This window comes from Arthrobacter gyeryongensis, from assembly GCF_039543785.1.
GTDB classification, from domain to species: Bacteria; Actinomycetota; Actinomycetes; order Actinomycetales; family Micrococcaceae; genus Arthrobacter; species Arthrobacter gyeryongensis.
This window is the reverse complement of the sequence record NZ_BAABKK010000006.1, coordinates 1-55,064: the sequence shown is the minus strand read 5'-3', so window position 1 is coordinate 55,064 and position 55,064 is coordinate 1. Positions and strand designations below refer to the sequence as shown.

Below are 55,064 nucleotides of genomic sequence, written 5' to 3'. Positions count from 1 at the left end.
CGAGTTCATGGGCGTACCCTGCGGAGGTGCGGCGGACCAGTACTCAGCGGCCGCGGCCAACATCCTGGTCGGCAACAGCCGCAAGGCCACGTGCCTGGAAATCATGGGCGGAAGGTTCGCGTTCACGGCCACGCACGACGTGATGTGCGCCGTGACCGGGGTCCCGGCGGAGGTCACAGTGAATGGCGACGCGGTGGCCATGTGGGAGCCGCTTTGTGTTCCTGCCGGAGCCCGTGTTGTGCTTTCCAAGGCCAGTGGCGGCATGCGGAACTACCTGGCCTTCAGCGGCGAACTGGAAACCGCCCGTTTCATGGGCAGTGCCGCGCCGGAATCCCGGATGGGCTTCCCGCAGCAACTCGTTCCCGGGCAGACGCTCACCCTCCACAGCCGATACCACGGATTCACGCACCCGTTCCTGACCCAGCCGCTGTTCCGGCTGCCTGTTCCCGTGCCCGATTTCAGCCCCGAGGTGTGGACTATCGACGTCGTCGACGGCCCTGAAACGGACCTGACCCCCGGCATCCGGAAGCTGCTCAGCTCCAGCCACTACACCGTGGGTGCCAAATCCAACCACGTGGGCCTGCGTTTGGACGGACCCGTGGTGCATCCCGAGGGACTCGGAGAAATCGTGTCCCATGGGGTCCCTATTGGGGCATTCGAAATCCCGCATGGCGATGAGCTCATCATCCTGGGCCGCTCAAGGACACTGACCGCCGGCTACCCGATTGTGGCGATCGCAGCCAAAGCCTCCCTGTCCATGCTGGGCCAAGCCAGCCCCGGCCGGACGATGACCTTCCGTTGGATCAGCAACGCCCAAGCAGTGGAGCAATACCGGGAACAGCAGCGCGGTTTGGCACATCTGGAAGAGCGCGTGCACGCCCTGTTTGCCGCCGTCGGGCTCCCCCTCTACGCAAGTTCCGCGGCTCCCTCGCAGAGTCCCGCCGCAGCGTGACTCGCAGTCCCCGAAGAAAACACTTGACCATCAACTTCTGAAATGAGAAACTCTTCTCATATGTGATCGGCATCTCAAATGATTCACACTAAAAACGCAAGGAACTGAAACCATGGGACTTCTGGACAGCAAGCTCGCGATCATCACTGGCGCCGGTACGGGCATGGGACGCTCGACGGCGGCCCTGCTGGCGGCCGAGGGTGCCGCGGTGGTGCTGGTGGGGCGGCGTGAAGACGTGCTGCAGGAACTTGCGGCGGAAATCGTTGCCGATGGCGGCCGCGCCGTTGCCCGGGCCGCGGACATCACTTCTAAAGACGACGTAGACGCGCTGCTGGACTGGGTCCACCGGGATCTGGGCCAAGTGGACATCCTCGTCAACAACGCAGGCAGCTCCAGCAAGGTCCTCAACGTCCGCTGGATCAGCCAGCAGGAGTGGAATCACGTCCTGGACGTCAACCTCAACGCCGTCTACCTGCTTAGCCAGGCAGTCCTTCCGGACATGCTGGCCCGCAAGACCGGAACCATCATTACGGTCTCCTCGCTCGCAGCAGTGAACCCGAACTTGCTCGGTGGCGCCGCGTACGGCGCGGCCAAGGCCGCGGTCCGGAACTTCATGACGTATCTCCACAACACCTTCCGGAACGACGGGCTGCGTGCGGTGACCATCCTGCCCGGTGAAACCGCGACCCCGATCCTGGACAACCGCGCCCGCCCGCCCCGCGCGGAGGAGCGCGATGCAATGGTGCAGCCCGAGGACGTGGCCCGGGCCATCCACCTTGTGGCGACGATGCCGCAGCGCACCGTGGTCCAGGAATTGGTCATCGCCCCCACCATCCAGCGGGACACGTCGGGTGACACTGAGATCAGCCGCTGGGCCGGAGCCCCCGCCGAGCAGGTACCCGCAGCCAAGGCACCTGCCGAGCAGGCACCGCGGCAATGAAACCCCGCAGGCTCTACGCGCCGTCCTCCCGGGCAACTACCAAGTCGCCCGCCGCCAAAACAACCTCAGCCGCGACCCAGATCAGGACCCTCATGACACTCGAGCCAGCCACCGCCGTCGCCGATTTCCAGCCCTCCGAGGCGGTGCAGCGCATCCAGCGCACATCGCTGCGGGTGCAGCAGCCCCAATCCAAAGGTGACCTTGTCTCCTTGGCCATGGGCGAACCGGACTTCGACACCCCGGCCCAGGTTCGAGCAGCAGCCGCCCGCGCCCTCGAGGACGGCTTCACCCACTACTCGCCGTTGCTCGGCGAGCTGGTGCTTCGCGAGGAGCTGGCTGCCCGTATCGGCCAGCTCCTCGGCGGAGTGGCCAGCCCCGGCGACGTGCTCATCACGCAGGGCGGCACGGCCGGCCTGTCGGCGGCGATCCTTGGCATCGTCAACCCGGGCGACAAAGTGGTCATCCCGGACCCAACCTATTCCCTCTACGCGGACCTCGTGAGCATGGCCGGGGGCATCACCGTGCCGGTGCCACTGGCCGATGACCTGCACTGGGACCTCGAGGCACTTGCCACCGCACTTGAAGGCGCCAGGATGTTCGTCTTCTGCAACCCCTCCAATCCGACCGGCATCGTGCACTCCCGCCGCGAACTCGAAGCCCTCGCCGACATGGTGGCCGGAACCGACACGCTCACTCTTTCCGACGAGGCCTACAGTGATCTCGTCTACACGCCCGAACCCTTCACCTCGGCACTGGAAATCGAAGCCCTGGCGGGCCGGACCATCTATTGCCAGACCTTCTCCAAGAGCTATGCCATGACGGGCTGGCGCATCGGCTACCTCTGGGGTCCGTCCGACGTCATCGCGTCCGCCGCCCGGATCCACAACACCTTCAACGGCTCCATGAACCAGGCCGTGCAATACGCGGCGCTCACCGCACTCAAGACGTGCGGCCCGGACATCGAACGCATGCACGCCTCCTATGCGTTGCGCCGGGAGCTCATGGCCAACGGGCTCCAGCGGATTCCGGGTCTTACGGTCGGCTCACCGGAAGGTGCGTTCTACCTTTTCCCCAAGTACGACGTCGAGCTGCCGGCGGCCGCGATGGTGGCTCACCTTCGCAACCACGGCGTAGCCGTCCGTCCCGGCAGCGAGTTCGGCCGGAACGGCGAGTTCCACTTGCGTTTGTCCTACGCCGCTAGCTCCGAGGCGATTACCGCCGGTGTGGAGCGGCTGGCCGCCGGTCTGGCCGAGCTCCGGTGAGTGCCGCGGACGTGGCCAGCATTACGCCGGCCGCTCAGGCGATACGCTGGGATCTGACACGGAAGGGGGCGCCCATGCGCAGCGACACCCAACGCAACCGCCGCCAGCTGGTGCGGGCCGCCGGGAAGCTCTTCGCCAAGGCCAAGGGCCCGGTGAGCATGACGGACATCGCCCGTGAAGCGGAGATCTCTCCCGCAACTGCGTACCGGCATTTCGCCTCTGTGGAAGATGTCCTGGCCGCGTTCCGTTTTGGTGTTGGCGAGAAGCTGCGCGATTTCAGCGTTGCCCAGACCACCTCCGGTGTGGAACTGCTGGAAAGCGTCAGTAGGCACTGGGTGGGTCTCGTCATCAAGCATGGCGGTTCCATGGTCCACACCCGCTCGGGCGAGGGGTACCTGGCCCGCCTCCGCTCCGGCGCTTATTACCTGACCATCCAGGCCGAGGCTTTGGAACGGCCACTCCGCGAGGCCTGCGAGGAACTTGGGCTCCCGCCCCTGGGGGACGAAGCCATGTTCTTGTGGAACATCCTCTTCGACCCCCGGGAAATTTTCGATCTGCTCAACACCGTCGGCCTGGACAAAGACCAAGTGTCCACCAAGCTTTGTGCGGCGCTCCGTGGCGCGATGGCTGCGTGGGCCGCTGCGGAGCCAACTTCGGCAAAGTGACCACCCGCTGTTCGTCTTCCGCTGTGGAATTGGTCAGATTGACCAGTAACAGTTGAGTCCGTTGCGCCAGTTGTAGTGTTCCTGTTGAAGTAGTGGCAACGAAGGGAAAGGCTACCGCCGGACCCCACAGGCTACGGATCCTCCGGTACACCACCCGGCCACCCGAAACACCGTCCCGCAAAGACGCAGCCGCTGATTGACTCTTGTTCACGCATCGTCTTTCCGCACCCCGCCGGCCCAGTGCCGGCACCACCATAAGAGCCCCTGAGCCACCGAACGCGTTGCGGTAGCTGAGGGGCTCTTGTGCTGCCGCGGAATGTGGTTGGTTTAAAGGGGCTGAATCGACACCGCGACAAAGGCGTATTCATCTTGGGAGGCGGCGGTCCACTCGACGTCCACTAGATCACCCGCCTTGAGGGACCTGTATCCGCCTGATTGCTCGATGACCGAGAAATGCGCGAAGCATTTCTTCCCGTCGGGAAGAATAAGTTCGCCCCAACCTTCTTCGGCTTTCCAGAAGGAAACCATCGCCTTGGCTCGAGCTGAGTTCAACGTTGGTCCTCTCGTTGGAAATTAAACGTACGTGATTCCATAATTAAAGTCCCAAGTGACCGTCGCGTATCCAGACCAATCGGGTCCGGCTGCCCGAAACTCCCATTGACCCCAAAGATAGTACATCTTTGAAGTAGATTGACCGGTGCAGCTCCAGTGGAAGATGTAGTCCTTACTCTGCCCTGCCTTATTGTAGCTACAGTTGTCGGGAGATTTAAATGCGTAGGCCTGCAAAGCCGGGCCATAGGCTATCGATTTCACATAGTCTGATGGGGCCCAGCGAAAGGCGGTGGTTAGGCCGCTGTCGTATGACTGCTGCGCCCAGAACTTGGAGTTTGAATCCCCGGCGGTGTAGAAGGTGCGGTTGGGGCCAAAGTGATAAGGGCCGAAGGTGGAGCGCTGGGCTGCTAATTCCAGCCCGCCTGTCCTAGAGACTTGCTCGCCGGCTCTGCAACCCGAGTACTCTACTTCCCCGGGTCCCTTCTTGAGCTTTCCACCGGGGTCAATGGTGTACTCACCGTCCGCGCCGTCGACCCGAATGCTGATGACGGAGGCGCTCGTGCAACCGGTGCCTCCGTTGCCTCGAAGTCTCTGATGAACCTCATCGCTTGTGGACTCACTTACGCCTGGTTCAACACGGAGTGCAGCTTCAGAAGGTGGGGTCCCCACGAGAATTAATCCCAGGACGGTGATTGTCGTAAGAATTGTCGTTCCGATGCGCTTTTTCATATCTCCCCCAGTCAGATAGGAAGAGGGCCGAAATGCAAAAACGCTAAGCTCGATGCGTTATGAATTACTAAGTCTACTGCGTTTTACGTTATCTCCAATTCGTAACCGAATGCGCCCCCTCAGTTGTGGAAGAGGTCTTATTGTTTCCGGAAAAGCTAGTCAATAGCCGACGAGCTAACAAACCCTGGTTTAGCGAATTAAACCGTTGACCTGTTTTGTCTGGATTTGTGATTCTGATTTCGTGGTGCAACCAGAGACGTAGCATTGGACGCTCCGAAGGGATCAGCAACCCGGTCCCTCCCCGGAATCCTGCAGGCGCGCTCGGCGGCGCATAGTCTTGTGCCATGACTTCCGCTGGCCGCTTCGCTCCGAGCCCCTCCGGCGAGCTCCATGTGGGCAATCTGCGCACAGCCATGCTCGCGTGGCTCTTCGCTCGTTCCACGGGCCGCGCCTTCCTGCTGCGCGTGGAGGACCTCGACCGTGCGCGGGCCGGTGCTGAGGAAGTGCAGCTCCGCGATCTTGAAGCCATCGGCGTGACGTGGGACGGCGCCGTCGTTCGCCAGACGGACCGTGCCGGGCTGTACAACCACGCGATCCAGCAGCTCACTGACGCCGGGCTGACGTATGAATGCTTCTGCACGCGGCGTGAGATCCAGGACGCGCCGTCCGCCCCGCACGCGCCTCAAGGCGCTTACCCGGGCACGTGCCGGAACCTTTCGACGGCGGAGCTCGAGATCCGCCGGGCCTCCCGCCCTGCTGCCATCCGGCTCCGTTCCGAAGCCCACGACTGGACTGTCGAGGACAAGTTGCACGGGTCATATACGGGCGTCGTGGACGACTTTGTGCTCCGGCGGAACGACGGCGTCACTGCCTACAATTTGGCCGTGGTGGTGGACGACGCGGAGCAAGGCGTGGACCAAGTGGTCCGCGGAGACGACCTCCTGTCTTCCACACCCCGCCAAGCCTATTTGGCTCCGTTGTTGGGCGTGCCCGTTCCGGAATATGCCCACGTTCCCTTGGTGCTGAATCGCGACGGCGCCCGCCTGGCCAAGCGCGACGGCGCGGTGACGCTCGGCGAGCTTGCCGCCGTCGGGCTGTCTGCTGGGGAGGTGCGGGACATGATCCTGGAATCGCTCGGCTTGCCGGGAGGACCGCTTGGCGAGGCGTTGGATAGATTTGATCCGGCCCGATTGCCACACGGGCCGTGGATATGGAATGGCATTCAGCAATCAACCCTCCGGAAAGGGGCGTAAGTGCTCGCCTATGTGCTGACCCGCTACGGCGGCGCCGACGCAATGGAGTTGCAGGACGTCCCCAAGCCGATTGCCGGTCCGGGCGAGGTCCTGGTCAAGGTGTTTGCCGCGGGGCTCAATCCTGTGGACTACAAGCAGCGTGAAGGTGCAGTCCGGGTCATCACCAGGCCGAGACTTCCTTTGGTGGCAGGAAGCGAACTGGCAGGGATCGTCGAAGCCGTAGGGCCGGGCGTCAGCCGCTTCGCGACGGGAGACCGGGTGTTTGCCCGCGTGGACAAGACCCTGCTGGGAGCTTTTGCCGAACACGCCGCTGTCCACGAGGATCTCGTGGCGCTCATGCCAAGATCGCTCAGTTACACCGAGGCCGCGAGCCTTCCCCTGGCGGGCCTCACCGCGTTGCAGGCATTGCGGGACGAACTCAAGGTCAAGCCCGGGACCAAGCTGTTCATCTCCGGAGGCGCGGGCGGAGTGGGAACCCTTGCCATCCAGTTGGCCAAGTACTTTGGCGCCGAGGTGACCACCACTGCGTCTCCACGTGGGGAAGAGTTGGTGCGGCGGCTCGGGGCGGACGCGGTCGTCGACTACACGAAGGAGAACCTGGCCGAAGTGCTCCATGGCTTCGATGCCGCGCTGGACCTCGTGGGCGGCGAGACGCTGGACCAGACGTTCAAGATCCTCAAGCCGGGCTCGAAAGTGGTCAGCATCGCCGGGATGCCCGAACCGCAGACGGCCCTGAAGGACCTTGCGGCCCCGGCATGGATGACCGCGCTGTTCTGGGCAATCAGCCTCGGAATCCGGAACCGCGCCCGTGAAGCCAAGGTCCGGTACCGCTACCTATTCATGCACCCGAGCGGCGAGGACTTGAAATTCCTGGCACGCCTGGTTTCCGAGGGGAAGCTGCAACCCGTGGTGGACAGCAGCTATCCGCTCGAAAAGATCGGCGACGCTTTCGCCGCGCTGGAACAGGGACGCGCCAAGGGCAAGATCGTGGTGACCATGGACACTCGCGGCTGGGCCCATTCTGCCGGGTTCCCTGGCCGAGCGTAGCGAGGTAAGGGGGCAGAAGGGATTAGGCTGTCCGGGTGGATGCACAGACGATTGCCCCTGGATTCGAACCGGTAGCCGAACTCTTTGGCCGTTTCCTCAGCGAGGACCCGGAATATTCAGCCCAGCTCGCGGCTTACCACCGCGGCGTCAAGGTATTGGACATCAGCGGCGGGCCGCACCGCCGCCCGGATTCCGTGACCGGTGTTTTCTCCTGCTCCAAGGGAGTGTCCGGGCTGGTCATCGCGCTGTTGGTCCAGGACGGCTTCCTGGACCTCGACGCCGAAGTGGTCAAGTACTGGCCGGAATTCGGCGCCGAGGGAAAAGCCACCGTCACCGTGGCCCAGCTGCTCTCGCACCAGGCCGGTCTTCTGGGAGTCGAAGGCGGACTGACCCTCGAGGAGTACAACAACTCCGAGCTGGCCGCCGCCAAGCTCGCGCAGATGCGGCCGCTCTGGAAGCCCGGGACGGCCTTCGGGTACCACGCCCTGACCATCGGCGTCTTCATGGAGGAGCTTTGCCGCAGGATCACCGGGTCCACCCTCCAGGAAATCTACGAACAGCGGATCCGCTCGGTCACGGGCGCCCACTTCTTCCTGGGACTGCCTGAGTCCGAGGAACCCCGCTACGCCACCCTCCGTTGGACCGAGGACCCTTCCCAACCGTGGATTGACCCCGCGAGCCATTTCGGCCTTTCGGCAAACTCCGCCGTGGGGGACATCCTTGACCTGCCCAACATCCGCGAGGTTCGTGCAGCCGGCCTGAGTTCAGCCGCCGGAGTCGCCAGCGCCGAAGGCATGGCCCGCGTCTACGCTGCGGCACTCACCGGACTTGCCCGCGACGGCGACCGTCCGGCCGTCGCGCCCCTCCTGAGCGAAGAGACCATCCAGGCCGTCTCGGCCGAGCAGGTCTTCGGCATCGACCGTGTGTTCGGCGAGACCAGCTGCTTTGGGACCGTGTTCATGAAATCGCACGCCCGCTCGCCATACGGCAGCTACCGTGCGTTCGGGCACGACGGCGCCAGCGCATCTTTGGGGTTCGCTGACCCTGTGTATGAACTCGCCTTCGGGTACGTGCCCCAACAGGCCGAGCCGGGTGGAGCGGGATGCCGCAACCTCGAACTGAGCGCCGCCGTGCGGAAGGCAGTCACCGAACTGGCTCAGTAGGATGAAGCCATGACCGAACCGAGATTCACCGTTGAAACAGCCATGGTCCTTGCCGAAGTGGCGCACAACCGCCAGAAGGACAAGCTGAAGCGGCCGTACCGCGAGCACGTGCTGGCGGTAGGGGATGCGCTCGCCGATTTCGACGACGACATCCGGATCGCGGGCTACCTGCACGACATCGCCAAGGACACGCCTATTACCAAGCAGGCGCTGCTTGACATGGGTGTTTCGGAGCGTGCCGTGGGCATCATCGAACGAGTAACGCGCCGATTCCAGGATGACTCGGACAACGATGAAGCCGTCATGCTGCACATCGCACAGGACCATGACGCCACCCTCGTCAAGATCGCATGCAACGCCCACAACTCCATGCCGGAGCGCGTGCGGGCGCTCGCCGAGAAATGGCCGGACAAGGCGTCCACCAAACGCTACGCAGCCGCCCGGGAAGTGCTCTACAAGGCAGTGCCGCGGGGAGAAATCCACCTGCTCCTGCAACGCATCAACCCGGATCTGCTGTCCGAGATGGACCGGTTGGCGGACTAGCTGTTCGACGCGGCCGGTCGCGCTTGTCTACGGTTTCGTCGGGTCATCATGTATCGGGCTGGCCGCGGACGCCGCCCTGCTGGTGGATGCCGTGACTTCCGCCAAGACCCGCTGGTGGATCTGGGCGGTGAGCTCGTGAATCGCCCGCGTGAGGTCGGTGTTCTCTTCGAGCAGGTGCTCCTGGGCGTTGTAGTCATGGTCCGCCTTCACCTGCTGGAAAGCCGCCTGACGGTTCTGTCCGATCATGACGAAGGTCGAGAGGAAGATCGCTTCGAGCGAGACGATCAGCGTCAATGTCGGCCACGGACTCTGCTCGAACACGAGCATCCACACAGCGAAAAGCAAAATGTGCAGGTAGACGAAGTTCATCGATCCGGCGAAGGCCGTGACTGCATCCGCGACTCGAAGCTGGAGGCTTGCTGCCCGGCGCTCAGCCTCCGCCAGGACCGATGGGTGGAGCTTTGACCGCTCGCTTTGAGAGAGCAACCGTGTAGGTCTCAGATACGAGCGTGAATGCGGAAGAGTGCCCGCGGTGGATGTCGATTGGTGTCCGGCCTGCTGTGCCATACGTTCAATCCCTTGGCTCGCGGCGAGCCTATCTCGCCTCTGAGAGCGAGCCTAGCGTCGCCATGCGCGCGAACCTAGGATCGAACGCCCGGTACTTACGCGCGGGATCTTCCACGGAGGAAGTGGAAGATCAGGACGATCACGGCAATGACCAAAAGCAGGTGAATGAACCCGCCGCCGATATTGCCGATAAAGCCGAGAAGCCAGAGAACAGCGATAATGATGGCTATCCAAAGCAACATGAGGGTCTCCCTTTTGTGTACGAATGGAAATGCTGATTCCGCGTTCCGCTGGTCTGCGGCCTGCGCAGATATCGTTTGGTGCCCTCACTTTATGTCAGGATGGGGTTCCTGTTAACGGGTAGTCGATAAGCGATAGTCGGGTTCCGGTTTGGTGGCCGGCGCAGAGAAATCTACCCGCCCATCAACCTTCGCCGATGCTTGAGCTCCTTGACCCAGTCCCTCGTCTGCAGCGGCCCGAAAGGTGAGGCGCCGGCGTCGAGCTCTGCGATGAGCGGGCCTGATGCCTTGAGCGCGAGTCCCAAAACTCCTTCCGCTGCGCGCTCCGTGAGCCCGAGCTTGCCGGCCCAGGCAAGGAAGTGCTTTCGGGAGATTCCGCTCTTCTTGCCGCCGATGCCCAGCGCGAGCGTTTTGTCCCCGTAGACCACGGTGGAGGGGATGTCGTAGACCGGAGCGATGGTGTATTCGCCCTGCGTCGGCTGAACCCCTGCCTGTGACTGAAGCATTGACACGTTCTTGGCGTGGAGGTCGCCGTTGCCGCTGAGCCAAGCGAAGGCCAGCTGGATGGCGAGGTTCCGCAAGGCCGGCAGGGGTGCGGAACAGTGGGCCGCCAAAGCTGCGCAAACCTCGCCGAACGGCACGCTGTACTTGTCCGCAGGGTACAGGCCCAGCACTTGGGCTCCGTCTTCGACGGCGAGGCGCACGGGAGTGCCGTCGGTTCCGGTGAGGCGATCGAAACGCTCGACGAGCAGCCCGGCCCGCCCGCCGACGTCGTGCACCAATTGAACGCTACTCACTGGAATCCGGAGCTTGCGAGCATAGCGGAACATGAGGAATTCGTTTTCCACAACGAACGGGAATTCGGGGGCGTTGAGTTTGAGGATGAACCGCTTGCCCGCTTGTGCCACCGGGAGCGAGATCATGCCCGCCGATAGCTTGTCCTGCACCCCCGCCAACGCCACAGGATCGATGAGGCCCGAATCGCCGAGCAGCGCATCGAAGTCGAGCGGCAGTTTCGAATCGAGCACGACGGCGGAGCCTCCTTCCGTGGGCGGCTCGCCGTGGGGAACCGTCTGGACATCGCCCACGGCGTCCCCGCCCGCCCCCATGAGGAGGGCGAGCTCGTCGTCGGCGCTGGCCTTGACCGCCCTGCGCAGGGAATTCAGGCGGCGGCCTTCCGGGAGGAGCCCCGTGAAGTAGGGCGGAACCGCGCCGCTCGGGGTGAACACTGCATCGCGCGTCAGCGGGAGCGTTGTGGCGACGGCCGGGCCGCCCGATTCGAGGTACCGGGGCAGGTAGCTGAACCTGGTGCCGCCTTCATGCCGCTCGATGCGCGCCGCCAGGACGCCTTGCTTGTAGACGTCGGCGATGCGGTGGAAGGTCATGACCGGTTGTTTGCAGTCTGGCTGGCCGCGGCTTGGACCTTGAGCTCGAGGCCCAGTGTGCCGAGGACCGCGAGGAGTGGTTCCAATTGGACGGTGGTCTTCCCCTGCTCCACGAAGCGGACGAACCGTTCCGAGACTCCTGCGAGGTCTGCGAGGTCGGACTGGCTCAGGCTCAAGGAGCCGCGGCGGGCACGGACCTTGGCGCCGAGGGACTCGGTGAATTCCCTGGGGGACATGTCCATCCTTGCTTGCATGGTGGGCGCCGGGCGCCGCGGGTGCGCTTCCGGTACGTTCGTGCCGGTTTCACCATTTTCCGCCTCCCGCGGCGGCGAATCAAGGGTTGGCCGCCGGGAATCGGTACGTTCGTGCCGATGTGCCGCGCCGCGGCATCGTGGGTGCAGGCCGTTCGCTGCGTTCCGGTACAGCGGTTTGGGGCCAGGACCCACTAATTCGCCTAAGTGGCCGGGCGTGCCCTCAGCCTTTCCAGTGCTGCTTCCCGGCGTGCCGCCCCGCGCCGTTCGTCAATCACGATCGAGAGAGCCAGAGCCGCCACAATGACCATCATGCAGACAGGAACAGAGACGTCCAGGGCGGCCAGGCCCACACTGCCGCCGAGCAACACGACCACGAGGGCTGTGACTCCGAGGAGAGCGCGGTCGAAGCCCAGCAGGTAGCCATACAGCGAACTCAGGGCTACCTTGAACAGGGCCACCGGGACGGCGATGGTGGCTACTACAACGGTGGCGCTGATGTGGGCAGAATGATCGATGAAGAGGGCCGCCACATGAAGTCCGCCCCCAGTAGCGGCGATCGACCCAAAGATGAACATGTGACCGTATCCGAAGGCGAATGCCCGGTGCCGTTGGTGATGCAGGGCGTGGCCGGACGGAAGGATGAAGTAGATCCACCACATTCCAAAGGCCAGCCCCGTACCGCCGAGGCCTACGAGAGCGGCATCAACGGACCAGCCGTGAAGGGCCACGATCGCCCGAAGGGATTCGATGGCGCCGATCAGGCACTCGCCCAGGGCGATGATGGCCAGGAGCCCGTAGCGCTCCGCGATGTGGTGTGCGTGCCACGGTGTCTTGGCTTTGCGCTCGGCGATTGTCGGCGTCGCCATTTCCAGCAGGAAAAGCGGGGCGGCCATGAGGAAATTCGTCAGGATGTCGGCGTGGACAATCAGCACCGCCACCCAACCGATCTGCGCCACCACCAGGAACTTCGCGTAGGTGAGGCAAGCACTTCGGCGCTCCGGATCCTGCTTCGCCGCCCGCAGCCACTGGAACACCAACGCCAACCGCATGATGATGTAGCCCAGCACCATGGTGGAGTTGTCCACGCGGTGGCCCTCATCGAGCGATTGGAACATCGGTTCGATGCCCATGGCAAGGATGAGTACACCCACCATTTGCACCATGGTGACGACCCGGAAGACCCAGTCGTCCGTGTCATAGGCGCTGGCAAACCACGAGAAATTGATCCAGGCCCACATGACGGCAAACATCGCGAAGGTGAAGCCCATGAACCCGGGGCCGAAACGGGCCTCGGCCAGCTCGTGCGCGAACTGGCTGCCGGCAACCCCAAAGGCGATAACGAACGTCAAGTCAAAGAAGAGTTCCAAGGGTGTGGCGGTGCGATTCAGCTCCTGGGGATCGCGCCCACCCATGCGCGAAAGTGCATGGCGCAATGGATTCATGGACATGGTTCAGGGTACCGCGGGGAGGCCTCCGGAGTCCCGATCCTTGGAGAGAGCACCCGGGTTCCTCTTGGCCCACAACAGCAGCCCGATGTACGTCAGGTCGAAGACGCTGCACAGGACGCCAATGCCCAGAATGAACAGTGAACTCTCGAGGATCCCAAAGGTGATGGTGGGCGCCAGGGTTCCGATCCACTTCGCTACAGCGATCACCAGGGATTGGCCCCGCAGGCTGCGTCGGGCAGCGAACATCGCAATAAACAGGCCTGGCATCAGCAGATTCTGCAGGAAAGCCGCGTACCGGGACGCGGGATCCCAATCGAATTCGGTGATGAAAAGCCATTGCACGGCGAACGACGCCAGGCCCAGCAGGACCGCCCATCCGATGAACAGCGGCCGTGTGACAAATCCAGGAAGTTCCCGCCTGCCGAACGCGAAGAACGTGTACACAATCGCGACGTCGGCCAACGCCCAGGCAATGTTGATGACGCCCTGCACGGAGAGCCTCGTGCTGAGCGAATGCACTGAGTAGATGACCTCCCACGCGAAGTTCAGACCAAGCGCCGCTGCCGGGATGGCATATGTCTTGTCGCGAAACCCGATCCGGATCGCGCAAATGTAGACCGTCGTCCAGGCGACACCGCTCAGGATGGTCAGAAACAGGTTCACGGTTCCTCCTTCTCCAACGCGGGGTCACTTAGCGCCCATCCGGGGCCTGAACATGGGCCGTAAGTGACCCCGCGTTGCTCTAAACCCGGGCGAGAGAGTCGATGTCCTCGAGGAAGTCCTGGTGGACTTCGTCGCTGACGGTGGTGCGGGTGTCGGCGATGGCGTCGAGGTAGTCCTGGGTGACCGGTCCCTTGCGGGCGTTCGACGCCGGTGCGGTGCCCCCTGCGGAGGCGCCGGCGCCGTCGTCGTACACGGCTTTTTCCAAAGCGCGCTGCGAGGCGCTGCGTGCCGCGTACTCGATGTCGGCGGGGGAGAAGCCTTCTGTCCGCGAGACCAGCAGCGCCACATCGACGGAGTCCACCACGCTGGCCGGGATGAAGCGCTGCCACATGGCTTCGCGGGCGTGGACGTCGGGCAGGCCGATGGGGATGACGTAGTCGAAACGGCCGTGGCGCAGGAAGGCGGTGTCCAGGGCGCGGATGAAGTTGGTGGCGCACACCAGCAGGCGGCCGGGCTGTTCGCGGAAGGCCGGGATGATCTTGAGGAGTTCGTTGGTGACGCCCTGCAGCGGGGACGGCGGCTCGCCGGAGCGCTGGGACGCGATCTCCTCCACTTCGTCGATGAACACGACCGCGTGCTCCAGTTCGGCGATTTCCAGGAACGTCTCACGCAGGGCGCCCGCCAGGCCCTTGGGATCGGAGGCCAGCCGCGAGGGGAAGACCTCCACGAAGGGCCACTCAAGCCGGGACGCGATCGCCTTGGCGAACGTCGTCTTTCCGGTCCCGGGCGGCCCGAAGAGAACGACTGCGCGCGGCGGCACCACTCCGTATTGATCGGCGAGGTCGGCCTCGGCCAAGGGTAGGACCAGCCGGCGTTCGAGCAGCTCTTTTTCGCGGCGCATGCCGGCGACGTTTTCCCACAGGTCCCGGGCCAGGATGCGGCCGCCGAGCTGGCTCAACGGCTCGAGTTCCTGGCGTTGGACCGGGATGGTCCGTTCGAAGTAGTGCAGGTTCTGCTTCAACAGGAAGCCGCGGCCAAGGAACGCTTCAACGCGGGTTTCGGACTCCGGCATGAGGGCCGAGAGTTTGTTGAGCCCGTGCGGGGTCATCCGGTTCTCGACGGCGGCCAGCAGCGAGGTGCCGATCCCTCGGCCGCGGAACTCGGGCAGCGTGGCCAGAAAGACGATCCAGCCCTGGTCATGGGCCGCGCGTCCGACGGCGGCACCCACCACCTGCTCGCCCTGCACCGCCACCACGGCGTGGTCCTTCTCGCATGACGCGAGGACCTCGGAGAGCGCATAGACCGGGTCCACGTTGTCCGCTTTGAGCGACTCCCACAGGTGCAGGATGCCGTCCATGTCCGACGAGTGGAAGTCCCTGATACGCCAATTGCTCATGCCCTGCTCCTTGGTGGATCGCCATCGATTGCCTGGTGTTGAGCATAGGCGAATCAGTGGCGTGGAGAGGTTGCGCGGGCGTTGCGTTACGTGCCTACCCCACCGGGCGCAACCGCAACCCCTGCATGCCGCCGTCGATCGCCAAGGACGTGCCCGACGTCGAGCCGGACAGCGGGCTCGCGAGGTAGGCGACGGCACCCGCTACCTCGGCTGCTTCGACCAGGCGGCCGTGCGGTTGGCGGGCGTTGAGCGCGGCGCGCTCGGCGGCGGGATCGGCGGAGGATTCGAGGAGCCTGCCCACCCACGGGGTGTCTACCGTGCCCGGGTTGACGCAGTTGACGCGGATCCCTTCACGGACATGGTCGGCCGCCATGGCCAGCGTCAGCGACAAAACAGCGCCCTTCGACGCCGAATACAAGGCCCTTTGCGGCAGCCCGGCGGTCGCGGCTATGGAGCACGTGTTGACGATCGCGGCCGCGGGCGACTCGCGCAGGTACGGCAGGGCCGCACGGCTGACGCGGGCGATGCCCACCACGTTGATGTCGAGCACGCGGTGCCATTCGTCGTCGTCGTTTGCAGAGATGTCCCCTTGTGCGCCGATCCCTGCGTTGTTGACCACCACGTCGAGGCGGCCGAACTTCCGGACGACGGCGTCGACGGCGGCGCGCACCGAGGCATCGTCGCCCACGTTGCATTCGACCCCGAAATGCGGGGTCCCGGAGGGGTTGAGGTCGAGCACGGCGACCTGCGCCCCGCCGTGGGCGAGTCGCTCCGCGATGGCCGCGCCGATGCCCGACGCCCCGCCGGTGACCAGGGCTACGAGCCCCTCGAACTCGGTGCTCACCGCGTGGCCTTGTCAGTTCCTATTGCTGCTAGCGAAGCTGCGTGGGCTCTGTAGAACTTCTGGCGCTGGCGGCCGAGCCCTTCTACCTCGAGCTCCACCACGTCGCCGGGTTGGATGTACGGGAAGCGGCCGGAGAGCGCCACCCCTTCCGGAGTGCCGGTGAGAATGACGTCGCCGGGCTCCAAAACCATGTATTGGCTGAGGTGGTGGACCACGGTAAGGGCATCGAAGATCATGTCCGAAGTGTCCGACGATTGGCGGATCTCGCCATTGACCCAGGTGCGCAACGCGAGGTGTCCGGCGTCGAGCTCATCCGCGGGAACCAGCCACGGTCCGAGGGGAGTGGACTGCGGAAGGGACTTGCCTTTGGTCCACTGGCCTGCGGCGCCGGGCAACTGGTAGTCGCGCTCGGACAGATCGTTGGCGACGACGTAGCCCGCGATGCAGTCCGCAGCCTCGTCCGTGCTGGAAAGGTATGACGCTTCGCGACCGATGACAATTCCGAGTTCCACCTCCCAGTCGTACTTTTCCGACGACGGCGGAATGGGCGCGGCGTCGAACGGGCCACTGACCGTATTGCTTGGCTTCAGGAACACTACTGGTGATTCCGGGGGCGTGGCACCGGATTCGGCCGCGTGCGCGCTGTAGTTGAGGCCGATGCAGACGACGTTTCCAGGCCGGGCGACGGGCGATCCGATCCGGAGGCCTTCGGCCGATATCTCGGGCAGATTCCCGGCCGCAAGGGCTTCCCGGGTGCGTGCAATTCCGTCGGTGGCGAGGAACTCTCCGTTGATGTCCTTCGTCAGCGGGTCGAGGCTGAAGTATTTTTCGGTACCGTTGGCGTCTTGGGCGATGACAACCGGCTTTTCATTTCCGGCAGTGCCCAGCCGGGCGAATTTCATGTTCATGTATTCCTCCGTGCTCTGGCTCTAACATCCGAGCTCTAGTCTGCTGTTGCTCTCCATAATACGGAAATGTGACCCATTGACAATGCAGACATCGGATGTTTACGCTCTTCCCAGCAAACTACCTGCTGCCAAGCAAGGAGCACAATGAGCGTCATCACCGCGGTGGACACCTTCGATATCCGCTTTCCCACCTCACAGGAACTGGACGGATCGGACGCCATGAATCCGGATCCGGACTATTCGGCGGCATATCTGGTGATCCGTACCGACGCCGGTGACGGTCATGAAGGCCACGGTTTCGTCTTCACCATCGGGCGCGGCAACGAGGTGGAGGCGGTGGCGATCGGGGCACTCCGCCACCACATCCTGGGCCGCAATGTCGAAGAATTGCTCGGCGACATGGGCGGCACCTGGAAGCTTCTTGCCCACGATTCGCAACTACGTTGGCTCGGTCCCGAAAAGGGCGTGATGCACATGGCGATCGGCGCCGTCGTCAACGCGCTTTGGGACCTCAAGGCCAAGCGGGCCGGGCTCCCGCTGTGGGAGCTGCTTTCCGGAATGAGCCCCGAGGAGATCGTGGCACTCGTGGACTTCAGGTACCTCAGCGATGCCCTCACGCCCGAACAAGCGCTGGGAATATTGCGGAGGGCGGAGCCGGGGCGCGCCGCCCGCAGGGCAGCGCTTCTCACGGAGGGATACCCCGCCTACACCACGACGCCGGGCTGGTTGGGTTACAGCGACGACAAACTTGTGCGCCTGGCCAAGGAAGCCGTGGCAGACGGTTTCGGGCAGATCAAGCTCAAGGTGGGGGCCTCGCTGGAAGACGACATCCGGCGCGTCCGCACGGCCCGCGACGCTGTGGGGCCGGATATCAAGATCGCCGTGGATGCGAACCAACGCTGGGACGTCCAGGAAGCCATTGACTGGATGGCACACCTGGCGCCCTATGACATTGCCTGGATTGAGGAACCCACCAGTCCCGATGACGTCCTCGGCCATGCCGCGATTGCCCGGGGCGTGGCGCCGATCCCCGTGGCCACGGGTGAGCATGTCCAGAACCGTGTGATGTTCAAGCAGATGCTGCAGGCCGGATCCCTGCAGGTCTTGCAGTTGGATGCGGCGAGGGTCGCGGGAGTGAACGAGAACATCGCGATCCTCCTTCTTGCCGCGAAGTTTGGCGTCCGCGTCTGCCCGCATGCAGGCGGAGTGGGTCTCTGCGAGGCCGTCCAGCACTTGTCGATGTTCGATTTCGTGGCGGTTTCCGGCGACAAGAATGGTCGGATGATTGAGTTCGTCGACCACCTGCATGAGCACTTCGTTACTCCGGTGGATGTCCACGACGGCTGCTACTGGCCGCCTTCGGCGCCCGGTGCCGGCGGTGAAATGGTCGCTGGCACGCTGGCCGACTACAGCTTTCCCGACGGCCCGATGTGGGCCGGGGGATCCAATCCTTTGACTCCACAGCAATAACCTTTATCGAAATTCCTCGAAAGCACAGTTCCCTACTGAAAGCACGTGGTAAAAGATATGCGCAAAGAAGCGTTTGTGGCTGGTGCCTTGGCACTTGGCCTTATTGGACTCACAGGCTGCGGGGGCAGCTCGTCCGGCAGTACCGCAGACGGCAAGACCGCCATGACCTGGGCCATGTGGGTCGGCGGCACGGAAGACCAGAAGAACTGGGAGAAAGTTGCCGATGACGTCAGCAACACCCTGGGCGATGTGAAGATCACGCTGCAGGGCTCCACCTTCCAGGACTACTTCACCAAGATGAGCACCCAGCTCAGCTCGAACACGGCCCCGTGCCTGGTGGCGGTCCAGAGCCTGCGAACCGCGCAGCTCAAGGATGGCATGCTCCCGCTCGATGACCTCGTCAAAAAGAACAACTGTTCGGCTCGGAATTCCGCTGGCAGAACTATCAGGAGGCCCTGAACTACATGCCGTTCCTGCGCTTCATGGGCAACGGCCTGTTGGTCTCAGCGGCTGGAACGGCACTCACGCTGGTGCTTTCGGCATTCTCCGGATACGCCTTCTCGCGGCAGCGCTGGCGGGGACGGAACCTCGTGTTCATGGTGTTCCTCGCAACCCTGATGATTCCCCAAGAAGTACTGATCGTCCCGATGTTCGTCATGATGCAGAAGGTGGGCTGGGTGAACACTTTCCAGGCACTCATTGTGCCCTGGGCATTCACGGCATTCGGCGCATTCCTGCTCCGGCAGTTCTTCCTTGGCGTACCCCAAGAACTCGACGACGCGGCCAGGGTGGACGGCGCGGGAACCCTCAGGACGTTCCTGTTGGTCATGCTTCCACTGGCCAGGCCCACCATGGCTGTGCTGGCGGTCTTCAGTTTCATCAGCTATTGGAACTCGTTCCTATGGCCGCTGGTGGTGATCAATGACGTCAACAACCTCGGTACCATTCCGCTCGGGCTGCAGATGTTCTTCGGCCAGCAGGGTAATCAATGGCACCTCGTCATGGCCGCCTCCGTGATTTCGATGGCTCCCACCCTTTTGCTGCTGATCCTCCTGCAGAAACACCTCGTCAAAGGCATCGTCACGAGCGGCTTTGGCGGACGCTAACGCGTCACCTCCAAGGCCACGCAACGCTCAACAACCCAAAGACCCGCAACAACTTTGAAGGAGTAACCACCAATGATCGCCCAAGCACCTTGGTTCACGGAGTCCCGGTTCGGCATGTTCGTCCACTGGGGCTTGTATGCCCTGCCGGCCCGGCACGAGTGGGTCATGAACCGCGAACGCATTCCTGCCGAGGAATATGAGAAGTACTTCCAGCATTTCAACCCGGATCTCTACGATCCCCGGGAATGGGCCCATGCTGCGAAAGACGCCGGCATGAAATACGTGGTGCTGACCACCAAGCACCACGAAGGCTTCTGCCTCTGGGATTCCGCGCTCACCGACTACAAATCCACCAAGACTCCGTCCGGCCAAGACCTGGTGGCCCAATACGTCGAGGCGCTGCGGGAGTTCGGCCTGAAGGTCGGTTTCTACCATTCACTCATTGACTGGCACCACCCGGATTTCACGATCGACGGATTCCACCCCGAACGGGACAACCCCGACGCCGAAAAACTCAACGAGGGCCGCGACATGGCCCGCTACCGTGAATACCTCCATGGCCAGGTGCGCGAGCTGCTGAGCAACTACGGCCAGATTGACTACCTCTTCTTCGACTTCTCCTATACCAGCGAGGACCACAAGCACATTTGGGGCGGCAAAGGCCGCGAGGCGTGGGGTTCCGTGGAACTCTTGAAGATGGTCCGGGAACTTCAGCCGGGCATCATCGTCAACGACCGCCTGGACATTCCCGGCGACTTCGCTACGCCCGAGCAGTACCAACCGTCCGGTCCCATGGTGGTGGACGGCGTCGAGGTGCCTTGGGAGGCATGCCAGACCCTGAACGGCAGCTGGGGCTATGACCGGGACAACCTGGACTACAAGTCGGTCGATCTGCTGGTGCGGATGCTTGTGGATGGGGTGTCCAAGGATGGCAACCTGCTCCTCAACGTCGGTCCCACGGGTCGAGGGAATTTCGATCCCCGCGCTGTGGAGTCCCTCCGCGGCATCGGCGACTGGATGAAGCTGCATTCCCGGGCCATCTACGGAGCCGGACCCGCGGCCTGGACTCCGCCCGCCGACACCCGGTACACGCGCCGCGGGGACCGACTTTACGTGCACTTGTTTGCGTGGCCGTTCGAATACGTCCACCTCCCCGAACTCGCCGGCAAGGTGGAATACGCCCAGCTGCTCAACGATGCCTCCGAAGTCGCGATGCTCGAGATCTCACCGGACCGGGCGGCAATCAACACCACCCCTGGAGGACAACCGGCCGGTACCCTGACACTGAAGCTGCCCGTCCAGCGACCGGATGTGGCGGTGCCCGTCGTCGAACTCTTCCTGAAGCCCGGGGTGTAGCGTGCCGGAAACCATCGCCCTGCACACCCGGCTCAAGCCGGGTGCCGAGCAGGACTACGCAGATGCCCATGCGGGGATCCCCGCCGCGCTCGTTGCCGCATTGAAGGCGGCCGGCGTGGGAAATTGGCGGATCTGGCGCAGTGGCCAGGACCTCTTCCACCTCGTTGAGGTGGCGGACTACCAGTCCATGCGCCGGGCGCTCGCAGACCATCCGGCCAACGTCCCGTGGCAAGCGCGCATGGCGGAGCTTCTTGAAGTCCAGGATGACTATTCCGGCAACGACTCGGGCATCCCCTTGGTATGGGAGCTGGCATGAGCGGCACGCGATGGGACGGCCAGCTGGGCAAGCTCGGCTTCGGCGCCGCCGGCATCGGCAACCTGTACCGTGCCATGCCGGACGCCCAGGCCACAGCCACCGTCAACGCGGCCTGGGACTCAGGGGTCCGCTACTTCGACACCGCCCCGCATTACGGCTTGGGGCTGTCCGAGCGCAGGCTCGGTGCGGTGCTCAGGGAGAAACCCCGAAGTGAGTTCACCGTGTCCACCAAGGTGGGCCGGTTGCTGGTGCCCAATGCGGCCGGAGCCAGCGCGAAGGACGACGAAGGTTTCGACGTCCCGGCAACGAGCAAACGCCAGTGGGACTTTTCCGAGACAGGCATCCGCCGGAGCATCGAGGAATCGCTCGAACGGCTCGGCCTGGACCACGTGGACATCGCCTACCTGCACGATCCAGATGTCCACGACCTCGCCAAGGGAATCAAGGAAGCCCTGCCCGCGCTGGAAAAGCTGCGCGGGGACGGCGTGGTGAAGGCGATCGGCGTCGGGACCAACTCGGCGGAAGCCGCACTCGAATGCGTCGAGGCCGCGGACCTGGACCTGGTGATGCTCGCCGGCCGGTACACCTTGCTTGAGCAGCCCGGTGTTCCGCTCCTGGACCGCTGCGTGGCGCGCGGCACCGGCGTCGTCAACGTGGGCGTGTTCAACTCCGGCCTGCTGGCGCGACCCGAGGTCCCCGAGGATGCGCACTACAACTATGCGCGTGCCCCGCGCGCGCTGGTGGAGCGTGCGCGGGCGCTCGCCGGCGTGTGCCGCGACTTCGGAGTGGAACTCCCGACGGCGGCACTCCAGTTCAGCCTGCGACACCCGGCCGTTGTGAACGTGACGGTGGGGGCCAGCAGTCCGGAGCAAGTGTCCACCAACGCAGCCCGGATGAATGATGATGTGCCGGAAGAACTGTGGGCGGCTTTGGCGGGTGCGCCGGGTGATTGATTCGCACCTGCATCTGTGGGAGCTTGCGCCGGATCCAGCTGGCGTCGCCCCGCGCCCCTACTCGTGGCTCGGGCCGCAGCACGGCGGACTGTTCCGCAGCTACGGCGAGGCCGAGGCCCGCGAATCCTTGGCTGCAGCGGGTGTCGGTGGAGCGGTTCTCGTCCAGGCTGACGACACCGTCGCGGATACCGAGTCCATGCTCGCCGTCGCCGACCGCAACGCGTGGGTACTCGGCATCGTGGGCTGGATTCCCCTCGACAAGCCGTCCGAAGCGGAGCTGGAGTTGGATCGGTTCCTGGGGAAACCCGCGTTCCGGGGCGTCCGGCACTTGGTCCATAACGACTCCAGGGACGACTTCTTCGAGTTGCCTACAGTCCGCTATTCCTTGCGAATGCTCGCCAGCCACGGATTGGCGTTCGACGTACCGGACGCCTTTCCGAGACACCTCGGGCGTACGGTTCAGCTTGCCCGGGAGTTGCCTGAGCTGACCATTGTGCTGGACCATCTCGGGAAGCCGCCGCTGGCCGATGCTGCGGCGATGGACTCGTGGCGTGCAGATTTCCGGGCCTTGGCCGAGCTGCCCAACACGGTGGCCAAGGTATCCGGCCTGCATTTGCCGGGAGTCCCGTACACGGCGGAGGCCTTGCGTCCACTGTGGGACGAGGCGCTGGAGGCTTTCGGTCCGGAACGGCTCATGATCGGCGGCGATTGGCCCGTCAGTACCTTGGGTGCACCGTACGGCCGCACCCTGGAAGTGCTGCTGGAACTCGCCGGGGAACTCACTTCGGCGGAGCGCCGGGAGTTCCTTGAGGGAACCGCGGTGCGGACGTATGGGCTTCAGCGGCTCACCGATGCAAGCTAGAGCGCCTGGCGCAGCCAGGTCTCGACGCCGCTGATGTGGACCGTGACGAGTGCCCTGACCAGCTCGGCATCGCCGCGTTCCAAGGCGTCCGCGATGGCCTTGTGCTCGGCAAGGGTGTGAGCCACAGCCTTTTCCTGGGTCAAGCCGCGCCAGATGCGGGCCCGGACGGTGCTGCTGGAGAGGGCTTCGAGCAGTCCGGCGAGGTAGTCGTTTCCGGCGGCTTGGGTGATGATGCCGTGGAATTCGAGGTCGTGCGCGACGAGTTCTTCGACGTCGGTGTTCTCGTCGATCCCGTCCATCGTGGCGCGCAGGGCCGTGAGCGCCGCCGGGGTCATCTTGCCTGTGGCGATGAACGCGGTGGCGGGCTCGAGGATTCGTCGGACCTCAAAGAGTTCCAGGATGGAACGGTCCTGATGGAGGTCCACGACGAACGCCACGGCCTCGTTGAGCAATTTGGCGTCAAGGCTGGTGACGTACGTGCCGTCCCCACGCCGCACGTCCAGGACCCGGATGAGTTCGAGGGCCTTGACGGCTTCACGCAGGGAGCTTCGCGAGAGCCCGAGCCGCTCGCTCAGTTCCTTCTCCGGCGGGAGGCGGTCCCCGGCCTTGAGTTCCCCGCGGATCAGCATGTCCTTGATCTTGCTGATCGCTTCATCTGTGACAGCCATGGCTACATCCTAATGGCGAATGATCCGATGTTTGGCAGCACGACGGCGGCACCCGGGTTCCGCGCGAACGGAACCTCAGGTGCCGCCGTCGGGCACTCAGTACTGAAGGGTCTAGATCCTGTCCTCGGCACCGGCCACCGGCAGGTTGGCGATCACGGGAGAGCTGCCCGTGAAGCCGTCCCGGGCTGCGGCGATCTCGTGGATTTGCTTGCGGCACATGTACCAACCAACCACAATGAGCGCACAGGCGATGGCCGTAACCAGCATGGTGAGCGGAGAGTCGATGAACACCATCACCAGCACGCCCACCAGGAACAGCAGCGAAAGGTAGCCGGTGTAGGGGGCGCCGAACATCCGGAAGGACGGACGCTTCAGCCAGCCCTTGTCGGCCCAGCGCTTGAGCTGCATCTGGCACAAGACGATGGTGGCCCACGTGACGATGATGCCCACGGAGGCGACGTTGAGGACGATCTCGAAGGCGTCGGACGGTACGAGGTAGTTCAGCGGAACACCGAGCAGGGAGACGCCGGCCGTGATGGCGATGCCGCCGTAGGGGACGCCGGCTTTGTTCATGCGCTGGGCGAACTTTGGAGCGGAACCGGCCACGGACATGGAGCGCAGGATGCGGCCCGTGGAGTACAGGCCGGCATTCAGGGAGGACAGGGCAGCGGTGAGGACCACGAGGTTCATGATCACGTCCACGCCCTGCACGCCGATGTGGCCGAAGAAGGTCACAAACGGGCTGACGCCCTTGACGTAGGAGGTGTACGGCAGCAGCAACGCCAGCAGGATGACGGAACCGACGTAGAAGACGGCGATGCGGAAGACCACCGAGTTGATGGCCTTGGGCATGATCTTCTCGGGGTTCTCCGTCTCACCGGCGGCGGTGCCCACAAGCTCAATCGAGGCGTAGGCGAACAGCACGCCCTGCATGAGCATGATCATGGGCAGCATGCCGGTGGGGAAGATCCCGCCGTGGTCCGCGAGGAGGCTGAAGCCCACTTCCTGGCCCGGTACCGGCGTGCCGAAGATGACGAAGTACGTGCCGATCACCAGGAACGCCGCCAGGGCAGCCACCTTGATCAGGGCGAAGTAGAACTCCATTTCGCCGAAGACCTTGACCGAGACCAGGTTAAGGCAAAGCACCACCAGAAGCGCGATAAGTGCCCAGGCCCACTGCGGGACGACGCCGATCCAAGGGACATATTTGCCGAAGAAGTTCATGTAGAGGGCAGCGGCCGTGGTGTCCACGATGGTGGTGGTTGCCCAGTTGATCCAGTAGAACCAGCCGGACACAAACGCGGCCTTCTCGCCGAAGAACTCGCGGGCGTAGGAGACAAAGGAGCCCGACGACGGGCGGTGCAGCACGAGTTCGCCAAGGGCGCGCAGGATCAGGAAGGCAAAGAAGCCGCAGACCGCGTACGCGATGACGAGGGAAGGGCCCGCAGCGTTGAGGCGGCCGCCGGCACCCAGGAACAGGCCGGTGCCGATGGCACCGCCGATTGCGATCATCTGGATCTGACGCGGCTTCAGGCTCTTGTGATAGCCCTTGTCCTCGGCGTGGAGGAGCTTTTCAGTGGAGTGCGCCTGCGGAGGGACCGTGTGGTCCGTGATGGGTGCATTGGTCATGGGAATCCTTAGGGGGTGTCCTGTTGGGGGTCCGGATCTTGCCGTCCGGCCTGTTTCTTCGCGCGTTCAGGCCCGACGGCGGCTGGTGAGGGGCGCCGTCGTCGGACGCCCTGCGCGGCGCAGCCTAATTGCTGAGGTTGGCCAGGCGTTCGGGGCGGAGGAGCTCATCGAGCTGCTCCGAGGTCAGCAAGCCGTGTTCGAGAACGAGCTCGGCGACGCCCTTGCCGCTTGCCAGCGCTTCTTGGGCGATGGCGGTGGCGGAGGCGTAGCCAATGTGCGGATTGAGTGCCGTGACGAGTCCGATCGACTGCTCTACCGTGAGACGCAGGTGTTCGGTATTCGCGGTGATGCCCCGGATGCAGCGCGACGTGAGTGAGCGGCACGCGGCTTCCAGGTGGGAGATGCTCTTGTGGAGGCTGTGGACAATAATCGGTTCGAAGGCGTTCAGCTGGAGCTGTCCGGCTTCGGCTGCCATGGTGACGGTGACATCGTTGCCGATGACTTCATAGGCCACTTGGCTGACCACTTCCGGGATCACCGGATTGATCTTGCCTGGCATGATGGACGATCCCGACTGCACAGCCGGGAGGTTGATCTCGCCCAGTCCCGCACGCGGTCCGGAGGACAGCAAGCGGAGATCGTTGCAAATCTTGGAAAGCTTGACGGCGACGCGCTTGAGCACGCCCGAGAGGTGGACGAACGCGCCCACGTCCTGGGTGGCCTCGATGAGGTCGACCGACGTGACGAGGGGCAGGCCGGTGATCTCGGCCAAGTGCCTGCAGGCTGCTGCGGCGTATCCAACGGGGGCGTTCAGGCCGGTTCCGATGGCGGTGGCGCCAAGGTTGATCTCGTGGATGAGCAGCTGGGACTCGGCCAGACGCGCCCGGTCCTCGCCCACCGTCACGGCGTAGCCGCCGAATTCCTGGCCGAGGGTCATGGGGACGGCGTCCTGCAATTGCGTGCGGCCCATTTTGACCACGGTGCGGAATTCCTCGCCCTTTTCCGCGAACGCGATCTGGAGTTCCTGAAGAGCCGAAAGAAGGCCCTGGACCGAGAAGATGGTGGCCAGATTGACAGCGGTGGGGTACACGTCGTTGGTGGACTGGCTCAAGTTGACGTGGTCGTTCGGGTGCAGCCTGGCGTAGTCGCCCTTGGGGTGGCCAAGGATTTCAAGGGCCCGGTTGGCAATGACCTCGTTGGCGTTCATGTTGGAGCTGGTGCCGGCGCCGCCCTGGATAACGTCCACCATGAACTGCTCGTGGAGCTTGCCGTCCAGGATGTCCTGGCAGGCCTGCTCGATCGCGTCCGCCCGTTCGTCGTCCAGGAGGCCGAGCTCGCGGTTGGTGCGGGCGGCGGCAAGCTTGACTGCGGCGAGCCCCTTGACGAGGTTGGCGTTGCTGGCCAGCGGGTGGCCGGTGATGGGGAAATTCTCGATGGCACGCAGCGTGTGCACGCCCCAGTAGGCATCAGCAGGGACGTCGCGGTCACCGAGGAGATCATGTTCCGAGCGGAAACCTGGAATTGTCGTGGTGGGCACGGCAGATGTCATTGCTGTCCTTAGGTCTTTGTGCTTGTTTGGCTGCGTCAGTTGGACTCAGTCGAAGTCAGTTGGATGCGAGGAAGTTCGCGGCACGGAGCACGCCAACAGGGTGGCCGCCGCCCAACACAGGTGGACTGGCGAGGGTGGCGAGCTGGCCGCCGTCGAGCCCTAGTTCCTCAAGGATGCGGACGGCGACGGGCATGCGGGCGCGATCGCCGCCGTCGGAAATCTTGATGGCGACGCCGGTGCCGTTCCGCAGGCCGATGAGCTGGAGGCCCTCGAAGCCGTCCTTGGCGAGTAGCCCGGGAACCGTACGCATGATCGCTGTGACGTCGCGGCCCTCGCCGGCCACCATCTCGGGGAATGCGCGCATGGCGTGGGCTACTTGGCCTTCCGCTTCTGTGCTGTCCGCAGCCGCCATGTGGCCATAGGCCCGGGCCATTCCGTGCAGGCTATGGGCAAACAGCGGGGTGCCGCAACCGTCCGTGCTGATGGCCGCCGCGTCTTCGCCCGTGAGCTCGGTGATGGTGTCCTTCACGAGCACCTGCAGGGGATGCTCGGGATGCAGGTAGCCCTGGACAGGCCAGCCATTGATCACGCACGTGGCGGCCATGGACGCGTGCTTGCCGGAACAGTTCTGGGCGAGCTGGGTGGGCTTACCGCCGGCGCGGAGCCATTCTTCGCGCTCGGCGGTGCCGTAGGGGAGGTCGGTGCTGTTTTCCAACGCGCTTTTATCCAGGCCGTGCATTTGGAGGATACGTGCGGCACCGTCGAGGTGCATCGCGGCGCCGGAGTGGCTTGCGGCGGTGAGGGCGAGGAGGTTATCCGGGAGCTTGAGTCCCGCGCGGAGCATGGCGACCGCCTGCAGCGGTTTGAGGGAGGACCGCGGGTAGAACGCGGCGTCGGGATCGCCCGCTTTGAGGAGAGTTTCGCCGTCCGGCCCGACGGCGATCAGGGAGCCGTAGTGGATGCTCTCGACCAAGCCGTCGCGGGTCTGTTCCGCGAGGGGGACGTGGTGCGGGGTTGCTGGAATGGTTGCCGCCGGGGTGGTTGCGGGCGTAGCGGTGCGCATTGCATGCGGGGTGGGCATGACTTCCTTCAGTTGGTGGATCATTTGCTGAGGATGGTGTCCAAGGCAACGCTGACGGCGCTGAGATGGTCGGCCATGGCGGCTTCGGCGGCTGGGGCGTCGCCGGCTTCGATGGCTTCGACGATGCGGAGGTGTTCATCGTCTGAAACATGCTGGCGGTCGGCCACCATGTTCAAGGTTTCGGATTGATGGGCCAGGGCCTCTCGGATGTCTGCGACAACGCTTTCGAAGACCTTGTTGCCGCTTGCGCGGGCAATGGCAGAATGGAAACTGGCGTCGAGGCTGACCCAGGTCTCAGGGTCGGTCTCGGCCGCCATTGAACCCACGATTTCCTTGAGGTGTTCAAGTTCCTCCGGGCTGCGGCGTTTTGCCGCCAGGCCGGCTGCCGGGACTTCGATATGGGGGCGGGCCTCGTTGAGGTCGCGTGCCGAGTACTGGCCGAGTGTGAGGTCATTGGCCACCCGGTCCGCGACGACGAACGTGCCTTTGCCCGTCTTGGTGACTGTCAGCCCGAGCGCAGTGCAGGAACGGAGCGCCTCGCGGATCACCGAACGGCTTACCCCGTACTGCGCGGCCAAGGTGGCTTCAGAACTGAGTTTGGCCCCCACTTCCACGGTTCCGTCTTCAATGTCCTGGCGGATGGCGCTGAACACGGCTTCCGCTGCACTGAAGCGGGCGAGGGGCCGGGAGCTTGATGGCCGCGCCACTTGGGCCGCCCGGGGGACGGCGCCGCTTGTGGCGGTGCGCTCGCCAGCCGCAGCTTTCTGGCTGACGGCTGGCTGTCCAGTGGCGGCCTGTCCGGCTGTCCGGCTGTCTGACAGGTTCACTCTACGAATATGGCACGGGTCACAGGGTGGTGTCAAGATTCGCTGGCTTGTTGGGTGGGCCTCGGCTTAAAAGCTGAATGCCCCATATTTAATTGTCTGACGCTCTTATGGCGGCGAGTTGGTTGATTTCTAGAGGCGGGACCGGGCGTTAACTTAATTGTTATGACTACCCTGGCGAAAATCTCGGTGCGATGAAGCCCATCGAATTTCCCGACTTCCTGTTCAGCTCTCCGCTCGCCAAGGCCATCATCGAGCTTGAACGGATACGTAGCGACATGGGCGAGGGAACGGCTCATCCTGCGATCTTTTCGCAGTTGAAGGACCTCTTCCAGCTGATGTCGAACATCATGAGTGCGCGCATCGAAGGAAACCGCACACCGATTGTCGACGCGGTGGCGGGCGTGGAACGGGCCGATCGCTATGGCGACGTGCAGCAGAATGATGGTGTTCAAGAGATCGTCCATTGCAACAAGCAACGGCCTTCGTCGATGCATCGGTTAGCCCGGGAACTACGCTGACACACGGACTTGTTCGGGCTTGAATCCGCTTTCCCGAGTTCCGCTGCCACGCGTAGCCAGAACATCCGTACGCTCCTTGATCGAGGCGTCATCGAGCCGATTGGCGACGGTAGGAGGACTTACCGCCTCCGCCTGGTTCCGAGTGAGTTGACACCATTGCTGATATGGCGCCTCGACCAGATGGGATTCCTGCCCCAGATATTGAGAGAGCCTCAATAGGCCAGTCGGTCGAACCGGCATTCGTGAGGCGAACGAACTGCTGCCGGAGCATAATTACTCCCATGGCCAACCGTCCGCGCGGGGGATGGGATTCAACGACACAGACAGCACCACCCATCACAGTGGAGGTGCCGGTCCTCGGTGTCGGGGCGGGACCTGCGGACTATGAGGAGTTGGCGCGTTACGTGTTTGCCTTGCGCAGGCAGCGGGGATTGCACATGACGCTATTGCATTTGGGCGTCCTGGATGACTTTTGCCGGGACGTGGCTGATTGGACCAAAGGCAACACCAGCGCCGATTCGGCCCTGCTCAGGACCGTCGCGTGGCTTGAGGCACTGCCCGTACTGGAGGCCTTCTCCGGCAGCGCCGAAAGGCTGATCGTCCTGGGCAGCGGCGGAGTGTGCGGACTGGAAGTAGATGTGCCCGCCTCGGTGCATGACTTTCAGGTCTCCCTTGTACACGCGCTTCATGAACTCCTGGATGAACTGCTTGTCGACAACATCGACGACTTCATCCTCAGCTCCCCTGCCCTTGGATTCCGCTCGCCTCGCTGGGTACCCCATGTGGCTGTGGGCAGGCCATTGCACAGGGGCCGCGGACCGTGGGAGATTGGCCAGGTGGGAGTTGACTTCGGCGAATCGCGGATCAGGAACCGCCAGCATTTCCCTCAATTGCCGTAGTGGTACCTGCAAGCGGCGATAAGCACTTCGACGCCATCGTCAGTTTCGACGAACTTGTACACCAGGCGATGTTCGTCCGTGATGCGCCGTGACCAATACCCGTGGAAACCATGTTTCAGGGGTTCAGGCTTGCCGATGCCCTCATTGCCGTGCCGGGCTATGTCCTGTAGCAACCCGTTGATTCTCTTTAGCGTCTTGCGATCTTGGGATTGCCACCAAACGTAGTCGTCCCACGCCGCTGAGGACCAGATCAGCCTCATTCAACGATATCCCGGGTCACGCCTCGGCCAGCTTCCAGTTCCTCGATGGACGACAGGATCCTTTGCGCGTTGGCTGGACTGCGCAGTAAGTAAGCGGTCTCACGGAGGGACTCGTAGTCATCACGAGAAACCATGACGACGTCTTCCTTGCCTGGCCGGGTAATGATTACTTCTTCGCGGTCATTCGTGACGGCGTCGAGAGTTTCCTTGTAGTGGGCTCGAGATTCCGAGTAGCTGAGTGTGCGCATGGTGATCTCCCTGAGTTGCGTACAGAATATTGTACGCCGATTTTTTGCTCGACCTGGAATTCTTATCCGTTGCCTCTCAGCCGGATCGTTCTGGCATGGTGGATGGCGGCCAGCGCAATCGCGCTGGCCGTGAGCCTGAGGGCGTGGACCCTGTACCAGCGCTTCAACAGGGGCTTGCGGTGCGCCTCGTCGAGCGGCTGGGGGCTGAAGAACAGCTTGGGGTTGACGGATCGAAGCAGGTACGCCGTAGCGGCCGCGCCCGTGATGGAGCTGGCGGCACCCGCAATCAGCCAAGGTCTGCTGTCGGAATGCTTCCACCCGGCGACCAGGGCAGCGACGGCGGCAGGGGCACTGAGTGGCGCGACCGGCGCGTAGTAGCGCCCGGGGCTTCCCGCTCCAAAGGGGGTTCGGGGGAGTTCGCTGCTCGCTGCCGAGGCCGCGACCCGGTCCGGGATTTTGACGATGGCCTCATAGAGATTGCCGAAGAACCAGTGTGCGTGGGTGAACTCCGCGACACCCAAGAGCCGGTCAGCGAACACATCCCGACGGTCTGAAGAAGTCTGTCCCATGCCCACAATCTACCGCCGATGCTCAGCGCCGGACATGGGGTCCGCCTTCCACGCCACCCGCCCGGGTTATATCGTCAGCACCATCGCCGAGTACCGTGAGGCCAAACAACCGGCACGATGGAAGGGAGCAGCCCTTGGACAAGATCCGCATGATTTTGCCCGCGAATGTGCGCCATCGTTCCGGGGGAAATATCTACAACGCTAGGCTGGCTGAAGCCCTCCGGGGCCTGGGCACGGAGGTCTCGGTCTGCAAGCTCGACGGCGACTGGCCTTCGGGGAGTACCGGAGACCGGAACCGCTTTGCAGCTGCACTTACCGGAGAGGAACCGGCCATCTACATTGTCGACGGCCTGATTGCCTCGGGTGCACTCGCGGAAATTGAGAGCGCAGCCGCTGCCGGGCGCCGTGTCTGGGTGCTGCTCCACATGCCCCCTTCCGGGGAGAATCCAGTAGAAACGAGCGCGCTGCGCGCAGCGACAGGTCTTCTCTGCACAGGTTCCCGGACTGCCGAAGCGGCCAGAACCCTGGGCCTGGGCAACGTGCACTTGGCGATCCCCGGTGTGGATCTCCCATCGAAAGCACGCCCGAGTTCGCGAGACGCTGGGGCGGCACCGCATTTCATCATGGTGGGCGCGCTGCTCCCCAATAAGGACCAGATCCTATTCGTCGACGCGCTGGCACGGATCAAGGACCTGGCGTGGACAGCGGCGCTTGTTGGCTCCACAAAAGCAGACCCCTCCTACGCCGCCGCCGTGCGGGAGCGTATCCTCCGGAATGGACTTGAAAAGCGGGTGGAAACCACAGGTGAGCTTTCCGGCCCGGCCTTGGAAGACCAGTGGCTCCGTGCTGAACTCAGTCTCTTGATCTCACATTCGGAGTCCTTCGGCATGGTGGTCCAGGAATCCCTGGCTCACGGCATACCGGTAGTCGTGCGCAAGGGAACCGGCGCCGTCGAAGCGCTCGGCGCCCACGGTGCCGGTGAAGCGATCGATCTCACGGCAGGAATCGGATCGTTGGAGAAGCTCCTTCGGAGATGGCTCGGCGACCCTGCCCTGCGGGAGGGATGGCGGGCGGCAGCCGAGGCAGCCAGCAGTGTGTTGCCTCTATGGGAAGACACCGCAAGGGAGGTCCTCCGCGCCGTCACACGGGCGTAAGGGCTTCCCTATAGATGCTGGATGCCTGCCCGCTGCATGGCGTCCCGGTAGGTTTCGATGTTCTTGGCCAGGAGTTCCTGCTGCTTCGCCTCGGACAAGGCAAATGCCCGTCCCCCGAGCGCGCTTGCCTTGTAAACCTTGATCCCGTGCTGCCGGAGCGGCGAGTGGTAGGTCTTCTCAAAGAGCGCCAGGAAGGCGGCTGCCTCCGCGCCGTGAGCGACGACGGCGGAAACTCTCTTGTTGATCTTGAGGAACTGGCGGAACGGGCGGAGCCCGTCGGTCTTCTCCTGTGCGCTCAGTGCCGGCGGCAGTTCCGGGTCGCGGACCCAGGGGTAGCAGTTCCACGGCATGACATAACGGACGTCCAAGTCGGCTGAGTCGTAGATCAGCTGCGCACGTCGGGCGGCGTCGTCATCGTTGAGGTGCGATACGAAACCCGAGGTGGGGGCCCGCCCTGGGCTGGTCTGGAGGGTGACGATCCGGCACTCATCTTCGTCATGCACCGGATCGATGTAAGGCACGGTGGAACCGGGCCTTTTGGCCATCAGTTCGTCGCACAGCTGCGTCACCGCAGCAATGTTGGGCTCCTGTAGCAAAGCCCTTTTTTCGTCCCAGTCAATGGTCACGTTCTCTCCTTCGGCAGCGCGGCGTCCAGAATCGGCGTCCCTTGCCACTTTACGCCGTCGCTTTACGCGTCGCTCACGCTCCTGCAGAGCCGAGGGACAAAACTGCGCGACGCCGGGCCTTGCAGCGAGCTTCCCGTCCCGCTTTTCCGCGGGCTACTGTCCCTTCAGCTTCTGCATATCGCGCCGGTCCTTCTTGGTAGGCCGTCCTGCGCCGCGATCGCGCTGCGGCAGCCCGAGGGCGGGCGCGGCGGGGCGCTCCGGAGTGTGGTCGGTAAAGCAGTGGGACGCAGCTTCGGCCCCTACCCTCTTGGCAATGAGCCTGCGGACCTCAAGGATGCGCTCGAAGCCGGGCTGCCGGACACGGATGGTGTCGCCGATAATCACGGACTGCGAGGCCTTGACCGGGTTCCCGTTGATTCGCACGTGTCCCGCCCTGCAAGCGGTCGTCGCCGCGGAACGGGTCTTGTAAGCGCGGATAGCCCAAAGCCAGGCGTCAATGCGCACATTGCCGGATTTTGATGCTTGGGCGGAAGTCGGAAGGCTAGTCATGATTGCGAACGAGTATAGTCGGCGCGCGGCCTGGGCTGTTGTCCGCGAAGCCGATTACCGGCGTCGAAGTTCCGCGTATTCAAGGTGCGGGACGACGGTCCCTGCGTCGCGCTCCAGGAAGTTGGTGCCGGGCGCCACGATCTCGTCAATGGCATCCAAGGCTGCTTCGTTGGGGACAACATCCGCGGCCTTGAGGTAATCAACCAGATGGTCCTCCGTGCGTGGACCGATGACCACGCTGCTGACGGCCGGATGATTCAGGGCGAAGCCGACTGCAAGCTGAACCAAGGTGAGCCCATGCCGTTCGGCGACACGGGCCAAGGCATCGGCTGCCAGGAGTTTGTTCCTGTTGAAAGGTGCCAAGACGTCGAAGCGCCCGGGAACGGCCGACGCGCGGGAGCTTGCGGGCTGGGGGACTCCCACGCGGTAGTTCCCGGAGAGCCAACCGCCGTCGAGCGGTCCGTAGCTGAGCACGCCAAGGTTGTACTGCTGCGTGATCGGGAAGACGTCGCGCTCATTCGCCCGGACCAGCAAGGAATAGGGCACCTGATCCACCACCGGCGGTATGAGGTGGTTCGTGGTGGCGATCCACTGTGCCTCCACGAGCTGCGACGGCGTGAACACCGACGTTCCGTAGTAGAGGATCTTGCCCTGCCGGATGAGGTCGTTGAGGGCCGTGATGGTTTCCAGGACGTCTGTGTTGTAGTCCGGACGGTGCGCTTGGTAAAGGTCGATCCTGTCCGTCTTCAAGCGGTTCAGGCTGCCTTCCACGGCTTTCATGATCCAGCGCCGGGAATTTCCTGCGTGTGCTGGATTCGGACCCATTTGTCCGTGGAACTTGGTGGAAAGGAAGACGTCATCCCGCCTGCCATGGAGGGCCCGGCCCACAATAGCTTCTGCCTCGCCCTGGGAATAGATGTCAGCGGTATCGACACTCGTGATACCGGCGTCCAGGGCCGCATGGATAATGCGGATGCTTTCTTCGGCGCCGGTGGGCGCCGAGCCCGTCCCGAGGTTGAGGGTTCCCAGGGTAAGGGGGCTGATCAGGGCGCCTGTGCGTCCCAAGGTTCGAAGCTCGTTGAGGCTCATCTCCGGCTTCCTCCGTGAAGAATCAAGGCTGTGCAATGGATTGACACGACGCTACACATGTCGTGGCCGGGGCACTCGAAAAACGTACAAATTCTTCGTTTTTCGTATTGCGGGGTAACGAAAACAAGGCATGACGAATTATTAATTGACTTCAATCGACACGCGAATACACAAATATTGCCGTTATCGGCATCCAATGAATTAGTAGAAAGGCAGGCACGAAACTACAAAGAAAGGAACCCGCCATGACCCAGGTAACGGTGGATGGAGCCGCCTCGATCAAGCAGGCGTTCGCGCAATTTCCCTCAGGCGTGGCGGCCTTCAGTGCCATGGTCGGCTTCGCGCCGGAGGCCCTGGTGGCATCGAGCTTCACAGTGGGAGTCTCGCTCGAGCCGCCGCTGGTCATGTTTGCGGTGCAGAAGTCCTCCACGACATGGCCCAAGCTCCGGCGCGCCCCGCGACTGGGTGTTTCCATCCTTGCCCAGGGCCAGGAAGCGGTGTGCCTGCAGCTCTCCTCGCGGACCCAGGACCGATTCGCTGGCCTGGCGACCTCAACGAGCGACGCCGGTGCCGTGTTGATCGATGGTGCAGCGCTTGTACTTGAATGCGAAGTAGTCTCCGAAACCCCCGCGGGCGATCACGCGATCGTCCTCCTCGAAGTGAAGTCCGTGGAGATCAACCACGACGCCGAGCCCCTCATCTACCACGGGGCCGGGTTCAGGCAATTGGCCGCGTGAGCTTGGTCGCGGCCCCAACTGACTAGCAGTTGTTGTCGTTATCGGGCGTCAAAACGACAACAAATGCTAGTCAGTTGGGTCGGCCGGGCACTGCGGATTGGGTCAGTCGGGGGACTGCGGGGCGCTAGGCGCGGGGGCGGGCCCCGGCAGAGGCTGTCACGCGGCCGGAAGAGACAGGCTTGCCGCCGTGGGGGTCTCCCCGGTGTTCGCGGACCGCCGTGCCAGTCCCGGACGACTCCGCGACGTTCCCTTCAGCGGGTTCGTCGGAAGCCGCCGGTTCCGGGCCGGAGGCTGACGCTTCCTCAGCCCGTTCAGCTTCGCGTGCTGCAGCCCGGGCATCAGCCTCGGCGACAGCGGCAGCCCACTGGCTGTTCAGGACCGGAGGATCCTGCTTTACCGCAACCACAAAAGGATGTTCCTTCGCCTGGGTTGTGGCCACGGCGGTGGCTGTGGCCGCGATACCGTCCTTGATCTGGGCAGGCTTGGGCCACGTCCGTGGGTTTACCAGCGACTTCCATGGGACGTTCCGGACAGCAGACCACGACGCCGACCACAGCAACCTTGTGGTCCCAACGATTCCAAGACGCGGCTTCCGGGGAACGGATGGCTCGGCGCCCAGCAAGGCGTCTTCCACCGTCGTCGATTCCTCGGAATCCGACGACGGTGCGGGGGCGCGACGAGGCCGCGCGGGCAAGTGCACCACCGGCACGGCGTCGCGTTTCGGGAAGATCCCCACCATCGCGAGCAGGATGATCCAAGCCAGCTTCGCGACGCCGGCCAGCACCAAGGTGACAACCATCAGGAAGGCCAAACCAAGGAACATCAGCAAAGCCAACCCGAGCGTTCCAAAAAAAGTCAGATTGAGGCCAAGTGTTGTTGGATCCTCCACGTAGCCTCCTCGAGCCAGAGTTGTGGGGTGGACGCCGCAACCGTAGGTCTGCGCGCATGTCATCTAGCCTAAGGGCGAAATGTTAATGAATCATCCGCCAAACTCCGGCTCGCCAAGGTTGTTTCGAAGCTGTTATCTGCTGTGACAAAATTTGTTGCCTAGCTCTCACCTTCTCTTCCAGATAGGGCTCCAATGCCACTCGATCCGGCCCGCCTCCGACTAGGCGCTTGCCCTTGTTTGTCGGGAGAGCAGTACACCGACTGCTGTGGACGCTTCCACCGCGGAGACACCGACGCGCCCACGGCAGAACAGCTCATGCGTTCGCGTTACTCGGCCTTTGTGGTCCTTGACAGCGATTACCTTCTGCGCACGTGGCACCCGGAAACAAGGCCTGCCACGCTGGACCTGGACCCGGACATTGAATGGCGCCGGCTGGACATCCTGGCGACGCGCCGAGGCGGCCCCTTGGACACCGAAGGGACGGTCGAGTTCGCGGCGCACTACCGTTCCGACGGCGAACGCGGCGTCCAGCGCGAAAACAGCCGCTTCCTGCGGATCGACAGGCGCTGGTACTACCTCGACGGCGACGTCGGCTAGCGGTACTTCCGGTGCAGGCTCTCCTTTGACGACGCACCCGGGGTGGCGTCGGCGATCCATGGACCCGTTCCTTCGGATTGGTCCAGGATTCCGGCCTCAAGCCAGGCATAGTCGCCCGCGAGCACGTTCGAGGACAACTCATGATCGACGTCGTCGGTGTTCCGCCACAACTGATCGAAGTATCCATCCACGCGAAGCCGCGCCTGTTCGCAGTAGGCCTCGGCGAGCTCGTACGCCGCCGCGCCTTGCTCCGGTGTGGTCTGCAGCAGCATCTCGGCCCGTGAACAGCACGCTGCCATGGCAAACAACTCGGCCCCGATATCCACGATCCTGCCGAGGAACGCTTGTTTGTATTCGAGCCTCGCCTGCCAGCGGCCCATGCCGTAGAACGTCTGGCGGGCGAGTCGGCGTGAAGCCCGCTCCACGTACCTCAGTTGCTTAGCGAGGCGCCCGAACTCACCGTAGGACCGGGGGTCCATGCCAGCTCCGGCCACAAGCTTAGGGAGCCATTTGGCGTAGAAACCAGAGGCGCCGACGGCGGCACGCGCTTTCTCCTGCAGTGTTGCGTCGGCGGAGGCGAGCTCGCCCGCGGCCGAAAGGTGGGCATCGACGGCTTCGCGGGCGATGAGCAGGCGCATGATCTCGGACGAGCCTTCGAAGATCCGGTTGATGCGCATGTCCCTCAGCAGCTGCTCGGCGGCCACCGCACGCTCCCCGCGGGCTTCCAATGAATCCGCCGTCTCAAAGCCACGGCCACCCCGGATCTGCACCAATTCATCAGCCACCGTGTAGCTGAGTTCAGTGGACCAAAGCTTGGCCAGCGCCGCCTCGATCCGCACATCCTTCTGGCCGGCATCGGCCATCTCGGCAGACAGTTCAAAAACAGCTTCAAGGGCAAAGGTGGTGGCGGCGATGAAGGCGATCTTCTTGCCAACGGCCTCATGTTTTCCGACCGGCCGGCCCCATTGAGTGCGGGCGTTGGACCATTCGCGGGCGATCTTCAACGACCACTTGCCCGCAGCCACGCATAGGCCGGGGATGGAGAGCCTGCCGGTGTTGAGCGTGGTGAGCGCGATCTTGAGTCCCTGGCCTTCGCGGCCCAGCCGGTTGGCTGCCGGTACGCGGACTTGGTGGAACCGGGTCACGCCGTTCTCGATGCCGCGCAGGCCCATGAAGGCGTTGCGGTTCTCGACGGTGATGCCGGGGGAGTCCATTTCGACTACGAATGCCGTGATTCCGCCCTTGAGTACCGTGCCGTCCGGGGCGGTGCGGGCAGGAACAACCGCCATGACCACCACCAGTTCGGCGATCACCCCGTTGGTTGTCCAAAGTTTGACGCCGTCCAAAACGTAAGACTCGCCGTCGTCGCTTGGCACTGCGGTGCAGCCCATCCGTGCAGGGTCGCTGCCGACGTCGGGCTCTGTCAGCAAGAAGGCTGTGATGGCGCCGGCCGCGCAACGCGGCAAGTACTCCTGCTTTTGTTCGGGGGTGCCGAAGACTTTGACCGGCTCCGGGACCCCGATCGACTGGTGGGCCGAAAGCAACGCGCCAAGGCTCGGATGGACTGATCCCAGCAGCGCCAACGCCCTGCCGTAGTAGACCAGCGACAGGCCCAAGCCGCCGTACTCGCGCGGAATCTTCATGCCGAAAACGCCTAATTCGGCGAGTCCTGCGAGGTATTCGTCCGGGATGTTGGCATCGCGTTCGATGGCCCGGCCGGACATGGTGCCGCAGAACTCCGTCAGCTTCGCCATAAACTCTTCGCCGCGCTCGACGTCTTCGGCTCTTGCCTGGGGCCAGGGATGGATCAGCCCCAGATCGAAGTCTCCCAAATACAGTCCCTTGGCGAAACTCGGACGGTTCCATTCGGTGTCGCGGGCGGCCTCGGCGACGGCGCGGGCTTCTGCGGCCGTGACGCCGTTGCTCTTGTTGTCAGTGGCGGAGGTCATGGGAGGACTCCTCTTGCCGGTTGTGCCGGTTCGAGCCCAGGATCCGCCTCGGGTGGGGGACCCTTCAGCTGTCCCTCAATGCTACCCGCGGGTAGGTACCTGTGCTAGGGGCGGTCTGCGTCGGGAATTCCACCGGCAGTTCCACTTTTCCGGCCTGGTGGACAAGCTGGTCCCACGCAAAATTGATGCCGTGGACCAGGCCGCCCAGCACGTTCTTCACGGTGTACCAGGCGAGGCTCCCGGCTCCGACCAACGCAAGGGCGGCCATGGCCGCTACCGCGATGAAGGCTGCCAAAACCAGGCCAAGGATTAGTGTTCCCGCGAAGACATAACTGCTGCTGTCTAAGGTGGTCAAGTCGAACTGCATTGGGTCCCCTCCGCAACGCTGCCAAAGCCGACGTCGGAGCGTCGACGTCGTTGGTGTCGACACTAGGGGCGGAATCAACGGTTCAGCCAGCAACAACACCGGCGCGGGGCCTGTTGATACGCGATCGAAACCATACCGGCAGGTAGATCACGGAAGGGTTGCGGTGCACCCTGCGTTAACCTTGTACGGGGCAGTTTTCGGGATTTCCGCTGCCAGAAGGTTCCGCGGCAGCTGAAGGAGAGTAAGTGTCCCGCTCAGCAATGTCCTCAGCCGATGCCATCAGTGCGCGGCTCAGGGATCTCGAACTCCTGACCAAAGGCCCCGCGTGGGCCCTCACACGCTCGGCTCCTTGGGTCATCGCGGTGCTCCAGGCTTCCTTCACCCGAACGAAACCGCAGCTTCCGCTCGAAGAGTTCCATGCCGACGTCGACGCTTTCCTGGAGCAGCTCCGCAGGCAGGATCCCGGGCTGGGCGGCCAGGGGAGCGGCAAGGCATTTGCCGACGAATGGACCCGCAAGCAGTTCCTGACCAGGCGCAGCCAGTCGGGCCAGATCGTCTACGAAATCACCGAGGCCGCCGCGCGCGTCCTGGCTTTCCTGGACAGCCTGTCCAGTGAGCGCTCTACCCTCAACGGTTCCCGGCTCGGGACCTTGCTCGGCGACGTCGAAAAGCTCGCCAACGAGACGAACCCGGACCAAAGCGCCCGTTTGGAATCCCTTGAAGAGGAGATCCAGGAGCGTCAGCAGTTGATCGAGGACATCAGCTCGGGCGACTTCGACGGTCTTTTGGACGATGAGGAAGCCGTCGAAGCGGCCGGGAACATCCTGGACCTTGCGGCGAGCCTGCCTGCCGACTACAAGAAGATGCGTGACCGCATCGAAGAATTGGTAGGCGAGCTCCGCAACCAGATCATCGAGGAATCGCTCAGCAAGGGTGCCACCATGGCGCAGGTCCTGGAGGCAGACAAACGCTTGCGCCAGAGTCCCGAAGGGCGCACGTTCCGCTCCTTCACGGCGTTCCTCGAGGACCCGCAGCAACAGCTGCGTTTCCGTTCGGCGATCGGTGACGTGCTGAGCCGCCAATTCGCAGACGACCTCGGCCACGAGGACCGGGAAACCCTCAAGAACCTCGTGGCGGAATTGCGTACCCAGCACAGCCAGATCCAACGCATCTACGGCCGGCTGTCCGAAAGCCTGAACAACTACATCCAGAGCGATGACATCCGCCAGTCCGTCCGGCTGCGGCAGGTCCTGCGCGAAGCCGAACAGGCTATCCGCTCCATGCCCTACGAACGCGACCGTCCCGGCCTGGTCCGCGGCCCGGTGTTGTTCAATGCCGGGTTCGAATCACTCGCCATGGTCAAGCTCTTCGATCCGGATGAGTTCGCGGCGCCTCCAAAGCTCGCCGACCCCATCGCGTTCAGCGATTCGGACCGGGTCCGTTCGCTGCGCTCCGCGAAGGCGAGGCCCGACGTCGTCCGCTCAGCCATGGCAGGCGCCTCCACACTGGCGGGGGCCTGGGCGAACCTCCCGGAGGATGAACGGCACATCAACACGGTCCGGGCCCTGCTGTCCGAAGCGCTGCACGGCGGTGCGGCCTTCGACCGGTCCGCCTGGGAAAACATCGACTTCGAACAAATCGATGGCAGCAAACGCACTGCGTACCTGCCGCTCGTGACGCTGACTAAGGATTCCGATGACTGACGCCCACCCCACCGAGCATGCCCCCTCTCCGGAGCAAGGGGTGGACATAACGCAGCATGTCCACCCGGATCCGTTCCGGGTCACGCCCCGCGACACGTTCGTCGACGGCGCGGCGCTGTTCCCGGGCGACACCGGTGTCCTGCCGATGAAGGTCCGCCAGGCCCTCGTACGGCTGCTCAAGGGCCCCTATGTCGACGGCGGCCGCGACGAAAAGCTCTGGACCACCCTTCTCGACAGCCAAGTGATCCTCCGCAGCCGGCTTTCCGAGCTCTTCCTGAACCTGCAACTCGACCACGAACGCAAGATCGCGGTGCTTCGACCCGTCGATCCCGAAGCCATCGGAGGCAGCACCCGCTCAAGCATCCTTCGCCAGCAACGCGCGTTGAGCCGGGTGGAAACCATCGTGCTTCTGCGCCTGAGGCTCCTCCTCGACCGCCACGTCACGGCCCAGACGGACCCGGTGATCACTCGGGAAGAAATCGCCGAACTCGTGGCGCACTACCAGCCATCCGGCCAACAAGACGCCCTCCGTGACACCGACGTCGTCAACCGCACCATAACGAAACTCCTGGCCCGCCAACTCCTCCTGGCCACGGGCATCGAAGACACGTTCGCGATCTCCAAGGCCCTCCCCCTGGCCCTCCCCTTCGAAAACATCGGCGACATCCCAGCCCAAATCGAAGCCCTGATCGCCGTAGCAGCCGACGAATCGGGCACGGAACCCCTCATCGAACTAACAGAAACAGACGACGACGGCGACGACCCAAACCCCAACGACGCTGACTCCGGCACCGAGGAAGAGGTCGACGTGGTGACTGGCAGCAGCGGCGACGACGGGGGCATGCGGCAGCATGCGTCTAAGCGAGGAACGAGCGAGCATGCCGAGCATGTGTCCGGTGGCGTCGCGAAAGGTGACCACGGTTCCGACGGAGTCTCGCCTGAGGAGGCAGCCAAGTGACTATCGCAACCATGCTTCCGATCGGCGAGCTCACCAACCCGGGCCAGATGCGCCTCGCCTTGGTCCAGGTGGTCAATTGGGGCACGTTCCATGGCGCCCACACGATGCACGTGGACCGCAACGGCACGCTGCTGACAGGCAATTCGGGCGTCGGCAAGTCGACGCTGTTCGACGCGATGCTCCGCGTCTTCGATGCCCGTCCGCGCTCCAACGAGGCTGCGGCGCAGCGGGCCGGCGGGGCCGTGGAGGACAAGCGGACGACGTTCACGTACATGCGTGGAAAAGTGGGCGACAAGGCCGTGGGCGAGGGCTCGGCGAGTGCCTTCCAGCGCCCCGGTGCCACCTGGTCCGCCGTCGCGCTGACGTTCGACAACGCGGCCGGCACCAAGATCACTATTTCGGCCCTCTTTGACCTGCCCAAGAACGGCACCGAGTCCAGCGTCGGCCGCTTCTACGTGATTGACAACAAGCCCCTGGATCTTGGGGAGATCGAGGGCATCGCGGAGAAGCGCTTCACCAAGGGCGCCCTGGAGACCATCTTCCCGGACGCCCAGGTCTTCGATGTCCACAAGGCTTTTGCGGAGCGTTTCCGGCGGCTTCTCGGCATCAACTCGGACCAGGCGCTCCCGCTTTTGCGCGTGATCCAGGCCGGCAAGGGGCTCGGCGGCAGCGTCAACACGTTCTTCCGCGACCAGGTGCTCGACGCGCCCGCGACGCTCACTGCTGCGGACGACGTCGTCGAGGAATTCAGCAACCTCATGTCCATCAGGCAGCGGCTGGAGGACGTTCGCCAGCAGCGCGATCAGCTCGCCCCCGTGCCCGGGATGAACAAGGAATATGCCCAGTCGTTGCTGGAGGCCAACCGGCTCAGGGAGCTCAGCGGCGAGGAATTCGACGCCTACAAGCAGCAGCTCTCGGTCACGGTCCACGCCAAGACTTTGGCTCGTTTCAAGGACCTTGCCCAGTCGAAGGCCAAGGAGCTCAGCACTGAGCGGGGTATCCGGGACGCGCTCGCCAAGGAGCTTCGCCAGCTCGAATCGGATTACAACAACCAGGGCGGGAACGCGATTTCGGCGATCGAGCAGTCGCTCGAAAATGCCCGGGTCGGCCTCAAGCTTCGCCAGCAGGTGGAGGAGGCGGCCCGGCAAGCATTGGCCGACGCCGGACTCAACCTTGAGTGGACGGCTGACGGTTGGGAGCAGGCCCACGAGCAGGCCGCGAGCCGCTCCGCCGAACTCAAAGACGATTCCGAAGCGCTGAGGGAACTCCGCTTCGAAGCGTTCGACGGCCACGCCACCAAGAAACGTGAACTCGCCGCAGCCCAGCAGGAGCTCGTGTCGCTGAAGACGCGCAAGTCCCTTCTGCCGCCGTCGAGCATTGAAAACCGCGCCGCGATCGCCGCAGCCACCGGCGTTCCGGAGGACCGTATGCCCTTTGGAGGCGAGCTGATAGACCTCGCCGAGGGTGAGGAACAGTGGCGGCCCGCGGCCGAGCGCGCCCTGCGGAACCTCGCCACGACGCTGCTGGTTCCCGGCGAGCACTTTGCCGCCGTCACGCGCTACCTGAACGACAACACCGTCCGCGGAGCGCTGCGGGCAGTGGATGTTTCCAAACCGCTCGCGGGCGGCGCTTTGGCTGTGGAGGACGTGTCCGACGGCGAGCTGCTGACGAAGCTGAACATCCTCACTTTGGGGGCGAATGCCGACGCCGGTGAGTGGATCCGCGAGCGGATCGCCCTCGATTTCGCCTACCCGTGCGTGGAAGACCCGGACGAGCTCGCCCAGCTGGACAAGGGCCTGAGCCTTGGCGGAGTGGTCAAGCGCAACAGGAACACAGTCGAGAAGGACGATCGCTTCACTAGCCGCCAGGACTACGTTCTCGGTTTCGACAATGCTTCCAAGCTGGAGCTCGTGGCAGCGAAGGTCGGCGAGCTCGAAAATGAGCTTCTGAAGGCCGCCGAACTCGCCCAAAGCCGCGAGGATTCGCACCAAGGCATGACCCGCCAGCTTGAAGCCTTGCGCCGCATCGCCGACGACGAGCGTGGCTGGGAACAGGTCTCGGCAGCAGTGGCGGCCGAGGAGCTCGCGAAGATCGAACAGCGGCTCAAGGATGCCTTGGCAGCGCAGGCCGACTTGGAGCCCTTGCGCGCGAACATCGAGGCCGTGCGCGAAAAGCACCAGTCCTCCACAGGGTCGGCGGCGGTGTTGCAGAGCGAGTACAAGACGCTCGACCACCAGATGACCACGGCTGACGCCCTCCTGGATGCTGCGCGCAACCGCCTTGACGAGGCGCCGCCGTCGGGCACTACCGTGACTGCCCTCGAACCGTACTTCAGCGCATTCGCCGAGGTGAGCGAGCTCCACGAACTCGACACGCTCGCTGCCGAAGTCCGAAGCAAGCTCCTGGCGGAACTGCACGCCTCCGAGTCCCGCGGGCAGGCGTTGGCCGAGCGGCTGACGCGTATGTTCGAAGGATTCGTGCGTGAATGGGGCACCGCCATTTCCGCGGACCATGGCACCTCGATTGGTGCCGCGGGGGAATTCGAGTCCCGTTACCACCAGATCGTCAGCGAAGGGTTGCCCGCGCAGGAAGCCGAATTCCGCCAGTTCTTCAACCAGCGCACGCACGAATCGTTCAGCACGCTGCTCCACCTGCTCGACGAGGAGCGCCGCGCCATTACGAGCCGTATCCTGCCCCTCAACGGCATCCTGTCCGAGGTCAATTTCCACGAGGGCAGCTTCCTGGAACTCGACATCAAGCAGACGCTGCCCGCCACCGCGAAGCAGTTCAAGGACGCCATCCACAACGCGTTGAAGACGCGCCACTCGCGGCCGTCCCGCGCGGCCGGCGCCGCATCGAGTGCCGGGGGCTCGCCCGAGGCGGAGGACGACGTCGAACTCACCAACCGCTATAAGTCGCTCGAAACCCTGGTCAAACGGCTCGGTTCGCAGACCCCCGAGGACCGGCGCTGGCGAGCCGAGGTGCTGGATGTCCGCGGGCATCTCTTCATCCAGTGCAAGGAGCACCGCTCCGTCCAAGGCCCGCGGAGTGGCAAGAAGACCGAGGTGTACATGCACGCGGACACCGGCTCGATGTCCGGTGGCGAGCGGCAGCGATTCACGGCGTTCATCATGGCCGCGGCCCTGAGCTACCAGTTGGGTATCGCCGAGCAGGGTTTCACCACCTACGGAACGGTCATGATGGACGAGGCGTTCGTCCTGGCCTCGGAGGAGTTCGCCGGTGCAGGCATCAAGGCCCTGCATGAGTTCGGTTTCCAGTTGCTGCTGGCCGCGCCCGAGAACGTCATCGACCTCTCCCGGCACCTTGGTTCGGTCACGGAAATCCTGCGCGACAAGCGAACCAACCGTTCCGGCGTGCTCACGGCTCCCGTCATCGGCGGCCCGGGCATGCCCGGCGAATGGCGCTCCGAAGCCAACCCCGTGGACATCGTGCTCCGCTAGCTCCGACGCTCGCTCACTTATGTGGCACTTTCGGCGGACGCTCGCTCACGTATGTCTGGTTTCCGGCGGACGCTCGCTCACTAGAAGCGAGCGGGCGTCCGCCGCTGAGGCGTCTACTTTCCTTGGACCCGGCCCAGGAACTGGGCGGATCGTGACTGCAGTCCGGCGATTTGGCGAACGACGACGGCGGCCGGGTCCGGATTGATCTCATTCGCTGGGGGCTCCTTGCGGACGTTGGCGCAGCAGCCGAATTCTGCGCAGATCAACGTCCCCACGGTGTTGCCGTCGCGGCCCGATTGGCCTGCGCGCTTGGCAACCCAAAGATACACATCGTCTTTGGAAAACACGTCGCGGCACAGCTCGCAAAGGACCGAACGCTTCTTGCCGGAGCCTCCCTCGGGCGCGCGAAGCATGATGCCCGTGAGGGAACCACCGTTCGGAAGGACGAGGTAACCCCGCATGGGCATCTTTTCGTCGCGCCAGCCAAGGAATTCGAGGTTGTCCCAGTCAAGGGAATCGAAGTCCTTCGGGAGGTTGAGTTTGGCGGCCTCCGAGCGGCTCGCATTGATGAATGAGGAACGGACTTGTTGAGCGGTGATTTTCTGCACGGCGAAGTTCTTTCAGATCGTTTGGGCTCCGAAGAGGAAGGACTCTGGCGTCCGGCGATCCGAGGGCACAGCAAAGGAACCCTTCGTGTGCTTCTCGCGCGGGGCGGTGGGGTTAGTTTCCCTGGCCGCCGAGCGGGATGGCCGACGCAGAGGGAGATGCAAAGTAGGCCAACACGGCCACCTCGCCAACCATGGCAGCGCCAACGTGTGCAGTGCGCATGCTCATCCTCTCGATCTTTACCGCGTCTACGGCCCTGGCGCGGTTCGTTGAATCAACGGCTCTGTCATCTTTGCAAACGCCGCCCTTGGTGTCCAAAATCCCGTGCGTTTTAGTCCCCGCAGGCCCGACGCCCGCTCACGTATGCGGCCAAAAGCCGGAACGCTCGCTCATATCATGTGAGCCGGCGTTTGACCGAATGCCCCATAAGTGAGCGGGCGTTTGGTCAAAACACCACATAAGTGAGCGAGCGTCGAATTAACCTAGGCTTTGCCGGCGGGCAACCGGGCGGGGCTAGGCTGGCGTCGTGGCTGGGAACGTGCTTGATGCTGACCAGAACGGACGACGGCGGTTTGTTGCCTTGGGCGATTCCTTCACCGAGGGTGTGGGGGACCGGAACGAGGCCCTACCGAACGGCGTCCGGGGCTGGGCCGACCGCGTTGCCGAGAAACTGGCCAAGGCCGAACCTGGCTGGGAGTACGCCAATCTTGCCGTGCGGAGCAAGCGGCTCCGCCATATCGTCGACGAGCAATTGGACCGCGCCCTGGCCATGGAACCCACGCTCATCACGCTTTACGCCGGCGGCAACGACATCCTGGATTTCGGCACGGACATGGACATCCTCATGGCCGAGTACGAAAGGCTCGTGGCCCGTCTCGCAGCCACGGGAGCCACGTTGGTCTTGTTCACGGGGTACGACGTCAAGGTCTCGGCCGTGCTGGAACCCTTCAAGAAGCGGAACGCCTTGTACAACGAGCGCGTCCGCGAACTGGCCGCCAAGTACGGGGCCGTGCTGGTGGATTATTGGTGCTTTGACGCTTACCACGACCGCCGCATGTGGGCCTCGGACCGCCTCCACATGTCCAAGGCCGGGCACAAATACATGGCGGCGCAGGTACTTGATCACCTCGGCGTACCGCATAAGTTCTCGCCCAAGGACTGGGAACCGCCGCAACGGCTCAAGTTGCGCGATTGGGAACGCCGTCAGCGCCGCTGGGTGAACGATTGGGTCCTGCCCTTGTTCGGCCGGAAGCTTCGCGGCGTCACGCTCGGGGACAGCCTTGGCCCACGCTGGCCGGAGCCCGTGAAAGTGCCACGGAAGGCCGGTCTGCGAAAACTCGCGGAACGCCAAGCCGCCGGGGCAGGCTCAGCCCACGCTCAAAGCAAGGTGCCAGGAAAAGCCCAAGACAACGGGGGGACATGACCATGGCCATATATGCACCGCTGCGATTCGTCGCGGTTGGAGATTCCTTCACCGAAGGCGTCGGCGACACAGACCTTCGCCTCCCCAACGACTGCCGCGGCTGGGCCGACCGGGTGGCCGAGGAACTGGCCAGGCACCGGCCGCAGACGCAGTACGCCAACCTGGCCCTCCGGGGCCGTCGGCTCAAGCAGATCGTGGCTGAACAACTTGAGCCGGGACTCGCGATGGCTCCCACGCTGGTCAGTTTCCACGCCGGCGGCAACGATCTCCTCGGTGCCCGGCTGGACATGCGCCTACTGGTCCGTGGATTCGAGGACGCCGTTGCCCGGATCGCCCAAAGTGGTTCCCAGGTCCTCCTGTTCACCGAGTACAACGTGCCGCTCTCGCCGGTGTTGGAGCCGCTCAAGCTGCGCACGGCGGTTTTCAACAAACACATCCGGCGCATTTCGGCAGCCTACGGAACGCTTCTGGTGGACCATTGGTGTTTCGAAAAGTACCAGGACCGCCGGATGTGGGCTCCCGATCGGCTGCACATGTCCGGCATTGGACATGAGTACATGGCGAAGAAAGTCTTGGAGGTGTTGGGCGCCCCGCACTCGCTGGGCTCACCCGTGCTTGGGACGCTCCAACCGCGGAGCCGCGCCGAGATAATGGCCGACGACGCCGCGTGGCTCAGGCGCGACGTGGCACCCTGGCTTTCGCGTCGTTTCAGGGGAGTTTCGAGCGGTGATCACCTGAGCGCCCGCTGGCCGGCCCTTATGCCGGTGGTCTTGCCGGAGCGATTGGGGACGTCCGCCGAACCGGTCCGGATTTGAAGCGTCAGCGTCACGGCTGACAGCTTTTTGGCTGCGGGCGGGCATCAAAGCCGCGAATTTCCGGGGTTTTCGCCGAGTCGAGGCGCCAAAAATGTGCTCTGCGTGACGCCCCGGACACCCACCAGACTCAGTCCAGCAGGTTTTCGAACCCCTCAGACGCGGTGGTGACTGTGAATTCGATGATCTCGAAGTCGGCTACCCCATTGACGTAGAACGGATCCGTCGCTAGGGAAGCGTCCAGTGCCGCACGATCGACGTTGGACAACAGCACACCCCCGATGGCTGGAACGCGACGTCCGGACGCGACGAAAGTGCCGGCGTCGAACGCTTCTTTGACCCAATCCATGTGTGCGGGGCGGTGGAAATCGACAATCTCGTCGGGAACTTTGTAGGTCAGCGAAACCACGAACATGCCGCCCAGCCTACAACGCGGAGGGCGGCCAGCCGGGCCGCCCTCCAAAATGAACTACGGCAGGAGCTTGACTGCGGAGTTCCAGTTGTAGTCGGGGTGGGCCTCGCTGATCTGGAGCGTCATGACGAGCAGCTGGAAGGCTTCGAGTTCACGCGAGCGGCGCAGCGGCCCGACGTTCACCGGGCGCAGTCCGGCACCTTTGACGAAATCGACGACGGCGGCACTCGCCTCGGCGTCGTCGCCAGCCACGAGCACATCGAGGGTCTGGCCGCCGACTTCGCCCTCAGCGAGAGTGGCTGCGAAGACGGTGTTGAACGCCTTGACTACTGAGGCGCCCGGGACCAATGCCTGGAGTTCTTCGGCCGCCGAGGTTCCGGCGGGGACGGTGAGGGAATCGAAGGTCTCGAAGTTCACGGGGTTGGAGATGTCCACGATCGTCTTGCCGTTGAGCGCTGAGCCATAGGAAGAAAGGACTGCCTTGGAGGCATCGAACGGAGTGGCGAGCACCACGATGCTGCCTTCCACCGGGGATCCCGTGATGCCGGAGGTTCCGTTGACCGTCGCCGCAAGGGCAGCAGCGGAGCCGGCGTCGCGGCTGAGGACCTGGACGCTCTTGCCAGCCGTGGCCGCTCGGGCCGCAATGCCGGACGCCATGTTGCCGGTACCGATGATGGTGATGTCAGCCATTGTTGTTTCCTTTGCTTGGGTGCTCATTGAGTTCAAATTGTTTTACTTGAAGCTTCAACTAAAACAATAATGGCCTTAAGTTGAAGTGTCAAGCATCAATTTCCTTCTAAGATGAATCCATGACCGAACCGCGCTGGCTCAACGCCGACGAACGCCGTGCCTGGCTGGCCCTCCTGAGCATCAACACCCTGCTGCCGGCAGCCCTGGACACCCAACTGCAGGCGGCCGGCAAATTGTCGCTGTTCGACTACAACGTGCTCGCCATGCTGTCCGAAGCCGAGGGGCGTTTCCTGCCCATGAGTGAGCTTGCCGCCCGTACCAGCGCTTCCTTGTCCAGGTTGTCGCACGTTGTCACCAAGCTCCAAGGACGCGGTTGGGTGGAGCGCGAGGCCCACCCGGGCGATGCCCGCGTCACGGTCGCGCACCTGACCGACGCCGGCATGAACACCATCGTGTCCCTCGCCCCGGGGCATGTGGATGCCGTCCGCGCCTTGATGTTGGACGCCATGACCGACGACGACGTAGCCGATCTCGCGCGGATCGGCGAGAAAATCGTGGCCCGGCTGGACGACGATCACTGGATCCTGCGCGAACACTGAGCCGCGGCAGCTGTGCCGGCGAACGCCAAGCCGCGGCCGGCTGCGCAGCCGGCGCCGCGCGTGACGGCCGCCCCCCACTGATGAAAGACTGGCGCCATGGATTTTTCTGCCCGGTATGTGGCATTGGGTGACTCTTTCACCGAAGGACTTGGCGACGCTGACCCATCGCGCCCCAACGGAGTCAGGGGATGGGCGGACCTCGTCGCCCATCAATTGGCACAAAGCAACGACAATTTCGGCTACGCCAACCTGGCCATCCGCGGCAAGAAGCTCCGGCAAGTCATGGCAGAGCAGGTGGACGCCGCCGTCGCGCTTCAACCGACGCTGGTGACCTTATACGCGGGCGCAAACGACATCTTCCGCCCCAAAGTCGATATCGACAGGCTGATGGAAGACTACGAGGCCGGCATCGGGAAGCTCAGTGCCACCGGCGCCACGTTGCTTCTCTTCACGGGCTTCGATGCCCGCAGTTCCAAGGTTTTCGGCACCATGCGCGGACGCACCGCGATCTACAACGAATTGCTGCGGGAAATCGCCGAAAACCACGGTGCGCTGGTGGTGGACTACTGGCGCTTCAGCGAATACCACGACTGGCACATGTGGGCGCAGGACCGGATGCACATGTCCACTGCGGGCCACATCAACATGGCCAACCGGGTGCTGGCCGTCCTGGAGCACGAAGGTTCCCTCGAGGTTCCGCCGCCGGTCCCGCAACCCCAGCCTGCGCGCGTGGAAGCGTTGCGGGCCAATGCGCGTTGGGCCCGTGAACATGCCGCCCCGTGGGTGGTCCGCCGCGTGACGGGCAAGTCCTCAGGTGACGGTCTCAGCCCGAAGTACCCGCAGCTCACCCGGCCCTAACTGGGCTGAGCGGCAAGTTTCCGGAACCCCGGCGTGGCGAGCAATCCGCCGTCGTTCTTCACCGCGAGCACGTCCACGTCCCAGTGGGAAGTGGCCAGCGCGAGGGTCCCGGCGCCGCCCGCCATGATGGCGGTGGCCAGGACGTCGGCCGTGATGATGTCTGCCGCTGCCACTGAAACTTGGCGGAACCCCTGGTCCCGCGCCGATTGGAGGCCCGCGGACCAAATGTGGTGGCCGCGTTCGCTCGTTCCGGAGGTCGCCAGCGCGTGCTTGCCCGCGTTGCCGAGCGGAAACGCTGTCAGGAGCGTCGTCCGATCCTCCGGGTCGACAATTCCCGCCAGCCACGGCCGCGCTCTGCCCGGCGTCGGCGAACCGTCCACCAGGACGTCCCCGCCCGCGTTGAGGCACCAATCCTTCAAGCCGAACGCTAGCAGCGACGTTCCGGCTTCCCGGATTGCGTGTGCCTTGACGATCCCCGACAAGTCCACGACGCCGTCGGGCCGTTCCGCCGTGAACGCACCTTCCGTAAGGGTGCGCCATTCTGTCGCCTCGACATACAGCCGTCGCATGTCCGCAGAGGCGTCCTTCAGAGCCAGCTCGCCCCGCGCCATCGCGCTCGCCTCCGAGTCGGGACGGTAGAGACTAAACGTCCGATCCAACCCCTTGAACAACTGCTCGACGACGGCGGTGGCCGCCTCGAGTTCTTCCACCGCAGCTTGGGGAGCCGTCCCTGGAGCAGCGGGGATGGCGAGGCTCACCACAGTGCCCATGCTGGTGAACGTGCGGGAACGAAGACGGGGCTCCGCGCTGCCTTGTCCGTGCCCGTCGGGCTTAGAAGTGGGCTGCATCGAGGGCTGCCTGGAGCGACGTCAAGTACGCCTCGCTGGTAAAGGTGGCCCCGCCGATGGTCTGCACGTTCGCCGACTGGGCGCTCAGGACTTCGGAGCGGAGCAGGGGTGCTGCCCTGGCGCTGATCTGGACGGATCGTTGCTCTTGGTCGGTCAGATGCAGGGCTGTGACATCCGTGATGACGCCGGCCTTGATGGTTACCTGGACCTGGACTGTTCCGAAGCGGGTCTCCACTGCCGTGCCCGCATAGGTGCCGCCGGCCTTGGCCGAGGCTCCCAGAGTGGAAGTGGAACTCGAGCCCGTGCTGGAACTGGAGCCTGTGCTGGAACTGGCGCCGGCCGCGGTTCCCGAGGACGATCCGGACGCGCTGCTCCCGGCGGCGCCGGCCGCCGTCGAGCCCGTACCGGTCCCGCCGGTGGTTCCCGCCGCGGACGTCGTGACGGTGGAAGCGTTGGATGCCGCCACTTGTGCGCCCGCCTGCCAGCCCACCACGAGGATTGCCGCCGATGCCAGCGCTGCTGAAATTCCTGCCCTGAGTCTCACCAGTCAAACCTTTCGTAGTGGAGTTGTTCCTCCCGCACACCGGAGCTTTTTGCGTCGGCTAGTACCTGGCCAGCCCATGCTGTCGGGCCGCAAACGTAAACATCAGCGTCCGCTATGTCCGGCACAAAGTCCCGCAGACTCGAGGAGCCAGCAGAGGCAGGCAGCCATGCGCCCTGAGGATGGGCGGACCGCGGACCCGTCAGGTGGAACAGGGTCGCGCCACGCTTCCGGCACAGTTCCATGATCTCGTCTCCGAGGAACAGTTCCTCCGCGCTACTGCCGCGCAGCAGGACTGTCGCCTGGCCTGGGGCGAAGGGAGTTGATTCCAGGAGCGCCCGGAGGGGCGTAATCCCGATTCCTGCACCGATCATCACGACCCGGTCCTTGCTTCGGGCTGCCGTGCTGAAAACCCCATATGGTCCTTCGATCGCTACTTTCGTTCCCGGCTTGAGGGAAGCGAGGCGGGCCGAACCGGCCCCCAGGTTCCGGACGGTGATCCGCAACGTCGGCGGCCGCGATGACTTCCCGGTCTGCGGTTCTGCCGACAAGCTGAACGGATGGGCCTGCCACCACATCCCGGGAGCGAGGAAGCGCCACACGAAGAACCGGCCGCCGCTTCCCGACAATTCGTTCAATCGCAGCCCGGTCATTTCGATGCTCACGACGTCGGGGGACACCCGAACCACGCGGCGCACCGTCAGTTGGTGCCGGTAGGTGGCAATCACCGGTTGGGCAACGCGGTACCAAACCAGCGCCGCGCCCGTTCCTAAGCAAAGCAGGAGCCAGTACCAGCGCTGCCAGGTGCCTTCGGCGAACAGGCCGCCCACGCTGAACTGGTGCGGGATTGCCGTTGCTACCGCGAGGTAGGTGAGCAGATGAACGAAATACCAGAATTCGTAGGGAAAACGGCGCCGCACAGCTACCAGCGAAGTGACCACCACAGCAATGAACAACGCCATGGAGACGAACGCCAGCCACATATCGGGTACCAAGACCCACAGGGAAACGGCCTCGCTGACGGGATTCAGGCCCTCGGCCATGCCGTAGCCGGTTGCAAGGAGAAGTCCATGCGCCAACAACAAGTACAGTGCCGGTTTGCCTAGCTTCCGGTGGAATTCCAGTGCCCTGTCATGCCCGACTGCGCCGTCCACAAAAGGGAGGCGTGCCGCGAGCAGAAGCATCAGTATGACAAGGTCCATGCCGGCGAGTCCGGCCAGGATCCCGACGGCGGTGACCGCCTGGGTGAGGTTGCCGACGGTCGACACTCCGCCGTCCGCGAGCCACAACGCCAGCGCCGCCGCAAGGGATGCCCAAAGCGCAACCGTGAGCATGTCCGCCCGGCGCATGCGCTGGCGATGTTGCGCCGCGAACCTTCCCTTAGCGGGATTGCGTCGCGGTGACGTTTGAGGACGACGGCCTGGCGGTGTATCCACGCGTTGGCCCGGAGAGGCGAGGAGTTGGGAGTTCATGACTCAAGATTGAATGCTCAACCTTTCGATCTGCTGTGAAGGGGCTAGCCTCCGCTTATGAGTTGAGCACTTGGTTTCTTATACACCCGATTGGTCTTAATTTCCCCCAGCCCCTAGACTTATTAGGCGCTAGGTGGCGCGGAGCGTGTGCAATTGCTCCGGTTGGCGGTAACTGTTGGCAACAACGGGAGATCCGCGGGCCGGTAGTTAGGGGCTCAAGTTGCGTGCATTCCAGTATTCGCCCAGTATTCCGGCCTGTTGTCCGGACCCACTACCTTCGCCGCAGCGGTGATCATTGGCTGGTTTCAGTCGAGCGATCCAGCCTGCGGGAACTACCGAAAACGGTGTGGACTGGTTGCGGACGTCGCCTATTGCACGGGAAGCAGGAACTCTGCTGGCCGTTTCATTTTATTTTTTAGGAGAGTCGTCATGGCAGCAAACTGCCAGGTGACCGGAGCCGAGCCGGGCTTTGGACACAGCATTTCGCACTCGCACCGCCGCAACAAGCGTCGGTTCGACCCCAACATCCAGAAGAAGCGCTACTGGGTTCCGTCCCTGCGCCGTAATGTCACGCTGACCCTGTCGGCCAAGGGCATCAAGACCATCGACGTTCGCGGCATCGACGCAGTCGTCGCCGAAGTTCTGGCTCGTGGGGTGAAGCTCTAGTGGCAAAAGACAAGGACGTACGTCCGATCATCAAGCTTAAGTCGACTGCGGGAACCGGTTACACCTACGTAACCCGCAAGAACCGTCGTAACGACCCGGACCGTCTGGTCCTGAAGAAGTACGACCCCAAGATCCGCCAGCACGTCGAATTCCGAGAGGAGCGCTAAACATGGCTAAGAAGTCCAAGATTGCTCGCAACGAGCAGCGCAAGGTCATCGTTGAGCGTTACGCTGCCAAGCGTCTCGAACTGAAGAAGACCCTGGTTGACGCCAACGCGACTGACGAAGCACGCGAAGAGGCTCGCCTCGGCCTGCAGAAGCTGCCCCGCAACGCGTCCCCGATCCGTCTGCGTAACCGCGACATCATCGACGGCCGCCCGCGCGGTACCTTCCAGAAGTTCGGTATCTCCCGTGTTCGCTTCCGCGACATGGCTCACCGTGGTGAGCTCCCGGGCATCACCAAGTCTTCCTGGTAATCCAGAAGCACTAGGAGGGCCGGCAACCGTTTGGTTGCCGGTCCTTCTTGCGTTTAGGGCCCCGGGTTCCAGGTTTGATGCGTCGGGTGTCCGGATTCGCGATTAAGTGGCGCAGGACACAATGCTGAATTACGACGCCGGCGGCTTCTTTTTGCGCGCAACCGGCTGTTCTGTCCCGGATTACCGCGGTTCTTGCTGGCCTGAGGCGTGATTTGCGTGTGGTCTTGGGGGTGTGTAAAGTAGTTCGAGTCGCCGCCGCTGATGCGGAAAGATAGCGACCGACCCCCTCTGATAAACGGCCTGGAAATGGCTCGCTGATTAGCGTGCTGTGGATGGGTGGGGACCCCTGTTGAGCAGTGAATCGCGGAAACGCCGATTTGCTTGATCCTGGCAGTTCGGGTAAGTTTGGGAAGTTGCTCCGGAGCGATCCTGGACCCTGTGGGGTGTGGGTGGTGCCGGGTG

At 63.7% G+C, this 55,064-nt stretch carries 60 protein-coding genes (1 of these 60 running past the window's edge); 30 read left to right on the top strand and 30 right to left on the bottom strand.

The window, feature by feature from the left end:
- From ABEA18_RS04135 to ABEA18_RS04120, 4 genes are all read left to right on the top strand, one after another.
- Window positions 1-952, top strand: the 3' portion of a protein-coding gene (locus tag ABEA18_RS04135) for a 5-oxoprolinase subunit C family protein (protein ID WP_345448051.1). Its footprint begins 86 nt before the window's first position; only the last 952 of its 1,038 coding nucleotides appear in the window; its start codon lies beyond the left edge, outside the window; the stop codon is at window positions 950-952.
- A 112-nt stretch (window positions 953-1,064) separates the two neighbouring features.
- On the top strand, window positions 1,065-1,892 hold the full coding sequence (locus ABEA18_RS04130; RefSeq protein ID WP_345448050.1) for an SDR family oxidoreductase: 828 nt from the start codon (window positions 1,065-1,067) through the stop codon (window positions 1,890-1,892).
- Window positions 1,889-3,154 (top strand): pyridoxal phosphate-dependent aminotransferase, encoded by a 1,266-nt coding sequence (locus ABEA18_RS04125; RefSeq protein WP_345448049.1) that lies wholly within the window; start codon window positions 1,889-1,891, stop codon window positions 3,152-3,154. The genes ABEA18_RS04130 and ABEA18_RS04125 overlap by 4 nt, the downstream gene beginning before the upstream one ends.
- Window positions 3,155-3,228: 74 nt before the next feature.
- Window positions 3,229-3,819 (top strand): TetR/AcrR family transcriptional regulator, encoded by a 591-nt coding sequence (locus ABEA18_RS04120; RefSeq protein WP_268020064.1) that lies wholly within the window; start codon window positions 3,229-3,231, stop codon window positions 3,817-3,819.
- A gap of 327 nt (window positions 3,820-4,146) precedes the next feature.
- On the opposite strand, the gene ABEA18_RS04115 is transcribed toward ABEA18_RS04120, so the two are convergent.
- Window positions 4,147-4,371: a S1 domain-containing protein gene (locus tag ABEA18_RS04115; RefSeq protein WP_345448048.1), complete on the bottom strand. Its 225-nt coding sequence runs from the start codon at window positions 4,369-4,371 to the stop codon at window positions 4,147-4,149.
- A 1,073-nt stretch (window positions 4,372-5,444) separates the two neighbouring features.
- Here ABEA18_RS04115 and gluQRS point away from each other — a divergent pair.
- The 4 genes from gluQRS to ABEA18_RS04095 are packed head-to-tail and all read left to right on the top strand — an operon-like array spanning window position 5,445 to window position 9,106.
- Window positions 5,445-6,353 (top strand): tRNA glutamyl-Q(34) synthetase GluQRS, encoded by a 909-nt coding sequence (gene gluQRS / locus ABEA18_RS04110; protein ID WP_345448047.1) that lies wholly within the window; start codon window positions 5,445-5,447, stop codon window positions 6,351-6,353.
- Entirely contained in the window at window positions 6,354-7,400 is a 1,047-nt protein-coding gene (locus ABEA18_RS04105) for an NADP-dependent oxidoreductase (RefSeq protein ID WP_345448046.1), read from the top strand.
- 35 nt (window positions 7,401-7,435) lie between these two features.
- The gene (locus ABEA18_RS04100) at window positions 7,436-8,563 is read left to right on the top strand and encodes a serine hydrolase domain-containing protein (protein ID WP_345448045.1); all 1,128 of its coding nucleotides are present in this window, start codon (window positions 7,436-7,438) and stop codon (window positions 8,561-8,563) included.
- Window positions 8,564-8,572: 9 nt separating this feature from the next.
- Window positions 8,573-9,106, top strand: a complete 534-nt coding sequence (locus ABEA18_RS04095; protein ID WP_345448044.1) for a phosphohydrolase — start codon at window positions 8,573-8,575, stop codon at window positions 9,104-9,106.
- Between the two features lie 27 nt (window positions 9,107-9,133).
- Here the strand turns inward: ABEA18_RS04095 and ABEA18_RS04090 are convergent, their stop codons facing one another.
- The 9 genes from ABEA18_RS04090 to ABEA18_RS04050 form a co-directional block, all read right to left on the bottom strand.
- Entirely contained in the window at window positions 9,134-9,673 is a 540-nt protein-coding gene (locus ABEA18_RS04090) for a DUF1003 domain-containing protein (RefSeq protein WP_345448043.1), read from the bottom strand.
- Between the two features lie 95 nt (window positions 9,674-9,768).
- The gene (locus ABEA18_RS04085) at window positions 9,769-9,915 is read right to left on the bottom strand and encodes a lmo0937 family membrane protein (protein ID WP_113990647.1); all 147 of its coding nucleotides are present in this window, start codon (window positions 9,913-9,915) and stop codon (window positions 9,769-9,771) included.
- Between the two features lie 170 nt (window positions 9,916-10,085).
- The gene (locus ABEA18_RS04080; RefSeq protein ID WP_345448042.1) at window positions 10,086-11,297 is read right to left on the bottom strand and encodes a type II toxin-antitoxin system HipA family toxin; all 1,212 of its coding nucleotides are present in this window, start codon (window positions 11,295-11,297) and stop codon (window positions 10,086-10,088) included.
- On the bottom strand, window positions 11,294-11,533 hold the full coding sequence (locus tag ABEA18_RS04075) for a helix-turn-helix transcriptional regulator (RefSeq protein ID WP_345448041.1): 240 nt from the start codon (window positions 11,531-11,533) through the stop codon (window positions 11,294-11,296). Before ABEA18_RS04075 ends, ABEA18_RS04080 begins: the two co-directional genes overlap by 4 nt.
- 218 nt (window positions 11,534-11,751) lie before the next feature.
- The gene (locus tag ABEA18_RS04070; protein WP_345448040.1) at window positions 11,752-12,999 is read right to left on the bottom strand and encodes a low temperature requirement protein A; all 1,248 of its coding nucleotides are present in this window, start codon (window positions 12,997-12,999) and stop codon (window positions 11,752-11,754) included.
- 3 nt (window positions 13,000-13,002) lie between these two features.
- On the bottom strand, window positions 13,003-13,662 hold the full coding sequence (locus tag ABEA18_RS04065) for a transmembrane-type terpene cyclase (RefSeq protein WP_345448039.1): 660 nt from the start codon (window positions 13,660-13,662) through the stop codon (window positions 13,003-13,005).
- 79 nt (window positions 13,663-13,741) lie between these two features.
- Window positions 13,742-15,058 (bottom strand): ATP-binding protein, encoded by a 1,317-nt coding sequence (locus ABEA18_RS04060; protein ID WP_345448038.1) that lies wholly within the window; start codon window positions 15,056-15,058, stop codon window positions 13,742-13,744.
- 94 nt (window positions 15,059-15,152) lie between these two features.
- The gene (locus ABEA18_RS04055; RefSeq protein WP_345448037.1) at window positions 15,153-15,902 is read right to left on the bottom strand and encodes an SDR family NAD(P)-dependent oxidoreductase; all 750 of its coding nucleotides are present in this window, start codon (window positions 15,900-15,902) and stop codon (window positions 15,153-15,155) included.
- Entirely contained in the window at window positions 15,899-16,810 is a 912-nt protein-coding gene (locus ABEA18_RS04050; protein ID WP_345448036.1) for a fumarylacetoacetate hydrolase family protein, read from the bottom strand. Before ABEA18_RS04050 ends, ABEA18_RS04055 begins: the two co-directional genes overlap by 4 nt.
- A gap of 144 nt (window positions 16,811-16,954) precedes the next feature.
- Here ABEA18_RS04050 and ABEA18_RS04045 point away from each other — a divergent pair, with 144 nt between their 5' ends.
- The 7 genes from ABEA18_RS04045 (at window position 16,955) to ABEA18_RS04015 (ending at window position 22,873) form a co-directional block, all read left to right on the top strand.
- Entirely contained in the window at window positions 16,955-18,280 is a 1,326-nt protein-coding gene (locus ABEA18_RS04045) for an L-fuconate dehydratase (RefSeq protein ID WP_345448035.1), read from the top strand.
- Window positions 18,281-18,337: 57 nt separating this feature from the next.
- Window positions 18,338-18,739, top strand: a complete 402-nt coding sequence (locus tag ABEA18_RS04040; protein ID WP_345448034.1) for a hypothetical protein — start codon at window positions 18,338-18,340, stop codon at window positions 18,737-18,739.
- A 5-nt stretch (window positions 18,740-18,744) separates the two neighbouring features.
- Window positions 18,745-19,386, top strand: a complete 642-nt coding sequence (locus ABEA18_RS04035; protein ID WP_345448033.1) for a carbohydrate ABC transporter permease — start codon at window positions 18,745-18,747, stop codon at window positions 19,384-19,386.
- A gap of 72 nt (window positions 19,387-19,458) precedes the next feature.
- Complete coding sequence (locus tag ABEA18_RS04030; RefSeq protein ID WP_345448032.1) at window positions 19,459-20,742, top strand: alpha-L-fucosidase; 1,284 nt, start codon at window positions 19,459-19,461, stop codon at window positions 20,740-20,742.
- Window position 20,743: 1 nt separating this feature from the next.
- Window positions 20,744-21,058 (top strand): L-rhamnose mutarotase, encoded by a 315-nt coding sequence (locus ABEA18_RS04025; protein WP_345448031.1) that lies wholly within the window; start codon window positions 20,744-20,746, stop codon window positions 21,056-21,058.
- Window positions 21,055-22,011 (top strand): aldo/keto reductase, encoded by a 957-nt coding sequence (locus ABEA18_RS04020; RefSeq protein ID WP_345448030.1) that lies wholly within the window; start codon window positions 21,055-21,057, stop codon window positions 22,009-22,011. Before ABEA18_RS04025 ends, ABEA18_RS04020 begins: the two co-directional genes overlap by 4 nt.
- Window positions 22,004-22,873 (top strand): amidohydrolase family protein, encoded by an 870-nt coding sequence (locus ABEA18_RS04015; protein WP_345448029.1) that lies wholly within the window; start codon window positions 22,004-22,006, stop codon window positions 22,871-22,873. The genes ABEA18_RS04020 and ABEA18_RS04015 overlap by 8 nt, the downstream gene beginning before the upstream one ends.
- On the opposite strand, the gene ABEA18_RS04010 is transcribed toward ABEA18_RS04015, so the two are convergent.
- The 5 genes from ABEA18_RS04010 to ABEA18_RS03990 all read right to left on the bottom strand — a co-directional run bounded on the left by ABEA18_RS04010 (window position 22,870) and on the right by ABEA18_RS03990 (window position 28,627).
- The gene (locus ABEA18_RS04010) at window positions 22,870-23,541 is read right to left on the bottom strand and encodes a FadR/GntR family transcriptional regulator (protein WP_345448028.1); all 672 of its coding nucleotides are present in this window, start codon (window positions 23,539-23,541) and stop codon (window positions 22,870-22,872) included. The genes ABEA18_RS04015 and ABEA18_RS04010 overlap by 4 nt on opposite strands.
- A gap of 111 nt (window positions 23,542-23,652) precedes the next feature.
- Complete coding sequence (locus tag ABEA18_RS04005) at window positions 23,653-25,170, bottom strand: amino acid permease (RefSeq protein WP_345448027.1); 1,518 nt, start codon at window positions 25,168-25,170, stop codon at window positions 23,653-23,655.
- A 124-nt stretch (window positions 25,171-25,294) separates the two neighbouring features.
- Window positions 25,295-26,719, bottom strand: a complete 1,425-nt coding sequence (locus ABEA18_RS04000) for an aspartate ammonia-lyase (RefSeq protein ID WP_345448026.1) — start codon at window positions 26,717-26,719, stop codon at window positions 25,295-25,297.
- Between the two features lie 55 nt (window positions 26,720-26,774).
- Window positions 26,775-27,800 carry an asparaginase gene (locus ABEA18_RS03995; protein WP_425550479.1) on the bottom strand — a complete coding sequence of 342 codons (1,026 nt, stop codon included), beginning with the start codon at window positions 27,798-27,800 and terminating at the stop codon, window positions 26,775-26,777.
- Between the two features lie 20 nt (window positions 27,801-27,820).
- On the bottom strand, window positions 27,821-28,627 hold the full coding sequence (locus ABEA18_RS03990) for a FadR/GntR family transcriptional regulator (RefSeq protein ID WP_425550472.1): 807 nt from the start codon (window positions 28,625-28,627) through the stop codon (window positions 27,821-27,823).
- Window positions 28,628-28,818: 191 nt separating this feature from the next.
- Between ABEA18_RS03990 and ABEA18_RS03985 the strand changes: the two genes are divergently transcribed.
- A complete protein-coding gene (locus ABEA18_RS03985) occupies window positions 28,819-29,145 on the top strand; it encodes a hypothetical protein (RefSeq protein WP_345448025.1) in 327 nt (108 codons plus the stop codon).
- Between the two features lie 281 nt (window positions 29,146-29,426).
- On the top strand, window positions 29,427-30,044 hold the full coding sequence (locus ABEA18_RS03980) for a hypothetical protein (protein ID WP_345448024.1): 618 nt from the start codon (window positions 29,427-29,429) through the stop codon (window positions 30,042-30,044).
- Here the strand turns inward: ABEA18_RS03980 and ABEA18_RS03975 are convergent.
- From ABEA18_RS03975 to ABEA18_RS03965, 3 genes are all read right to left on the bottom strand, one after another.
- Entirely contained in the window at window positions 30,032-30,304 is a 273-nt protein-coding gene (locus tag ABEA18_RS03975; protein WP_284991979.1) for a Txe/YoeB family addiction module toxin, read from the bottom strand. The two genes, ABEA18_RS03980 and ABEA18_RS03975, sit on opposite strands and share 13 nt — an antisense overlap.
- Entirely contained in the window at window positions 30,301-30,552 is a 252-nt protein-coding gene (locus ABEA18_RS03970) for a type II toxin-antitoxin system Phd/YefM family antitoxin (RefSeq protein ID WP_306963534.1), read from the bottom strand. The genes ABEA18_RS03975 and ABEA18_RS03970 overlap by 4 nt, the downstream gene beginning before the upstream one ends.
- A gap of 62 nt (window positions 30,553-30,614) precedes the next feature.
- Window positions 30,615-31,121, bottom strand: coding sequence for a hypothetical protein (locus tag ABEA18_RS03965; protein WP_345448023.1), 507 nt, complete (start codon window positions 31,119-31,121; stop codon window positions 30,615-30,617).
- A gap of 134 nt (window positions 31,122-31,255) precedes the next feature.
- On the opposite strand from ABEA18_RS03965, the gene ABEA18_RS03960 reads away from it, so the two are divergent.
- Complete coding sequence (locus ABEA18_RS03960) at window positions 31,256-32,275, top strand: glycosyltransferase family 4 protein (protein ID WP_345448022.1); 1,020 nt, start codon at window positions 31,256-31,258, stop codon at window positions 32,273-32,275.
- An 8-nt stretch (window positions 32,276-32,283) separates the two neighbouring features.
- Here the strand turns inward: ABEA18_RS03960 and ABEA18_RS03955 are convergent, their stop codons facing one another.
- The 3 genes from ABEA18_RS03955 to ABEA18_RS03945 form a co-directional block, all read right to left on the bottom strand.
- Window positions 32,284-32,901, bottom strand: coding sequence for a uracil-DNA glycosylase family protein (locus ABEA18_RS03955; RefSeq protein ID WP_059388685.1), 618 nt, complete (start codon window positions 32,899-32,901; stop codon window positions 32,284-32,286).
- A 153-nt stretch (window positions 32,902-33,054) separates the two neighbouring features.
- Window positions 33,055-33,450, bottom strand: coding sequence for an RNA-binding S4 domain-containing protein (locus ABEA18_RS03950; RefSeq protein ID WP_345448021.1), 396 nt, complete (start codon window positions 33,448-33,450; stop codon window positions 33,055-33,057).
- A 54-nt stretch (window positions 33,451-33,504) separates the two neighbouring features.
- On the bottom strand, window positions 33,505-34,539 hold the full coding sequence (locus tag ABEA18_RS03945; protein ID WP_345448020.1) for an aldo/keto reductase: 1,035 nt from the start codon (window positions 34,537-34,539) through the stop codon (window positions 33,505-33,507).
- A 245-nt stretch (window positions 34,540-34,784) separates the two neighbouring features.
- Between ABEA18_RS03945 and ABEA18_RS03940 the strand changes: the two genes are divergently transcribed.
- Window positions 34,785-35,276 (top strand): flavin reductase family protein, encoded by a 492-nt coding sequence (locus ABEA18_RS03940; RefSeq protein WP_345448019.1) that lies wholly within the window; start codon window positions 34,785-34,787, stop codon window positions 35,274-35,276.
- A gap of 124 nt (window positions 35,277-35,400) precedes the next feature.
- On the opposite strand, the gene ABEA18_RS03935 is transcribed toward ABEA18_RS03940, so the two are convergent.
- Window positions 35,401-36,165, bottom strand: coding sequence for a hypothetical protein (locus tag ABEA18_RS03935; RefSeq protein WP_345448018.1), 765 nt, complete (start codon window positions 36,163-36,165; stop codon window positions 35,401-35,403).
- A gap of 192 nt (window positions 36,166-36,357) precedes the next feature.
- Between ABEA18_RS03935 and ABEA18_RS03930 the strand changes: the two genes are divergently transcribed.
- Window positions 36,358-36,762, top strand: coding sequence for a YchJ family protein (locus ABEA18_RS03930; RefSeq protein ID WP_345448017.1), 405 nt, complete (start codon window positions 36,358-36,360; stop codon window positions 36,760-36,762).
- Here the strand turns inward: ABEA18_RS03930 and ABEA18_RS03925 are convergent.
- Window positions 36,759-38,711, bottom strand: a complete 1,953-nt coding sequence (locus tag ABEA18_RS03925; RefSeq protein ID WP_345448016.1) for an acyl-CoA dehydrogenase family protein — start codon at window positions 38,709-38,711, stop codon at window positions 36,759-36,761. The genes ABEA18_RS03930 and ABEA18_RS03925 overlap by 4 nt on opposite strands.
- 64 nt (window positions 38,712-38,775) lie before the next feature.
- Window positions 38,776-39,078 carry a hypothetical protein gene (locus ABEA18_RS03920; RefSeq protein ID WP_345448015.1) on the bottom strand — a complete coding sequence of 101 codons (303 nt, stop codon included), beginning with the start codon at window positions 39,076-39,078 and terminating at the stop codon, window positions 38,776-38,778.
- Between the two features lie 245 nt (window positions 39,079-39,323).
- Between ABEA18_RS03920 and ABEA18_RS03915 the strand changes: the two genes are divergently transcribed.
- Genes ABEA18_RS03915 through ABEA18_RS03905 form a run of 3 tightly spaced genes read left to right on the top strand, consistent with a single transcriptional unit; the run spans window position 39,324 to window position 45,200 of the window.
- Window positions 39,324-40,781 (top strand): DUF3375 family protein, encoded by a 1,458-nt coding sequence (locus ABEA18_RS03915; protein WP_345448014.1) that lies wholly within the window; start codon window positions 39,324-39,326, stop codon window positions 40,779-40,781.
- Window positions 40,774-41,739: a DUF4194 domain-containing protein gene (locus ABEA18_RS03910; protein ID WP_345448013.1), complete on the top strand. Its 966-nt coding sequence runs from the start codon at window positions 40,774-40,776 to the stop codon at window positions 41,737-41,739. Before ABEA18_RS03915 ends, ABEA18_RS03910 begins: the two co-directional genes overlap by 8 nt.
- Complete coding sequence (locus ABEA18_RS03905; RefSeq protein ID WP_345448012.1) at window positions 41,736-45,200, top strand: ATP-binding protein; 3,465 nt, start codon at window positions 41,736-41,738, stop codon at window positions 45,198-45,200. The genes ABEA18_RS03910 and ABEA18_RS03905 overlap by 4 nt, the downstream gene beginning before the upstream one ends.
- Before the next feature lie 113 nt (window positions 45,201-45,313).
- Here ABEA18_RS03905 and ABEA18_RS03900 read toward each other — a convergent pair whose 3' ends face one another.
- Window positions 45,314-45,808, bottom strand: a complete 495-nt coding sequence (locus ABEA18_RS03900; protein WP_345448011.1) for an FBP domain-containing protein — start codon at window positions 45,806-45,808, stop codon at window positions 45,314-45,316.
- A 524-nt stretch (window positions 45,809-46,332) separates the two neighbouring features.
- Here ABEA18_RS03900 and ABEA18_RS03895 point away from each other — a divergent pair.
- Together ABEA18_RS03895 and ABEA18_RS03890 are read left to right on the top strand one after the other, a co-directional pair.
- Window positions 46,333-47,229 (top strand): SGNH/GDSL hydrolase family protein, encoded by an 897-nt coding sequence (locus ABEA18_RS03895; protein ID WP_345448010.1) that lies wholly within the window; start codon window positions 46,333-46,335, stop codon window positions 47,227-47,229.
- On the top strand, window positions 47,226-48,044 hold the full coding sequence (locus tag ABEA18_RS03890) for an SGNH/GDSL hydrolase family protein (RefSeq protein WP_345448009.1): 819 nt from the start codon (window positions 47,226-47,228) through the stop codon (window positions 48,042-48,044). Before ABEA18_RS03895 ends, ABEA18_RS03890 begins: the two co-directional genes overlap by 4 nt.
- A 127-nt stretch (window positions 48,045-48,171) precedes the next feature.
- On the opposite strand, the gene ABEA18_RS03885 is transcribed toward ABEA18_RS03890, so the two are convergent.
- Both ABEA18_RS03885 and ABEA18_RS03880 read right to left on the bottom strand, forming a co-directional pair.
- Complete coding sequence (locus ABEA18_RS03885; RefSeq protein WP_345448008.1) at window positions 48,172-48,456, bottom strand: YciI family protein; 285 nt, start codon at window positions 48,454-48,456, stop codon at window positions 48,172-48,174.
- Between the two features lie 54 nt (window positions 48,457-48,510).
- On the bottom strand, window positions 48,511-49,143 hold the full coding sequence (locus ABEA18_RS03880; protein ID WP_345448007.1) for an NADPH-dependent F420 reductase: 633 nt from the start codon (window positions 49,141-49,143) through the stop codon (window positions 48,511-48,513).
- A 119-nt stretch (window positions 49,144-49,262) separates the two neighbouring features.
- On the opposite strand from ABEA18_RS03880, the gene ABEA18_RS03875 reads away from it, so the two are divergent.
- Together ABEA18_RS03875 and ABEA18_RS03870 are read left to right on the top strand one after the other, a co-directional pair.
- Complete coding sequence (locus ABEA18_RS03875) at window positions 49,263-49,742, top strand: MarR family winged helix-turn-helix transcriptional regulator (RefSeq protein ID WP_345448006.1); 480 nt, start codon at window positions 49,263-49,265, stop codon at window positions 49,740-49,742.
- A 96-nt stretch (window positions 49,743-49,838) separates the two neighbouring features.
- Entirely contained in the window at window positions 49,839-50,600 is a 762-nt protein-coding gene (locus tag ABEA18_RS03870; RefSeq protein WP_345448005.1) for an SGNH/GDSL hydrolase family protein, read from the top strand.
- Here the strand turns inward: ABEA18_RS03870 and ABEA18_RS03865 are convergent.
- The 3 genes from ABEA18_RS03865 to ABEA18_RS03855 form a co-directional block, all read right to left on the bottom strand.
- On the bottom strand, window positions 50,597-51,370 hold the full coding sequence (locus tag ABEA18_RS03865; protein ID WP_425550478.1) for an FAD:protein FMN transferase: 774 nt from the start codon (window positions 51,368-51,370) through the stop codon (window positions 50,597-50,599). The genes ABEA18_RS03870 and ABEA18_RS03865 overlap by 4 nt on opposite strands.
- A gap of 61 nt (window positions 51,371-51,431) precedes the next feature.
- Window positions 51,432-51,992, bottom strand: coding sequence for an FMN-binding protein (locus tag ABEA18_RS03860; RefSeq protein ID WP_345448003.1), 561 nt, complete (start codon window positions 51,990-51,992; stop codon window positions 51,432-51,434).
- Window positions 51,989-53,461, bottom strand: coding sequence for a ferredoxin reductase family protein (locus ABEA18_RS03855; protein ID WP_345448002.1), 1,473 nt, complete (start codon window positions 53,459-53,461; stop codon window positions 51,989-51,991). The genes ABEA18_RS03860 and ABEA18_RS03855 overlap by 4 nt, the downstream gene beginning before the upstream one ends.
- A gap of 429 nt (window positions 53,462-53,890) precedes the next feature.
- On the opposite strand from ABEA18_RS03855, the gene rpmB reads away from it, so the two are divergent.
- The 3 genes from rpmB to rpsN are packed head-to-tail and all read left to right on the top strand — an operon-like array spanning window position 53,891 to window position 54,602.
- The gene (gene rpmB / locus ABEA18_RS03850) at window positions 53,891-54,127 is read left to right on the top strand and encodes a 50S ribosomal protein L28 (RefSeq protein ID WP_078107326.1); all 237 of its coding nucleotides are present in this window, start codon (window positions 53,891-53,893) and stop codon (window positions 54,125-54,127) included.
- The gene (gene rpmG / locus ABEA18_RS03845; protein WP_003798558.1) at window positions 54,127-54,294 is read left to right on the top strand and encodes a 50S ribosomal protein L33; all 168 of its coding nucleotides are present in this window, start codon (window positions 54,127-54,129) and stop codon (window positions 54,292-54,294) included. Before rpmB ends, rpmG begins: the two co-directional genes overlap by 1 nt.
- Before the next feature lie 2 nt (window positions 54,295-54,296).
- Complete coding sequence (gene rpsN, locus ABEA18_RS03840; RefSeq protein WP_028267656.1) at window positions 54,297-54,602, top strand: 30S ribosomal protein S14; 306 nt, start codon at window positions 54,297-54,299, stop codon at window positions 54,600-54,602.
- Window positions 54,603-55,064 lie beyond the last annotated feature (462 nt).

Coding starts and splice junctions, on each gene's coding strand:
- ABEA18_RS04035 (WP_345448033.1), top strand. CDS start 18,745: ATGCCGTTCCTGCGCTTCATGGGCAACGGCCTGTTGGTCTCAGCGGCT.
- ABEA18_RS03985 (WP_345448025.1), top strand. CDS start 28,819: ATGAAGCCCATCGAATTTCCCGACTTCCTGTTCAGCTCTCCGCTCGCC.
- ABEA18_RS04090 (WP_345448043.1), bottom strand. CDS start 9,673: ATGGCACAGCAGGCCGGACACCAATCGACATCCACCGCGGGCACTCTT.
- ABEA18_RS03970 (WP_306963534.1), bottom strand. CDS start 30,552: ATGCGCACACTCAGCTACTCGGAATCTCGAGCCCACTACAAGGAAACT.
- ABEA18_RS03855 (WP_345448002.1), bottom strand. CDS start 53,461: ATGAACTCCCAACTCCTCGCCTCTCCGGGCCAACGCGTGGATACACCG.
- ABEA18_RS04020 (WP_345448030.1), top strand. CDS start 21,055: ATGAGCGGCACGCGATGGGACGGCCAGCTGGGCAAGCTCGGCTTCGGC.
- ABEA18_RS04125 (WP_345448049.1), top strand. CDS start 1,889: ATGAAACCCCGCAGGCTCTACGCGCCGTCCTCCCGGGCAACTACCAAG.
- ABEA18_RS03950 (WP_345448021.1), bottom strand. CDS start 33,450: ATGACTAGCCTTCCGACTTCCGCCCAAGCATCAAAATCCGGCAATGTG.
- ABEA18_RS03880 (WP_345448007.1), bottom strand. CDS start 49,143: ATGGCTGACATCACCATCATCGGTACCGGCAACATGGCGTCCGGCATT.
- ABEA18_RS03925 (WP_345448016.1), bottom strand. CDS start 38,711: ATGACCTCCGCCACTGACAACAAGAGCAACGGCGTCACGGCCGCAGAA.
- ABEA18_RS03890 (WP_345448009.1), top strand. CDS start 47,226: ATGACCATGGCCATATATGCACCGCTGCGATTCGTCGCGGTTGGAGAT.
- ABEA18_RS04005 (WP_345448027.1), bottom strand. CDS start 25,170: ATGACCAATGCACCCATCACGGACCACACGGTCCCTCCGCAGGCGCAC.
- ABEA18_RS03940 (WP_345448019.1), top strand. CDS start 34,785: ATGACCCAGGTAACGGTGGATGGAGCCGCCTCGATCAAGCAGGCGTTC.
- ABEA18_RS03920 (WP_345448015.1), bottom strand. CDS start 39,078: ATGCAGTTCGACTTGACCACCTTAGACAGCAGCAGTTATGTCTTCGCG.
- ABEA18_RS03975 (WP_284991979.1), bottom strand. CDS start 30,304: ATGAGGCTGATCTGGTCCTCAGCGGCGTGGGACGACTACGTTTGGTGG.
- rpmB (WP_078107326.1), top strand. CDS start 53,891: ATGGCAGCAAACTGCCAGGTGACCGGAGCCGAGCCGGGCTTTGGACAC.
- ABEA18_RS04060 (WP_345448038.1), bottom strand. CDS start 15,058: ATGAGCAATTGGCGTATCAGGGACTTCCACTCGTCGGACATGGACGGC.
- ABEA18_RS03865 (WP_425550478.1), bottom strand. CDS start 51,370: ATGGGCACTGTGGTGAGCCTCGCCATCCCCGCTGCTCCAGGGACGGCT.
- ABEA18_RS03875 (WP_345448006.1), top strand. CDS start 49,263: ATGACCGAACCGCGCTGGCTCAACGCCGACGAACGCCGTGCCTGGCTG.
- ABEA18_RS03980 (WP_345448024.1), top strand. CDS start 29,427: ATGGCCAACCGTCCGCGCGGGGGATGGGATTCAACGACACAGACAGCA.
- ABEA18_RS04070 (WP_345448040.1), bottom strand. CDS start 12,999: ATGTCCATGAATCCATTGCGCCATGCACTTTCGCGCATGGGTGGGCGC.
- ABEA18_RS04010 (WP_345448028.1), bottom strand. CDS start 23,541: ATGGCTGTCACAGATGAAGCGATCAGCAAGATCAAGGACATGCTGATC.
- ABEA18_RS04085 (WP_113990647.1), bottom strand. CDS start 9,915: ATGTTGCTTTGGATAGCCATCATTATCGCTGTTCTCTGGCTTCTCGGC.
- ABEA18_RS04120 (WP_268020064.1), top strand. CDS start 3,229: ATGCGCAGCGACACCCAACGCAACCGCCGCCAGCTGGTGCGGGCCGCC.
- ABEA18_RS04040 (WP_345448034.1), top strand. CDS start 18,338: ATGCGCAAAGAAGCGTTTGTGGCTGGTGCCTTGGCACTTGGCCTTATT.
- rpsN (WP_028267656.1), top strand. CDS start 54,297: ATGGCTAAGAAGTCCAAGATTGCTCGCAACGAGCAGCGCAAGGTCATC.
- ABEA18_RS03870 (WP_345448005.1), top strand. CDS start 49,839: ATGGATTTTTCTGCCCGGTATGTGGCATTGGGTGACTCTTTCACCGAA.
- ABEA18_RS04095 (WP_345448044.1), top strand. CDS start 8,573: ATGACCGAACCGAGATTCACCGTTGAAACAGCCATGGTCCTTGCCGAA.
- ABEA18_RS04080 (WP_345448042.1), bottom strand. CDS start 11,297: ATGACCTTCCACCGCATCGCCGACGTCTACAAGCAAGGCGTCCTGGCG.
- ABEA18_RS04000 (WP_345448026.1), bottom strand. CDS start 26,719: ATGACATCTGCCGTGCCCACCACGACAATTCCAGGTTTCCGCTCGGAA.
- gluQRS (WP_345448047.1), top strand. CDS start 5,445: ATGACTTCCGCTGGCCGCTTCGCTCCGAGCCCCTCCGGCGAGCTCCAT.
- ABEA18_RS03995 (WP_425550479.1), bottom strand. CDS start 27,800: ATGCCCACCCCGCATGCAATGCGCACCGCTACGCCCGCAACCACCCCG.
- ABEA18_RS03930 (WP_345448017.1), top strand. CDS start 36,358: ATGCCACTCGATCCGGCCCGCCTCCGACTAGGCGCTTGCCCTTGTTTG.
- ABEA18_RS04045 (WP_345448035.1), top strand. CDS start 16,955: ATGAGCGTCATCACCGCGGTGGACACCTTCGATATCCGCTTTCCCACC.
- ABEA18_RS04050 (WP_345448036.1), bottom strand. CDS start 16,810: ATGAACATGAAATTCGCCCGGCTGGGCACTGCCGGAAATGAAAAGCCG.
- ABEA18_RS03945 (WP_345448020.1), bottom strand. CDS start 34,539: ATGAGCCTCAACGAGCTTCGAACCTTGGGACGCACAGGCGCCCTGATC.
- ABEA18_RS03910 (WP_345448013.1), top strand. CDS start 40,774: ATGACTGACGCCCACCCCACCGAGCATGCCCCCTCTCCGGAGCAAGGG.
- ABEA18_RS03965 (WP_345448023.1), bottom strand. CDS start 31,121: ATGGGACAGACTTCTTCAGACCGTCGGGATGTGTTCGCTGACCGGCTC.
- ABEA18_RS03885 (WP_345448008.1), bottom strand. CDS start 48,456: ATGTTCGTGGTTTCGCTGACCTACAAAGTTCCCGACGAGATTGTCGAT.
- ABEA18_RS04130 (WP_345448050.1), top strand. CDS start 1,065: ATGGGACTTCTGGACAGCAAGCTCGCGATCATCACTGGCGCCGGTACG.
- ABEA18_RS04075 (WP_345448041.1), bottom strand. CDS start 11,533: ATGTCCCCCAGGGAATTCACCGAGTCCCTCGGCGCCAAGGTCCGTGCC.
- ABEA18_RS04030 (WP_345448032.1), top strand. CDS start 19,459: ATGATCGCCCAAGCACCTTGGTTCACGGAGTCCCGGTTCGGCATGTTC.